This is a genomic window from Bremerella cremea, assembly GCF_003335505.1.
In the GTDB taxonomy this organism is placed as follows: Bacteria; Planctomycetota; Planctomycetia; order Pirellulales; family Pirellulaceae; genus Bremerella; species Bremerella cremea_A.
Window position 1 is genome coordinate 171,917 of the sequence record NZ_QPEX01000034.1, and the last position, 47,906, is coordinate 219,822.

Genomic DNA, 47,906 nt, shown 5'->3' on the forward strand with positions numbered 1-47,906 from the left:
GTCAACACCATGCAGAAGCAAGCGGCTGAGAGGTTCGCGTGAAAGGTTGAACGATAATGCTGAAGAGCGATCAACCCTGAGCCTAGAAGCGCGATGACGCCTATGAATGTAACGTATTCATCGTTTCTGATGATCCGACTGAGCATCATCCCCACAAACCAAGTCCCCCACGCAATCACGATTGCTGCGGAAGCGAGTTGCCCATAAGTACGCTGTGGAGAGTCCATCTTCCTACGATAAGAACTCGCAACGTTTTTCGCCACAACTTGGCATGCTAAAACGGCCCGTTTAGAACGCCGTTGCGATGGACGAGGGACATAATGCCGATCACATACGTTAGCGCCGTAAATGCGAGCAGCATTTCTTTTAGCGAGATGCGAAAACGGCGTTGAACCTTGAACTCTTCGACCGGGTAACGTTTGAGCTTTTGCCACCAGAAGTAGTTCGAGAGGCTACTCAACATGCTGAGCAGGAAGAACGTGACGATGGGAAGGACGCGGCTGACCTTCTGCGGTTCAGCGACGAGCATTGCCAGGATTTGAGGAAGGGCCATAAAGAGCAGGATGCCACTGATCGCTGCCAGCCCTCCATTGAGCCAGATAGCGACTTCGGCTGCCTTGCGATGGCGGAGAAACGTCGCACAATACTGCGCCCAGCCCAGCATAATAACCGCCAGCAGAAATAGCAGCGAAAACAAAGCGATCGCTAACCGTATCTGGAAAAGGAGCGGGATTAACAGAGCGAATAAGGTCAAACTGACCACGATGACCAAAAACGATAGCCCAGCATGAAGCCACGAAGGTTGAGGGACATCGGTCGTGGCTTGCCACTCGTCCGGTTCAAATTCCATGATGTTGCCGGAACTTTTCTAAGTCTAGACTTGCATCGTACGATGAACCATGGGTCAAATTGGTAACGTGCTCAGGTCACGCCTTCCTTACATTGTTTGAAAGGCTAGGCCCACAACGATGAGCCAAGTACTTTGCAAAGGCAACAGCAGGGCTCACCGGGCAGCGGCAAACAGCATAATTTTCAAAACCCGCGTGATCCGTAACTCCGTATGCAACCCATGGTTATCCCGCGATTTCGGATGGCTGCTTGCGGGTTCATTCTACGATGTTGCCGCAACCCTTGCATCGGCATTCCGATTTTCCCCGCCACACGCGATTTGTTTTGCATCGCAAACAGGTTAAATCAGGATCGAACTGAGCGCGACACGACGAGCATTTGCTCACGTATCGAGTCTTTCGATTGTTTCGTTCCAGTTTGGCAAGGCAGATTGGGCAGATCCCTGATCGTTTACGTTTGGAGTGTTTGTTAGCGTTGCCGCCTCCGGGTGACGGTTCCACGTCATCGACGAGGTGCATTTTGCGGATGCGTCGATTGGATTGCCGTTTTTGAAATTTGGTTGGGCGTTCCCCGTGTAGCTGATTCTTGTGCTTATTGGTGATGAGATTTGCCATCGGTGTAAATCAATCAATAGCGGGATAACGACTGAGGTATCCGGGTTGGCAGACCAACGGATTTGACGTTGGAAAAACGAAAGACGAGACAACTCAGGTTCACCGACTGGTTACCCGTATTTTGTGACGCCAACGTGTGCATCAAACTCCGCACGTTCGTCAGGAGGAAGTTTCGCACGATGGTAGCGCAATGTGAAACCGCCATGCAGCGTTCCATCATCGTTGATCATCCAGTCGATTACATCAGCGAATGCAACCTCGAGCACTTGTCCGACCTTCAACAGCGAAACCGATGGTGGAACCTCGAATAGTTCAGCGGTGAAGCTATTGCCGGAAATGGTCGTGTTAAACAGCCAGACGAAACCGCTACTCTGACCGTCATCAAGTCTGGTTTTGATTAGGCACGAATGCGAATCATACCGAGGAATCATCGACCGAAACTCATCGAGTGATTCGCGTGCCTTTGCAACACATTCTTGATACGCAGGGTCGGACGCGCTGAACATATCCACGCGAGCACCAGGGTCGAGTTTCGGTTTTCGGTCAAGTTCGCGCCGAAGCATCTGCCAGTCGTACCAGCAGTTATCTGGATCAATGTCGTCGTAGCCGCGAGACTCAGCCAACTTTGCGGCATCAGAATGCCGCATCATGATGCAAGCGGCATTGTCGCGGATCGAGAGAACTTCGTTATTCGTGAGCGGCTCGCCCTTCTTGTCCTCTGCTGCGATTAGGATCGCACCAAGAGATGGTATGAACATCGGTATAAGGTTCGCGTCGTCATTCATGTTGCGAATTCAATCGGGTGACCGCGGCCGTCACCGGGCCGCCTGAGTACGTGCTCCACTGGCAAACCGCGAGATCGGCGGCTCCGTGTAGACGGCATTGTTATCCGCCAGTGTGTCGGCGGGCATCACTTACGGCAATAGTCCGGTTCTGGTTTATGTAAGGTAGATTTCATCGGGCGTCAAGTCTGTTCCATGAGCCTCTAGTGCGTGATCACCTACGAGATCGTCGTCCATTCCCGCAATCATGTAACGCAACTTCCCTTCGTCCCACGAAAAGTCAATACCAGCCGGCTGCCCTAATTTCGCGTTGAACGTGTCCTCATCCAGTCGAATTCTAGCGTTTGGCTGCTCAACGGTCACGTCTTTTTGTGCGTGACACGCGGAACCTGCCTGCCTGACGCTCGTCGCGCCGAAGAGTCAGTGTTTTCACGTCGGCTCCAAGATTTACCGATGAACATTGGAACCGCGCGACGATGCCTAATCAATCTTCTTCGTCGCAGTGGCCTTGCACGCTCAGTCCGAACCGACCCCATGCACCTGATCCACTTCAATCTGCCAACACGAAACGCTCGTGATTTCAAGGGAGACATCTTCTGCCGAGCAGTTAGCGGCGTAACCGATGCTTCCCAGCCAAGCTTGATAACCGTCAGTAGAAATGGCAGCGAAAACAAAGCCACTTTAACGGGGGATGAAAAGGAGCGGGATTAACAGAGCAAATAAGGTCAAACTGACCACGATGACCAAAAACGATAGCCCAGCATGAAGCCACGAAGGTTGAGGGACATCGGTCGTGGCTTGCCACTCGTCCGGTTCAAATTCCATGATGTTGCCGGAACTTTTCTAAGTCTAGACTTGCATCGTTGTATCGTACGACGCAACTTGGGGCAAATTGGCAACGTGCTCAGGTCACGCCTTCCTGAGCAGCGAACGACTCAAATCCCGTGGTCGCCGCGAACGACAAGCCACTTCAAAAAAAACTCAATCCGGCGACTCACGTGCATCGTTTGGTTCTGTCATGTCGTTTTTTGTCGCTTGTTCAAATTGCGCCTTCGCCCGCATGTATTCCTCGGTTCCGACACCAATTGCTGGCATCGCACTGCACCAAAGTTGTACATTGCCATCAACACGGCGGTAATTGTATCCCTCGTTGATCGTAATCCAGTCTTGATTCTCGCCGTAAGCATCGCGGATCGTTTTCAAATCCAGTTCCGGATCGCCTATTGCGGAAAAGTAGACGACCGCGTGAACGGTTGATTTCCACTCCCATACATCAATCCGATGATACTCTGTTGGCTCATAAGAGTAGCACCGTGACTCCGGGAATTCCTCACCAATTTCGTCTTCTACGCACTGACCGTAGAGCCTTGTGGCGTCGGCGTTAGTCACCCCAAGTGGCACAAGTTCAATGTCCTGAAGTAATGTTGGACCGACCAAACGTAGGCGAATGCCGTCAACAAGCCATTCCATGAAACGGTTAAACATCGAAACCAATTTGTGTGTAACGTCAAAGCTGAGTGACGCTGCGAAGCCGCGTCCGCTCGAGCGACTAGTTATGTTGCGGTGTAGTCATCTGCAGTTCCAGGTCTAGCTGGACCGCAGTCAGCTGGAAGGATTGCAGTTGCAGCTTGCACTGCTTCAGCTGCCGTGCCCTTGTACAATAGCCGATTCTTGGCATCTCTGGCTTCATACGTGCCGTCCTCACATGGACAGAGGTAGGGAAGATCGCATACATAGGGGTAACCGGTGCATCGGCTGAAACACAGACGATGCAGACTAGTGAACGGGAAGAGCTGGCGCAGCTTGGGAACCGCCGCCGCTAGCCTGAACAACTCCCTTAGCTCTGGAAGATCATCATCATCGCTCAAGTACCGTTCCCACGCGAAGTTGACCTCATTGCCTGCATCAAAGGCCTTGGCTCCGGGGCGAAGCCGTATCGCGGGCAACTTGCACAACTCGTCCAGAGAACAGGCCTTGCCAACCCACGAGTCGATGAGCCTAGCAGACAGGGCGAGGCTATCGGTCTGGGCGTTCGCATACTGCACCCCTGCACGCCAGAAATCGATCAGGAAGAGGCGTTCCTCGGCTGCGATGTACACCTGCGAAAATCGATCATCAGCAGCAATGCGAGCATAGTTAACAAACCGGATATCTTCAGGGAGATCCTTGGCTGTCAGACGAGACTCTAGGGCAGAAAGTGCAACATTGAAGGCGGCGGAGAGACCGCCTGCCTTTCGCAGATCTGGGTATAGGTCAGGATCAGACATGGTTCAGTAACATAACTAATGTTTATTCAGAACCTTTCCGAATAACGTGCGCACGTTAATCGGAACCAAGGCTGTCGAAATCAACCAGGCTGCGGCCGCCACGTCCTCCCTGGTTCAAAACATGAGTATATATCATCGCCGTCCTAAAGCCACGGTAATCAAGGAGTTGCTGTACTGTGACGAATGTCATAGCCTTCGGAAATCAGTTGTATGGCAAACGATACACTGCTCCAGGACGAACCGTCATTTGTTATTAGGCAAATGACACGCCCACCGTACGCATCTCGGTGTGTCGGACGTATGTTGGACCGAAGTAGATTCTGGGACTGGGCCAAATTCCACGGGCCGAAAAATCATCTGGGTGACAAGTCGGCGATTGAGCTTTTTGCTCGCGGCATTCGAGCAGTGCCATGGCATTTAGCAGTCTGTTGATTTTCTGCTTCGGCAGCGAGTTATTGAGATTGGGGCGAGGGCAAGGCGTGAATCCGCAGGCATATCCACTAGATATGTCGAGGAATTCACAACGCTGCAATCGCCCTAATCTCAATAACGTAGCCGATCTGAGAAATTCAACAGGCTGTTAGGGCTTTCCCGTATAGCAATGGTAAAGATTTCGAAGGTAGGCCGGATCGGCCACAGGCGGTGAGGTTCGCGAAGTTGACCTGGGCATTCATAAGCGGCCTGTCCAAACGCTATTTAGCCGGCGCTGCGTGGTAGGGCGATCTCGAACTGTGATTGCTTGAAGGATTGGCGACTCGGCACGAGGCCTCGTAGAGGTAATCTGGACCGGCTTACGCGGTACCAAGTTGTGGTCAATACCGATGCTAGGCGCGGGTTGCGATTGCAGATGGCGTTCGATAAGCTGAAAGCATTAAAGGAGTTCCGTCGTTTGTCTAAGGCCGGCTTATCGTAATCTGCCCCAGCCCAGGACCGGTGGCGTTGAAGTCCTGGAGAATTAGCTGCCCATGCGATTCTTGAAGGCCTGTGCAATGGCGACTCCTTTCAACAGCAGCGGACTCTCCGTTTCCATTAACAGTAGCCATCCTGCTTTACATCGAAAATCGTGAATGTGCCCCAGAAGGCTACCGACCTGTTCGTGGTAAAGTTCCTAGATCAACTTTGCAATTTCAGTTTTTAGAAGGATCGATGGACCATGGAGTCCCATTCGTTGCAAACGCCACGCCCGATGCGGTCCAACAGTCATCCCCTGTCGGTGATAATGGGCTGGGTCGCATTCGGTCTCTTGCTCCTAAAATTCGCGTGCTATGGCTACGCTCAGTCACCGGCCGATTTAGTTGTTCTTAATGCGAATGTCGTGACCTGCGACGATCAGCTTCGAAGGGTCGAGGCGGTGGCGATTCGAAATGGCCACTTCGTAGCCGTGGGCAGCAATGCCGATGTGCGTAGAACTATGGGGACGGAGACTACCGTCGTCGATGCCGCTGGCCAAACGATTACGCCGGGACTGATCGATAGCCATCTGCATTTTGTGGGCTTAGGCGAGTCGCTGCAAATGCTGAATCTGAGTCAAGCCCGTTCGTGGGAGGCGATTGTCCGTCAGGTCGAGTCGGCTGCCAAACAAACACCCGCCGGTGATTGGATCGAAGGGCGAGGCTGGCACCAGAGCAAATGGTCGGTTGAGCCAACCGAAAATATCGATGGATATCCCGTGCACACGTCGATGAGCAGAGTCACGGAGACGCACCCAATAATTCTTGCCCACGCGAGTGGCCATGCTTGCTTCGCAAACGCTGCCGCGATGAAATTGGCGGGCATTGATCGCGATACTCCCGATCCGCCGGGAGGACAAATCGTGCGTGACGCCGAAGGGGACGCCATTGGCATCTTCCTTGAAAATGCACAATCGCACATTTACCGAGCAAAAGCCAAGGCGGACCGGCAAGTGCCGATTGCCGATCGCCAAGCTCGTTTGTCCGAGCAGATTCGTCTGGCGGGTGAAGCCTGCTTGAGATACGGAATCACATCTGTCCATGACGCTGGCTGCAGCTTTGAGCTTGCGGAAAAGCTGCGACAGTTGGCCGATGCCGGTCAACTGCAGGTGCGCATGCTGGTTATGATCCGTGCCAGTAGTCGGGAATTGGAAGGCCGTTTAGCCGCTGCGCGTACCGAGCAGGCGGGAAATGGCTTCTTGAGCGTGAGGAGCGTGAAAGTTTCCATTGATGGTGCATTGGGAGCGCATGGTGCCTGGTTGCTACAGCCTTACGACGATCTGCCGGGCAGCGTTGGCTTCAACACCGTCGCGATCGATGAACTGGAGCGCATCGCAGAAATGTGCAAAGCCAACCAATGGCAATTGTGCGTGCATGCCATCGGAGATCAGGCCAACCGCGAAGTCCTGGACACTTACGAGCGGGTGCTTGGCGCCGACGCCGGCAATGATCATCGTTGGCGAGTTGAGCATGCACAGCACTTATCAGTCGAGGATATTCCCCGCTTTGGAAAGTTGGGAGTCATCCCTGCAATGCAAGCCAATCATTGCACAAGTGACGCTCCTTTCGTCCTGCAGCGATTGGGTGAACGCCGCAGTTCCGAAGGTGCCTACGTCTGGCGTTCGCTCATCGACAGTTGTGCGATCGTTGCCAACGGGACCGACGCACCGGTGGAATCGATCGATCCGCGCGTCAGCCTGTACGCATCGGTCACCCGGCAACTTTCAGATGGCAGCCAGTTTTTTCCGGAACAGTGCATGACGCGGCAGGAGGCGCTGCTGAGCTACACTCGCTGGGCCGCGCGAGCCGGCTTTCAAGACCAATACATCGGCTCTATCGAAATCGGAAAACGGGCGGACTTTGTACTCTGGGACACCGATCTACTGAATTGCGCTGCGGAAGAGTTGTTGACTGCCAATACGCTACGTGTCTGGCTGGATGGCAAGGAACGAACGGTCACTCCGCTCGCCAAATAACGCGGCATGTTTCCCCAAGGCGGGCCACTAGATTCGCACGTATCGGCTGTTTTGCAAATCAGTGCTCGCCTCACCCACATCGCAGCGGCCGTGACCTCACCGAAAGCCGCAACCGAATTCCATGGGGCCATGCGAAGTTCCATGTCAGGCCAACAAATGCCAGGAAAACAGCGATCAACAGGATCGATGCGATCTGATGGACGAGCAAGGGTTGAGGGGCGGAGTTCATTTTGCAGGAATGATCATTTCATAGTAGTAGGCAGTCCCGCTTGGGCGATCGTAGACAAGCGAAATATACCGGTTGCCAAGCCTCCAGGTCGCACGGAAACCTTTTGTTACGGTGAATGTGTCTCCGAGCAGGTGTTGTTCGTAGCTGGGTGTGCTGATCTGTTCGGGTGTCGTGATCTCTTCCAGATTCAAATGATCGTCAGCGTGGTTTTTGTGTAGCCAGTTCTTCAGGACCTTTTCATCCACGACGAACGTGGCACGCGCTACGCCGAAGCGGTTTCGCTGGTAGGTAATATCTTGCGCCCCGGTCGGCAGGGGCAAAGGAACGTCAGCGACGGAGGCGTTTTCGATGTACAGGGCCGGATTACGGTGGGCCTGGTAACTGGCCGGGGCAACGACGACGGCCAACAGAATACACAGCCCCAAGATTTCCATCAGCGAGAACGCGAACCTTTTCTTTTCGTCTGATTGTTTGGCGTAGGCTTGTAACTTGAAAACCCAATGGAAGTTCACGCCAAAAGAAGCGAGACCGTAGATCACGATGTAGGGAAAAAAGGAGGTAGACTCGGCGATGAAATCGGTTACGGAAACGTCTCCTGCAAGAGAAAGTAAAACAGGAGCAACGGTCTTCACGGCCAGTAACAGGATCAGGCTAAAACTAGGCAGAGTACCTCCGAGCCAAGCGCCGAATAAACTCCGATGAAACGTCCCCAGATACTGCATGATTGTGGTGCCGAGGCCGACGAGCGTGATCATGACGCAGAACATTGTGAAGGGAGACGCCGGCCAGACGAATTCCAGGCCGATCAGCCCTACGGCGGCCGTGACCGCGCCGAGTGCCATATTGACCAGCGAAATAGCGATCAGCAGCCACGAAGGACGAGGTGGCGCAAGATTGGTTTCTGCCGGAGCTTCGGTAGTGCTAATGGTCATCGGGGCTACTTCACGGCAGGCGTTCGGTCGATTTTAAATTTGACTTTCGTCCCTTCCTTCGTGCCGAAACTCCATTCGAAGCGGAAGTTGGCATGGGGGACGCGGGGGTTGTCTTTGGCCAGCAGCGGCACACCGGTTACTTCGCCGCCACGCGATTCGCGCTGAACGAGTTCTCGGATCGCATCTGGCATGCGCTGGGGCAATGCGATGTCGCCTGGGCCTGCTTCCTCGGCGGGTGGCTCTTCTTCTTTCGGTTTTTCACGCAGCCGTTTGCTGAGTAGCTTTCCGTCGACACTGACACACAAATCGTACGGCTGTTGGTCGTAGGTGACTTCAATCCAGTAAACCTCGGCCGTGCCTCCCCAATCTTTGTTCCGCAATTTCTTTTCCAGCAGCTTGCTTTGCAGTGTGCCGTCGGCGTGGACTTTGGTTTCGTACCACATGTTGTCCATCTTGTAGACCACGCGATAAAGGGTGCTATCGTCGCTGGCGATTGGCTCGACCTGGGGAATCTGCAAATCGTGTAGTTCTCGCGCGATGGTCGCTTGGACAGGCTCTGGACATTCGGCGAGATCGAGCTTCGGTAACGCTTCGTCTGCCAACGAGGCCTGGCCCCAGATCGCTAAGAGCAAAACCGTAAATCCGTGGCTTCGCGTCATGTTAAGACTCCTTTCAATCAATCGGGGGGATCAATACCAGTCGCCAATCTATCGGCCTGAATCGTCGCTCGCAACTATTTGACGTTACTTCAACGCTGCGAGAAGAAGGCAGTCCCACCCAGCACTATCGCAATTGCCAGGGTGATTCCCATGATTTCCAACAAGCTGAACCGCCAGGGCCAACCAACGGGGGGCCCAGCTTGCTCTGCTCTTTGAAGTTGCTTCCAACGGAAGTAGTTCATAACCGAAGTGCTTGTCAAAAAAACAACAACACCTAGCATGCTGGCCAGCGTTGTCAGCAACTCGACCTGAGAGATTTTGGAAGACCACAGTTCACGAGTTGCAAACACCGTGGGAAGAAACACGAGAAAAGCCATAACACCAAAGAAGATCATACAGAAACGAGCACCGAATGGACTCGCCCGAAAGGTCCCCAAGTATTGCTGCATGGCAACCATGCCAGGGCCTATCAGAGCGACCAAGCATGTCAGGGTGGTAAGAAAAAGGTGTGGATGGTCGAACCCAACCGCCAGCAGCATGCCAGAGAACCATAAACAGGCGACCATCGAAGGAATCGAGATCGCAATCAGTAGCCACGAGGGGCGTGTCACTGCGGGCGAGGTTTGAGCTGCTGCAATTTCCTGTTCGTCATCCATGCCGCCAAGATACTTGCCGCTGCTAGCGTGGGCAAACGTAAAACTAGGATGAAAAGTCTGAACCAGCGAGATAGCAGTGGTGACTAATATCACCGCTGCTGTAGCCCCCAATATCTGTTGATAACCCACCACCGGTACGGGCATCCGTGGCACAACTGGCAGAATCGCTGGTGGCCTTTTTAATGGCCCATGCGAATAATTCTGGATGATAGGATCAGCCGCTAGCCCCTCAATACGCCGTTAAAGTCAGAATAACTCCTCCAAACGGCGCGGTGCGTTGGGTGTGATTTTGAAGATCGCGCCAAACAGATCGGAAAGATGCTAAAGAAAGTACCCCCGAAACTTCGAAATTAACTCTCGGAAGGTCTGTTACACGCTTCCTGATTGCAGCACTTGTTGCAGTTGGAAAGAGTTAGCAGCCGGCCAAGGGGGGAATCTTTAACAAACCAATACTGCGCCATGGGTGTGACCTCATCCGTGACGACAGTTGTTCTGTTTCGGTTCTCCCACTGGTCACCGTATCGCCGACCGCTGCGTGATAGGTGAGCCAGGTTGGTTCGTAAGAACTGCCCTGGTGAATCATTCCCAAGTAGTGGCTCTTTGGTTTCCGCTTGAACGGCACGGTTCAGAAGGATCTGAGTACGAGCCACAAGAGAAGCAGCGTTTGTAGCGCCCTGACCCAGACATCGAAGGATTGCGACTCTGCCCATAGCCATGTGCGAGGGATCGCCAGAAGAGTCCAAGACGAAGATGAGGGGCGATTTTCGTGTTTCCGCCAGAACCGGAAACACTGTGGAGGTCAACTCAACGAAAGAGTAATGGAGAGCCTGTGATGAAGGTCTTCACAACAGGACAGGTCGCAAAGATCTGCAAAGTGGCCCCCCGCACTGTGAGCAAGTGGTTCGATTCGGGCCGACTTAAGGGGTATCGTATTCCTGGATCCCAGGACCGACGAATCCCGCGGGAATATTTGATCAAGTTCCTGAAAGAACACGGAATGCCCCTTGGCGACCTGGAAGACGAAGCCATGGCCAAGGTGCTTATCGTCGCTCAGGACCAAGTATTGGTTGAAAATTTGCGTCGCGAACTTCCGCTCGAAAAAGCATTCAAGGTCTGCGTGGCCGCGAGTGGTTTTGAGGCGGGAATTCAAGCCGAAGGTTTTCACCCGGACTGCATTATCGTGGACTTCTCGATCGGTCGTATCGAGGCGTTGCAGATTTGCCAGAATCTGCGTCGGAATCCCGATTTTTCGGAAACGATTCTGATTGCCTTGCTACCCGACGATGGAAGCTCAATGAGCTTCGATCGATCCACGATCAATGAGACGTTCAAGAAGCCGTTCGACGCGGCTTTGCTGGCAGAACGCCTACGAACCTTGATCGGTGCTAAGAAGGAACTGGTCTAAGACCAAGCCTTCGGGGTTACCACAATCCGAGCTTAAAAAGACGCCGCGATGAATTTCGCGGCGTCTTTTTTTATGGATTGTTCCCAGGTATTCCGTGTTATGCCGACCATTTGTCCTGCGGTTTCGCCTAAGGAAAGGGGAAGAGTCGCCCCCCGCAATCCCTCGATTTTTTCGAGCAGACAAGGAGCTTGCATTGGTCTTGCGTGTACCCTAGACGGGTGGTGCGGGTTGGCCGCTCAGGAAATCCTGGGAACGCCCCTACTGGAAATTGCTAAATCGACTTAACATGGAGGGTTTCGCGGTTTTAGGTTGGGGGATTCCCATGGCCGATTTCACGCATCTCGATAGCTCTGGCGCGGCCCACATGGTCGATGTCGGACAGAAGCAGCCGACGGTTCGAGAAGCCGTGGCTGAGGCGTGCGTGACGATGCTGGCCGAAACCGGGGAAGCCATCCGCGAAAACCAGAACAAAAAGGGAGAGGTCCTGCAGGTCGCACGCTTGGCCGGTATCATGGCTGCGAAGCGAACCGATGAACTGATCCCGCTGTGCCATGGACTGCCGTTGGAAAGTTTGGACATCGTGTTTAAGTTCGACGATCTAACAAACTTGCGAATCACCGCGACAGCTCGCGTGACCGCCAAAACAGGCGTAGAAATGGAAGCCATGACGGCGGCATCCGTTGCTGCCCTCACGGTGTACGACATGTGCAAGGCGATCGATCGTGGCATGGAAATCCGTCAAGTTCGCCTGATGAAGAAGTCTGGCGGCAAGTCGGGTACGTACGTGCGAGAGAACAATCCTTAGGAGGTCGTTGGAAGTTTTCAGGGTTCCGTCTTCAGCAAGGGAGGAAGAATGACGTTATGTGCATTTCCTTGCCGATTGCTGAAGACAGAACGCTGAACACGGAAAACTAGACGAAAGTCAAACTGAACGTGAATCCCGCTACTAATCAAACATCGTCGGCTCCTGAAGCTGGAACATTGATGCGTTGCTATGGCGGGATCGAATCGGATCTGGCCGAGGTCGAGGCAATACTCAAGCGGGAAATGTCCTCGAAGTTCCCTGCGGTTAGCGATATTGTTTCCTATGGATACTTGCTGGGGGGTAAGCGACTTCGACCTGCCTTGGTCCTTCTTTGCGGTCAAGCTTGGAGCAAGTTGACCCCTGCCCATCACAAGCTTGGCGCGGTGCTGGAAATGGTTCATACCGCCACGCTGATCCACGACGATGTGCTCGATGGGGCCGAAACTCGACGCCATTTGCCAACGATTCATCATCGCTGGGGAACCGAGTCGAGCGTCTTGGTGGGCGACTTCCTCTTCACCCATGCGTTCTACCTGGCCAGCACGCTTCCCACGACGTTGGCGGCTCGCAAGATTGGTCAGGCGACCAATGTCGTCTGCGAAGGGGAACTGCGTCAGATCACGACCAAGGGGCGCTTCGACCTGAGCGAAGACGAATACCTTTCGATCATCGAAGCCAAGACCGCCGTGCTTTGTCAGTGTGCTTGCGAACTGGGGGCGACTTATGCCGAGTCGCCGGAAGAGGCTGGCCAGCAAGCGGCTGAGTATGGTCGCTGCTTGGGAATCGCTTTTCAGATTGTCGACGACTTGCTCGACATCGAAGGAGACACCGACCAGACCGGCAAGACCTTAGGAACCGATTTGGCCCAGCGCAAGCCGACCTTACCGCTGATCCACGCGTTGAAGGTTGCACCGACCGCAACCAAAACCAAGATGCTGGAAGTGCTCGGTTCTGCGGAGCCTTCTCCTGGCCAAATTCAAGCTTGGCTAGAAGAATTCGACAGCGCCGCCTACGCCCGCGAGACGGCGATCAGTTATGTCGAAACGGCGCTTTCGTCGATCTCGCAGTGGCCCGATAACGACGCCACCGCAGCCCTCCGCCAATTGGCCGAGTTCGTTCTCAAACGCTGCTATTAACGCTTCCCGTTATCGAGCGTCGGCAGAGAGCGTGGCGATAATTGGTGCGCCGCGTGTGACAATAACCGTGTGCTCGAATTGAGCGGTCAAATTCTCTGGGTGGGCGATCAGTGTCCACCCATCCTTCGCTTCGATCAGATGGGTGCTTCGAGTCGAAAGAAACGGCTCGATAGCGATGACCTGGCCTAACTTCAAACGACGTTGATCGTTCCGATTGAAATAGCCAGAGATGCCTTCGGGCTCTTCGTGAAGACTTCGCCCGATGCCATGACCACCGACGTTTCGAACCGTTTGAAAGCCGTGCGTTTTCGCAATCTGCTCGATCGCATGGCCGATCCGATTGACCGGCGCCCCCGCTCTGGCTTCATGCATCGCGTTGTCTAAAGCCAACTGCGTGGCGTGGCATAGCCTCGCTTTTACGTCACTGATGGGCGGGACAACGATTGTGCCGCCGGTATCCGCAAAGTAGCCGTCGAGTTCCGCCGAGACATCGACGTTGACGATATCCCCTGCCTGAATGATGCGCGGGCCAGGGATACCATGGGCGGCTTCTTCATTCACGCTAATGCAAGTCGAACCAGGGAAATCGTAAGTAATACGTGGGGCAGACCGGGCGCCCATCCGGTCGAGCAGGCTGCCACCGAGTGCGTCGAGTTCCATCGTCGTGATGCCTGGCTCAATGGCACTCAGCATTTTGTCGCGGACGTAAGCAACCACCTGACCGGCGTTAAGTACCCCGTTCATGTCATCCTGATTTTCAATGGTCATGGGGCACTCGATTTTCAAACGATGAGGAACAGGGCTGACAATCACAGAGAAACGCTTCCAAGTAATATTACTGGAACTGACCGGCGACCAGTACCCCTTCGGGCAGACTGGCCTGGCGAGGGCATGTCGCTGGAAAAGATTCTTCGGTTGGTCGTCTGATAGGCAAGCAAAGCCAACCGCTGGTTGTTAAGATATCTTGGAAGAATCCCGCCTCCTTGCTCTTACGTTCTGTTAAGAAACGACCTCCACCGAATAGGAATCGACCTCATCATGACGCATGCCTATCGCATCTGTACGACGTTCATCTTGTTGACTGGCTTCTTTTGCTGGACGGCTCAAGCTCAGGAAAACGAGAGCCCAAATCCAAGGAGTCAAGGCAACGGCGATTTTGTCGTTGGGCCTGAATACCAGATCGACCCTGCTCTGACCGATCAAGGAAATCCACAGGGAAAGTATTTTCAATTTTCGATGCCGCTGGCGGAAAGCAAGATTTTCGACGGCAAAGATACCACGCTCGACCCGAAGAAGAAGGTTCGTAAGGAGCGAAAGATCTTCGTCTACATTCCGGCGGAATATAAAGATGGTACGAAGGCACCGATCTTGGTCATGTTGGATGGTCCCAGTCGGATGAATCTGGTGCGTAACGCGCTCGATAATCTAACGATTGCGAAAGATCCTGCCCGTCGCTTGCCCCCATTCATTGCGATTGGTGTCGAGAACGGTGGGGACGACAGCAAAGGCAGCCAACGCGGTTTGGAGTACGACACGATGTCAGATCGCTTTGCCCGTTTCATTAACGACGAAGTCTTGCCGGCCGTGTTGAACAACAAGGAGATCCGAGCCGCTTATCCTCACTTGGCGTTTACCGAAGATCCGTGGGGCAAGGGAATCATGGGCTGCAGTTCCGGCGGTGCGGCGGCGCTGACGGCCGGTTGGTTCCGCCCTGATCTGTTCCGCCGCATCATTACCTACTCGGGCACTTTTGTGGATCAACAGGACGACGACGCGCCGGAAGAAAAAGATTACCCGCTGGGTGCCTGGGAATATCACTCGAGTATGAAGCTGATCGAGAACAGCGAAAAGAAACCGCTCCGCATCTTCACCCACGTTTCCGAAAACGACAACCGTGCGAAAGACCCGGAAGAGACCTATCACAACTGGGTGATGGCCAATTACCGCACGGCGGAAGCACTGCAGAAGAAAGGTTACGATTACCGCTTCGTCTTCAGCAAAGCAACCCGTCACTGCGACGGCAACGTCTATGACTTAACCCTGGCCGATACGCTGGTTTGGATGTGGCAGGGTTACGAACCGAATTAGCCATCTTGCTGCAGTGCGAAGAGTAGACAAACCCAAAAAGGGTGCCCAACCTTTTTTAGCTTGAAGGTTTGGGCACGCTGGGGGCGTACTTCTTTAGCATCGGTTGTAGCTCGTCGACGAAGTCGCGGACGTCTTTGAACTCGCGATAGACGCTCGCAAAACGGACATAGGCTACCTGATCGATCCCATGCAGATGCTGCATGACCATTTCACCGATTTGGCGGCTTTCGATTTCCCCTTCGTACTGCGAATAGATTTCGCTTTCGACGGCAGCCACGATCGCTTCGATTTGGGCTTCGCTGATGGGGCGTTTCCAGCAGGCCAACGCTAAACCGCGTTTGATCTTCTCAGGAGCAAACGGTTCGCGGACGTTGTCCTTTTTGACAATCTTGATGTCGAGTTCCTCAACCCGTTCGTAAGTCGTATAACGACGCTTACAGTCCAGGCACTCCCTCCGGCGGCGGATCGAGAAACTGTCTTGACTGGCGCGAGAATCGATCACTCGGTCGTGATCCGCTCGACAAAACGGGCATCGCATAGGGCTTACTCGGAAACAGGAAAACGCTGCAAGAATATTTCAACGCGTTCACCAAGGAAACGACTTGAATCTTCATAGTGTGGCCTGAAGTGGCCAATTGAGCAAGCTAAGTATCGAACTACTAACAAGATAACCTGTATTTCCGTACATTGTCTCCAGCACGGCATTTGGCAAAAGTCATTCGATCAGATGCTTTTTTGCAGCGGGCGAACCTTTATAATGCACGAAGATTTTCGGCAAGAATGGTCTCGTTTTTGCGAATAACGTTCGATACGCAATATGTGTTTTCAACAACCACGCGGGTCGAAACCCCTGCCCCGAACAACCATAAGGAGTTGAGCGATGGATGCCAGCCAACCACAGGATGCCGGTCATACCGCTTCAGATCCAGCCCAGCCAGACCCAGCGGAAAAGTTCTCTGCAACCCATCGGCGGGGTGAACGAGGCCCGGATGAAACGATCTGGCAGGGAGGATACTCGGCGGTCGATCAAAGCGGCAGCTTCATCATTCTGGGGCTGATCACGATCGGTTTGATCGCGGCAAGTATCTTTTTCCCGCCAATGATCATCATTTCGCTGATCGCCATCCCTGTTCTGTGGATTATCCAAGGAATTCGCGTTTGGTGGATCAAGTTAGGGGTCGCTTACGAGCTGACCAATCGCCGCTTTATCCACGAATCTGGCGTCATTAACCGAACCACCGATCGTATCGAAGTGATCGACGTCGACGATGTGACGATTGAGCAAGGGATTATGGACCGCATGTTTAATGTCGGAACCATCAAAATCACCTCCAGCGATCGCACCCATCCAGAACTACGCCTGCATGGGATTAAGGATGTAAGGAAAGTGGCCTTAATGATCGACGATGCCCGTCAGGCCGAACGTGATCGCCGTGGCGTGTACATCGAATCGGTCTAAGCGGATCGTTTTTCGTGCGAAAACGTCAACTGAACAGGATCCAACCAACGTGGGTCCTGTTCTGGTCGCCAGACGCTCATTTGACCAGCGAGCGGAGCGTGGCCAGATTTTTACTATCGAAAGAGATTCCATCTTCTTCCCCCTTCGGGGTTTCTAAGTACAGCGGAATCTTCTTGAAGCGGCGATCGTTTAACAGGTGCCGAAACGCCTCGACACCGATTTTTCCTTCGCCGATGTGATCGTGGCGGTCGACGCGGCTGCCCAATTCCTTCTTGCTGTCGTTCAAGTGAATTGCCCGCAGCTTGTGAAAGCCGATCAGCTTGTCAAAGTCTTTGAAGGTCGCCTTAAAATCTTTCTCTTCCGAAATCGGATAGCCTGCGGCGAATATGTGGCATGTATCGAGACAAACGGCCACGCGAGCTTCTTGTTTCAACCCTTGCAGAATTGCTTGCAAGTGCTCGAACTTGTGACCAATGCAGGTCCCCTGCCCTGCGGTGGTTTCTAGCAGCAGCGTCACCGGGCAGTCAGGCAGTTCCTTGTGCAGACGATCGATAGCGAGAATAATCCGCTCGATTCCTTCTTCCAAGGTCGCTTCGACGTGAGCCCCCGGATGAAAAACGAGGTTAGGAATTCCCAGTTGCTCGCATCGCTCCATCTCCAGCTTCAGACCTTCGATCGACTTCTCCCATAGCTCGTCCTTGGGGGAGGCCAGATTGATCAAGTACGATGCATGGCAAAGGGGGGCCTCAACATTTCGCTCGGCTAGGGCCGTTTGAAACAGTTCGACATCTTTATCTGAAATGGCCTTGGCCCGCCACTGATTGTTATTCTTGCAGAAAAGCTGAACGACATTCATGTCCTCGTCGGCAGCGGCGTTGACTGCTTTGTAATAGCCGCCGGCGATCGACATGTGGGCACCAAGGAGAGGCATGATGAATATCTTTCCAGAACAGTTGCAGTACCATAATGTTAGGGTCGTAGGGTATCAAAACCGTTGGGCACCCGCTATAAGCCTTGTAGGGGTTGATGGGGGAAGAGGCAAAAAACGCTGGTATTTCGTCCGTGCCGTTCGATGCCAAATTGATTTGAGGAAAAGTAATTCGTGGCGGAACTTCTCTTGCTTGCTGACATCCTCTGGGTTTGGAGCAAACCAATCGGCGTCGGGATCTATGATTTCGATTTCCGCAGCTTCTTTCCATGTCGGCAACCATGGCAACGTTCCCCTGAAGTAACGGCTGTTGGGCGATGCGGGGCATTCGAAGAATATCGGGTCGAGTATGAAGCACTGCTGAGCGAAGGTATACGCCTCATTCACACGCCGGAGCAACATGATAAGGCGAGCGAGTTTGGCCAGTGGTATCCGCTGCTCGAAGGAAGTACCCCACAAAGCAAAGTTTACGCCGAGACACCCACGGGAGAGGCCGTTGCTGAGTCGTTTCAATTTCCTGTCTTTGTCAAAGGGTCACGGCAAACCAGTCGGCATCAGAAGTCGCTGTCGATTGCCAATTCGCCATCTGAGTTCGATTACATCATGGTGAGATATGCAAGCGATCCTATCTTGAGTTGGCAATCGGTAGTCGTACGGGACTTTGTTCGCTTGCGTCCCGTTGAAGGGAATTCCCAAGGCAAGGTCGATAGCTCTTTTGAGTTTAGAACCTTCTGGTGGAGAAATCAGTTCGTAGGTGGCGGTCGCTATTGGTGGGAAGGTCGCACGTACCAATGGTCAGCCAACGAGAGATCAGAAGCTCTTCGTCTGGCGGAGTCTACGGCCAAACTGATTGACGTACCATTTCTGGTAATTGATTTGGCAATGACCGTCGATGGGAATTGGATCGTCATCGAGTGCAACGATGGCCAAGAGAGTGGCTATGCCGGTGTATCCCCGATTGCTTTATGGCAGAATATTCTAGAAATCGAGCGTTCTTGAGGTATTCTCAGCGACTGTCTTCTCTGCAACCCTTGCAGAAAAGCTGATGCTGCTCTGCACGCAACTCAGGAAGTCCGACGACCTGCATTTCAGGCGTTGGCCAACCTGCGCAGTGCCGAGGTACGCCGCTTTGCGCTCGAACAATTGGAACAGGGTGACAAGGCATCGGCGATCGACCTTTTTAAGAACAACTTCGAGCCTGGGGATGAGAGGCGAATTCTGCAAGCGATCAAGCTTCCTGAAAACGATTTTCAACGGCATGGAATCTTGACCGATATTCTTTACGTGCTCAAAGAGAACGCCGATGCCGACGTTGCTGATCTGGGACAGATTGTCTATTTTCACACCCCCTGTTCGTTTTGCCGCGAAAGTGCCGTGAAGTTGTTGCTCGGTCAGAATGTGGCCCCAGCGTGGCTGCTGGAAGAAGCCCAGTATGACGCCATTGAAGAGATTCTCGATCAGGACGAGGAGAGCGAGTAAGCATGCCGTTTACGTTAGACAATGTGGTGCCGTGGGGGCGTTCCTTAGATGAATATGTACGCATGTTCGATCTAGAGAAGTTATCACCGGATTGCCGGCTTTTGGGGTGCGCTGATGGGCCGGCGGCGTTTAATGCGGGGTGGACACGGTGCGGCAGGCAGATCGTTTCATGCGATCCGCTGTACTACTTTACGGCAGAGGAAATTCAGGGACGCATCGATGCTTGTTTCCAGATGGTGCTGCAGCAAACGCGCGAGAACCAAGATGGCTTCGTCTGGAACAAAACGATTTCCGATATCGAAACGCTCGGGCAAGTCCGCAGCCAGTCAATGCAAACCTTCCTCAAGGATTATCCGCACGGCTTGCAAGAAGGACGCTACGTTGCGGCCGAGTTGCCAGATCTCCCCTTCCCCGACGACCAGTTCGACGTGGCATTGTGCTCGCACTTTTTGTTTTTGTACGGCGCGCTGGGGGCCGAGTTCCATCGTCGTTCAATCGCCAGCTTATTGCGTGTGGCCAGCCAGGTTCGCATCTTTCCCCTGCTCCAACTCGACCGACAGCCGAGCCCATTCGTCCGAGAAGTCATCCGCCAAGTCGAATTCGAAGGGCATACGGCAAAGATTGTTCGCGTGCCGTACGAGTTCCAGAAAGGTGCCAACGAGATGCTGGTACTCCAGAAGACGGGGACTGGCCGGAATTGACTTCTGGACTATGTTATTTCGTTAACCGTTCGGCATCCCAGAATAGGATTCAACCACGATGAGCACGGAAGGAACAACCCGCATTAAGCAGGTTATTTGCATGCGGCACGATTTGAAGATGCGACGGGGGAAGCAGATTGCTCAGGGGGCGCACGCGTCGATGGCGTTTCTGTGTGACAAGCTGCGCGAGAAAGGTTCGATTTCGCTGGCTGATTTTTCAGAGGTCGAGCAAATCTGGTTGTCGGAAGCGTTCGCCAAGGTTTGTTGCCGGGTTGATAGTGAAGAAGAGTTGATGGCCATTCACGATCAAGCGGTCGCAGCGGGGTTGTCGGTGCATTTGATCACCGATATCGGGCGGACCGAATTTCATGGCCAGCCGACACGGACTTGCCTGGCGATTGGGCCTGACTTGGTCGAGAAGATCGACCAGGTCACCGGACATTTGCAGCTGTTATAAGGCTACCGCACAAGAGGTTACGCATGACTTGGGACGACCAGTTCGGCCAACTTACTGTTGCTGCTGCCCAATTGCACGCAGGGCAAATTCGCAAGCAAGGAGGAATGCCGTACCTGATTCACCCTTTGCAAGTCGTCCAACGCATCTGTAGCTGGGGGATCGATCGCTATGCACACGGGGAGACTTGGAAAGCGGCTCTGTTTCATGATGCGATCGAAGATACCGAGGCGACGTCTGATTCGCTGCTTCCCTTGATTGGTGCGTCTGCCACGCGGTTGGTCGTCGCATTGACGTTCGATCCGGCGGTGCAAACGAAGGAAGCTTACTTGGCTGGGTTTCAAGACCAACACCGAACACCGACTGAAGCGGTGGTCGTGAAGTTGGCCGATCGATTTTGCAACGTCGAGGACTTTCTGCGGATCGATCCGTCTTACGCGCGGATTTACTTCTGGAAAGCGGCAGCGGTGTACCAGGCCTTCGAGGCCAGGAAGAAGGAAATCACGTCGACGTTTGGCCGGGAGGTAGTCGCGGCCATGCAATGTGATCTGGAAAACCTGACGACGGTGGTCGGTCCGGCAGCCTAATCGCTTCCGCCCATCGCGGAACTAGCTAGGCTATTGCTTTTGAATCGCCCACGGATCGTCGGCTGAATCGCGTGAGGCTTCCCAGCCGAGGGGCAAGTCGGCTAATTGCCGTACCGAGGGATCTTGGTTGACGATCTGTTGGAGACTCACCACTTGGCCATCCTCGGTCTGGTTGGTGGTTCCGCAGGTAAACTGCCAATCTCCATCTTCATCGTGGCAAACATAGGTGATCAGGGCGTCTTGTTCCAGAACCTGGCGTGTCGTAAAGACGGCCTGCGATTTGGGATTACCGAACGGCCATGCCTCGTCAACCGAAAGGTCTGGTTGAGCGTTGGCTAACTCGGCGTCGAAATTGGGTTGATCGGGGAAGTTGCCCTCTTGGTCAGGCCAAACGCACTGCAGCATGGGGAAGTCGTCTCCTTCGTGATACCAACGAGCGTAGCCGAACAACGCGCGGTAATAACGCTTGTCGACCTGGCGAAATTTGCAGGGCAAATCGACCAGCACCTCGTCGCTGATGTCGCCGTCGTGGAACTGCTGGCCGCTGCGCATCAATTCCCCTACTTGATTGATTAATTGGGCGACATCATCGGTATTGTCGATGCCAAAAACGCAGATTTCGGGCAGGCCGAGCGTGTGGTAGATGCCGATCGAAAACGCGTAAGCCGGAAGCACTTCGGCATCTTCGATCATCACAATGTGCCAGCCGTAGGTCTCGATATCGGCCAGCGTCTTCTCGTCGTATTTGTCTTCGGGGGTTTGTTGAACCAAGCTTAGGCCTTTATAGAAGCTTCACTAACATCGCCACCATCAGGAAGGCGAGAAACAAAATCATGGAGCCAATCGAACCGATCATGCCCAGGTTGTGCGCCCATGTGAGCATCGTCCGCCCACTGGGATCGACACGTTCTTGTTCAATCCCTTCCAGGTCGGCATAGGCCATGCTCCAGGCGGCGACACTGAAAACCGGGCAGAAACCCATCAGGCCGGCAATTGCAAACATTAAACTCGCTGCTCCCCGATGGGGAAAGCAGTAGACGGCTTGGTTATTGGTTTTGTGTACCTGGTGAAAAGGGATTCCAGAGCCAACTTCCTGAGGAAGAGCTAGAATTGGATAGTAGTGAGAAGATTTTTTCCAAATTTCGCTCGCCACCTCGCGGAGCTCGCACTCGTTGTCAATTCGACCCTCGAGAACCCATTGGTCAATCTCGCGAAGAGGAACAGGTCCAAAAATCTGCCCTTCGGGAATCCTGACATGAAATAAGGGATCGTCCTCGGACAGTGTGGCTTCAGGTTCCGATTGCATAGAAAACGCAGTTCAAATAATTCGGATAAAACAGTGAACTCGAGGTATCGTAGCGACTTTCCGCAACTACTGCCAGCTTGCTGGCAGTAGTTGTAATACACGTTGATTTGTAGCGCTTTTCAACCCTAGAATAAATCTAGCGGTATTTTATTTTGTATTCTCTAAGAAGATTCGCTGCGCTGCCCTTCGCTGGAACCCTGGACCGCGCCCGGACTGTCTATCGCTAAGGATGACGACCATGATGTTAGGGATTGGGATTTCTCTTGCGGTCTTTGTCGTGTTCACCGGGATTATAGTTGGCTTTGAAGGTTTTCAGGCCAGCCGACAGCATCGGCTGTCTGTTATCAATCAAGAACACGCTAAGCAACTTTTTCGCCTGCGACGAGAATGGTTGGAAACGGAATTCATGAAGGTTGCTGCGGCAAGTGGCAAGCCTCGTGGGTTACGGTGGGTCGATTGCGAGTTTGACGACGACGTCCAGTTCGCTTTTGACGAGGAAATCGGCCTTTTGCGGGCCTTTGTCTCGGTAACGATACGTTTCGAGGCCATCGAAGGAGGCGATATGGAAGAAGTGGAAGCGGTGGGTAATTTGCGTGCCGCAACCGGTGTCTTCGAGTACAACGGCACCGGCTGGGTTGCTAATCCCCGAGCGATTTTCAACCTCTCGCCAAATCAAGCGATCCAGCACTTTCGCCATCGATCGGTAACTATTGATTAATTTCGACCGCTGATGTTAGATTCTCGCCGCCAAAATAGGCGGCTTCTTTTTTCGAAAATGAGTTTGTGCGGCCGTCACAAAATCTCTCTCTCATTCGTCCGTCTCTCAGTGCTGCGACAATTGTCCAGTACGGTAGGTTTCTTTTGGGACGAAATTGAGGTATCCGATGCGATTATTGTTATGGCTATTGGCGGTGGGGATTTTCACCGCAGTTGGGTATGCTGCCGGAAATTCTGGGCATCACGGCGAACAGGTGCAGCTGCTTGGTGCCCAAGATATTCAAGAGAAACTCGACGGGAGCGAAGCCCGCGTCTCGGTGGTGGAGGTCACGCTCGCCCCAGGCGAGCACGGCACGCCGCATCGCCACCCGGGACCTGTGTTTGGTTACGTGTTGGAAGGAGACTACGAACTAGGTGTCGACGACCAACCCACCAAAGTGTTTCACACCGGCGAAACGTTCTACGAGCCAACGGGCTGCCTGCACCGGGTTTCTAAGAACCCATCCAAGGAAAAACGCACGCGTTTGATTGCTGTCGTCGTTCACCCCCGCGAAGCGAAGGAGCTTGCCGTTCCGGAAGCGAAAAAGCATTAACGGCAGTAAGGATTCCACTCCATTAGTTGCTCCGTTCTGTTTGCCAGTTCGGATGCTCGGCTTGGAGGTATTGAAAGTCAAGCTTGTTCGCTAGGGAACTACTCGGACGGACAACCGCCGGATCCCAGGACAGCTTTTAGCCGGCAGCGCGAAGGGATTTTAGGTAGTGGTCCATGTCGATGGTCTGCACCGGGACGTTCTCTTCAATGGCCTGTGCACGGCCGCGATGCCAGCCGATTCGCCGCAGATCACGAAAACGGGTTCCAGCTGGGCCGAGGCATAACCGAGGTGGCGTCGTAAACGCCCGCCTCGGTTTCGATTTGCTTGGTTTGGGCTGGAAGAGTTGGAGCCATGGCGAACATGGCAATCAGGCTACTGAGGGCAATTCGCATGATGGCTTCTCGCTCAAAGAGGAACCGAAGCTAAGTCACGGCAAGAAACGAAAAAAGGCAGTGGAGATGCGTTGAGGTGACCCCCAACTCAATCTTTCCACTGCCGTTTTTCTCTTGTGTTTTACGAGCCGGTCTTACTTGGCGACTTTCAACAACTTCAGTAGCACGGTTTGCAGGATACCACCGTTACGGTAGTAATCGAGCTCTACCGGCGTGTCGATCCGGACCAACGCGTCGAAGGTGGTGACTTCGCCAGCGGCGTTCTTGGCCGAGACGGTGACCTTTTGCTGCGGCTTCAGGTCGTCGGAAACGTAAATGTCGTACGTTTCTTCGCCGGTCAGACCGAGCGATTCCCACGATTCGTCCCCTGGGAATTCCAGCGGCAGCACGCCCATACCAATCAGGTTGCTGCGGTGGATACGTTCGAAGCTGGAAGCGATAACCGCTTTCACGCCCAGCATAAACGTTCCCTTGGCGGCCCAGTCGCGCGAGCTACCGGTGCCGTATTCCTTGCCGGCGATCACGACCAGCGGCGTTCCTTCCGCCTTGTAGATCTCGGCAGCGTCGAAGATGGCCATCGTTTCGCCGTTGACGAAGCACTTGGTGTAACCACCTTCTTTTTCGGGGGTCAGGCGATTGCGGATGCGGATGTTGGCGAACGTGCCACGGTGCATCACCCGGTCGTTACCACGGCGGGAACCGTAGCTGTTGAAATCGACCGGTTCGACGCCATGTTCCATCAGGTAGCGGCCAGCCGGGCTGTCTTTGGCGATGGCCCCGGCAGGCGAGATATGGTCGGTCGTGACCGAATCGCCCAGCAAAGCCAACACGCGGGCCCCGGTGATCGGCTGGATCGGATCGATGGTTTCCTTCACGTCGTCCAGGAACGGAGGCTCTTGGATGTAGGTGCTGGCAGAATCCCAAGTGTAAAGCTCGGAATCGGGCACCGAAATGGCATTCCAGTTCGGGTTCGATTCGTAGGCACTGTTGTACCGCTCTTGGAACATCTCAGGCGTGATCGCCTTTTCGATGGTTTCCAAGATCTCGGCATTGGTTGGCCAGATGTCTTTCAGGTAAACCGATTCACCATCAGAAGACGTGCCCAGGGGCTCGGTTTCCAGGTCGATATCGACGGTACCGGCCAAGGCGTAAGCGACCACCAGCGGCGGGCTGGCCAAGTAGTTGGCCTTCACGTGCGGATTGACGCGGCCTTCAAAGTTTCGGTTACCACTGAGAACCGCCGAAGCGACCAGCGAACCTTTGGTGACTGCGTTGGCGACCGGATCTGGCAGCGGACCACTGTTGCCGATACAAGTGGTGCAGCCGTAACCAACCAGGTTAAAGCCCAGCTTTTCCAGGTCGTCCATCAATTCGGCTTTGACCAGGTAATCGGTCACCACGCGCGAGCCAGGGGCCAGGCTGGTTTTGACATAAGGTTTAACCGTCAAACCCTTGTCGGCAGCCTTTTTGGCCAACAGGCCGGCGGCCAGCATCACGCTGGGGTTGCTGGTATTGGTGCAACTGGTGATCGCGGCAATCACGACAGCACCATGGCCGATCTCGGTCGATTGGCCGTTTTCTTCTACGGTCGCTGTGCGAGTCAATTCGGCCGCTTCCAGGCCAAAGCCTCGATCGTTAGGAGGCGTGACCAGCGACTTTTGGAACTCGCTCTTCATGCTCTTCAACGACACGCGGTCTTGCGGACGCTTCGGACCGGCCAGGGAAGGTTCGACGGTCGACAGGTCAAGCGAAACCAGCGACGTGTAGGTCGGGGCCATCTCGTCGGTGCGGAACAGACCTTGTTCCTTGGTGTAGCGTTCAACGCGATCGACTTCCCCAGCGGTACGACCGGTACGGCGGAGATAATTGAGCGTCTCGGCATCGACCGGGAAGAAGCCCATCGTGGCACCATATTCTGGGGCCATGTTGGCGATGGTGGCTCGGTCGGCCAAGCTCATGTGCGAAACGCCAGGGCCGAAGAATTCGACGAACTTACCGACCACGCCTGCTTTACGCAAGATTTGGGTGATGGTCAGCACCATGTCGGTCGCTGTGACGCCCGGAGGAAGCTTGCCGGTTAGCTCGAAGCCAACCACTTGGGGCGTGAGCATGTAAATCGGCTGACCCAGCATCACGGCTTCCGCTTCGATGCCACCCACGCCCCAACCAACAACGCCCAGGCCGTTGATCATGGTGGTGTGGCTATCGGTGCCGACCAGAGAGTCTGGTAATGCGACTTTGCCTTTTTCGTCTTCACGAACGAAGACACCCTTGGCCAGGTATTCTAGGTTCACTTGGTGAACGATACCGACATTCGGCGGAATAGCCGAGAAGTTCTTGAGCGACTTCTGCCCCCAACGCAGGAACTCGTAGCGTTCCTTATTGCGCTGGAATTCAAGGGCGACGTTTTCTTCCAGGGCCTGGTTGGTGCCGAACTTATCGACCTGAACCGAGTGATCGATCACCAGGTCGACCGGGATCAGCGGATTGATCTTCGCCGGGTCACCCCCTAATCGCTGCATGGCACTTCGCATTGCGGCCAGGTCGACCACGCACGGCACACCGGTAAAGTCTTGCAAGACAACTCGGGCCGGCATGAACGGAAGTTCTGAGGGGTCGGGATTGGTGGCGTCCCAGTTGGCCAGCGATTTGACGTCATCTTCCGAGACGATATACCCGTCGCAATTGCGGAGCACAGATTCCAGCAATACGCGGATCGAGAAGGGAAGCTTGTCGATGTCCCCCAAGCCAGCGTCCTGCAACTTGCGAATGCGATAGATTCCCAAGTCCCCTTCCGCGGTGGAAAACACGTCTCTGGCGCCAAACGGGTCGAACTTTGCGGTCATCGTACTCGTTCTTTCTAATTTCGTATCTTCGTGAGGCAAATCGGTAGCAGTCCAGATTTTAACGAAACGAAAACGAATTGTCTTCCAGGGATCTTAGTTACGCCATTGGGTGGTGTGCGGGCGGGGCTTGCAGGTTTGTTGCAAGCTGGGAACCGGTTGTAACGCCTAGGCCGGTTGGGAAGTGTGGGAAAGTTGATTCTTGCCCAGGATGACCTAGGCTTTCGACGAACTCTCTATTCTTCAATTTGCCCAAACGCGAACCAGACAAAGACCTTATCGATGTCCGACCCGCTTAAAGAACTGCTTTCTCAACTGGCTGGCCACGTTCCCCAAAGTTCGACAAAAGAGGACTCGTGGGAGTTTGTAGAAGCGACTTCTCCGGAAGAAGAGGAGGAGGATAAATCGCTGGAAGCGATGATCTCGCGAATCAACAGCATGACCAGCAAAGGCTCGGACGACGAGGGGCTGTACGCTGCCAAGCCCGAGGCAAAGCACGAGAAGGAGGTCGTCCTCACGGAAGACCACGACACCCCCTTTTACCCTTGCGAGCCTCAGACGCTGCGCGAGGCCCAGCTTACCGGTACGGATGTCGAAGCGTTGTGTCTGAAGTTTCTGCTGACCGCTGGCGAGGCATCGGGGCGAGAAATTGCCGGCCAGTTGTGTCTTCCCTTTCTCGTCTTGGAAGAATGTTTGCGGAAGATGAAGTACGACCAGCTGGTGGTCTACAAAGATACCGCCCAGGCCGGTGACTACGTCTATTATTTAACCGACCTGGGAAGAGAACGGGCGCGGCGCTATAACGAGTATTGTACCTACTACGGTTCGGCCCCCGTTTCGCTGAAAGACTACATTGCCAGTGTCCGGGCTCAATCGCTGGAAGGGCAATCTCCCAGCATCGAGGCGCTCGAGCAAGCGTTTGAAGACCTGCTGATCAACAAGGCCATGTTCCGCCGCTTGGGGCCAGCCATCAATAGCGGCCGCGGTTTATTCCTGTACGGTGCCCCGGGTAACGGTAAAACCAGCATCGCCGAACGCGTTACGCGCGCCTTTGGACGCTATATTTGGGTTCCTCGGGCAATCGGCATCGATGGAGAAATTCTCCGCGTATTCGACCCCGCTGTGCATGACGAAGTTCCGCTAGAGGATGGACCAGGCATCTTGCAGCAGAACCGGATTGATCGCCGGTGGGTCCGGATCAAACGGCCAACGATCGTCGTCGGCGGTGAATTGACGATGGAAAACCTGGAAATTAGCACCATCCAATCCACCGGCGTCAGCGAGGCCCCGCTGCAACTGAAGAGCAACTGCGGCACGCTGGTGATCGACGACTTTGGGCGTCAACGGATGAGTACCGACGAACTGCTTAACCGCTGGATTGTGCCGCTAGAAAAACGGTACGACTTCTTAAATATGCGGGGCGGCAAGAAGATTCAGGTTCCCTTCGATCAGTTGATTGTTTTCTCGACGAACCTGGAACCTCGCGACTTGTGCGACGACGCGTTCCTGCGACGAATTCCTTATAAGATCGAAGTGATCGATCCGACCGAAACGGAATTCCGGCAATTGTTCGACATCATGTGCCCGCTGCTTGGCTTTACTTACAACGAAGAAGCGATCGATTATTTGATCGAGAATCACTACCGTAAGGTAAATCGCCCCTTCCGCTGTTGCCAGCCGCGCGATCTTTTAATGCAGGTTCGTAATATGTGTCTGTACGAGAACGCTCCGCTGGCGTTGTCGAAAGAGCATTTCGACGACGCGGTCGAGAACTATTTCGCCGTGATGTAGCCCTCTTTTGAAGGAATTTGCCTGGCCAATCGCCCTAATTGCCGCGAAGTTCGCTTGCTTCGCAGCAGCATTCGGCTTATCGTCAGGCTGCTTGTTTCGCCATTCCTTCGACTCGGCTAGATCGGTTTTGATGTTAACACGCATCCCCATCAAAGTTCTGGCACCTCTTTTGTTTGGGGTTCCGGTTTTGGCGATTGGCCTGTGGCTGTCTTTCGCCTGGAATCATCAAGCACAGCGCGCGATCACGCAGTTGGCCGATCAGGACATCGAGCAGATCCACCAGGCCACTGCTACGAGAATAGCCGACTTGCTGTCGGTACCGGTTCGCGTGAGCCGCTTGAATCAGTATTTGATTACGTCGAGCAAGCTTCCCCCCGATAATCTGGCCGCCTGGCGACCCACGCTGGTGCGCGAGTCACAGGCATTCGATGTCTTAAGTGCGATTTCGTGGGGAAGTGCCGACGGACGAACTGCTTGGATCAGTCGCTATGCCGATGGCAGTATCTATTGGGCCTTAAAAGAAGATCCCACCCAGCCGCTGATGAACCAGTGGAAACTTGATTTGAACGGCGATGTGGTCGCTGGCTCGCGCAGCTCTTTTGACTTTCAACTTTCTTCTCGGCCATGGTTTCTCGTACCGAGCGAAGCCAGACAAGCGACTTGGAGCGAACCTTACCTTTGGGTAGGTGGCGACGATGAAAAGGGAAAGACACTGGGGATTTCGTATGGAATTCCTCTATTCGACGGCAAGCAACTGCTGGGGGTGATCGATGCCGATTTTTCACTCAACGATCTATCGAGCTATTTGAGCAAACTCAAGTTCGGTAAGACCGGCATGGCGATTTTGATCTCGCCTGATCACAAGTTGCTCGCTGCTTCCAATGATACGCCCATCGTCCAGGCAGATGGGCAACGCGTGTTCGCTGCAGACTCGACCGATCCCCTTGTCGCAACGGTGGGAAAGTATTTGCAGAGCAACAAGTTCGTCAACGATGCGAACACGCACGCCAACGTGGATGGAACCAACTATTACTTTCATGCGTCGGGAGTCGGCGAGGAACTTGGGCTTCGCTGGACGTTGGTAACCATTGTTCCTGAAGAAGATTTTATCGGCGACATCCAAAGCGAATTTGCCCGCAGTTGGTCGACCAGCTTGGTGGCGGTGGTGTTGGCAATTGCGTTAGGATTTATTGCGGCGAGCTGGCTGGTCGAACCTCTCACGCGCATCGTGTCGTCGGTTCGCCGCATCGGCCAAGGCGACCTCGATACCCGTATCGAAATGCAGCACGCGCCTGAGTATACCCAACTGGCGACCGCCATCAACGCGATGGCCGAGGGGTTGCAAGACCGGATGCGCATGCAGAAGTCGCTTTCGCTGGCCATGGAAGTGCAACGGAATCTCTTGCCGGCCGAATCTCCCAGCTTCAACGGGCTCGACATCGCCGGGCACAGTACTTATTGCGATGACACTGGGGGAGACTATTTCGACTTCCTCGATGTTTCTGGCTGCGACCAAGACACGGCGGTGATTGTGATTGGCGACGTGATGGGGCACGGCGTGGCCGCGGCCCTGCTGATGGCCACGGCTCGGGGCATCTTACGTAGTCGCTGCGCCGTGCCGGGCTCGCTGGCCGATTTCCTGCAGCACCTGAACGACATGCTGGTGGTCGATACCCAAGGGGAGCGGTTCATGACGATGCTGTTGGTGAACCTTTCCGCCAAGAAAGATACCCTGCGTTGGGCTTCCGCAGGCCATGGACCGCCCATCATTTACACGCCTGAAGACGACTCGTTTGCAGAGTGCGACGGCGGTGGGCTGCCATTGGGTTTGGTCGCAGGGGAAACCTATTCCGAATATTGGCAGCCCGGCATCAAGGCCGGCACCATCTTGCTGGCCACCACCGACGGTCTGGAAGAGACCATGAACGAACAAGGCCATCAATACGGCAAACAGCGGCTACAACAACTGCTCCGCGACCACGCGAGCCAATCTGCCGAAGAAATCAGCCAAGCCATCCGCCAATCGTTGGCCTCCTTCCGCGGAGCCAACTCGCAAGACGACGACCTGACATTTGTAGTAGCGAAGGTTCTATGAGCGGGAGTAGCCGCCGGAAGTAATTGCAACGCCACGCCCACATTTCAAACGGGTGCCATGCTTACGTCCGCGTAAGCATGCCTCTTAAAACCGCAACGACAAGCTACCTCGTTGTTTTTTTTCCGTTGGGATTCACCCTAGAAATCGTCGCGCACTGCACATGCCTACGAAGACGAAGGCATGGCACCCGATTTTTGCTTACCTATCAGCCTAAAAAAGCATTGGACACAGGGAGTTGAGTTGGTTGGACTCTTCCCTTATGAATGTGGTTTGTCTCGCCGTTCGGCTAGTTCTTCCATCAGCTCTAGTTGCAACTGCTGAATCTCTAACAGGCGTTGCCATTGGTGCGAGAGCAACTGGTCGAGCTTGGTGTGCAAAAGGCGGATTTCTAGTTCAGCCCGGAAGTTGACCTCGAAGTCTTGTTCCGATCGCATCCGGTCTTTGGCTTCCTGTCGATTCTGGCTCATCAAGATAACCGGGGCTTGAACGGCCGCCAGACACGATAGGACCAGGTTCAACAAAATGAACGGATAGGGATCGAAAGCATTTTGAGCGATCAAGATGCCGTTGGCAACGATCCAGAAGATAACCACCGCCGTGAATAGAATCAGAAATGCCCAGCTCCCACCGAAGTTGGCCATTTGGTCCGAGACACGGTCGCCGAAGCTTAGCTGTTGTTCAAACTTGTCGTTCACGTTGGCCGCGATCGAATCTTGTTCGCGCAGACTATCGAGGACCCGCATTTCCAGGTCCGATAGCTCCCCCTTCTCATCTGCCAGCAAATGACGAAAATGCTCGGCCCGGAAGCGGTTCAGGCACGACATGCAAACCGATTGATCGGTGGTCCAAGCGGGATCGGCTTGCTGAATTTCGGTAACAATCGCTGCTCGAATCGATTCACCAGGGGCCAAGTCCGAGCAAGGTTTCGATTGATGGCAAACGGAACACGGGCACATCGTCGCACGGCGCTTAGTCATGGGCCTGACCTACTCAGCAAGCAAAAGATGATAGAACTTCGAAGCGAGCAAGCTCACGTAAGATCGAACCTAGCAGCCTGTTGAATTTCTCAGATCGGCTACGTTATTGAGATTGAGCCGATTGCTGCGTTGTGAATTCCTCAATATATCTAATGGATATGCCTGCGGATTCACGCCTTGCACTCGACTCAATCTCAATAACTCGCTCACGAAGCAGTAATTCAACAGGCTGCTAGGGCGGACTAAGTGAAACGTGGGTGCTCTTGCTTGAATTTTAGCGATCCCGGTCTGGAGGGAAAGAAGCCTCGTTTCGTGGCTGGCCGGTTGGCGGCTGGCACTCAATTCGCTTCGGAACGCCCGATCGCGCGACGGTATTCGGAAGGAGATTGCCCCTTAATATTGCGAAAGATGCGGTTGAAATTGGCTAAGGTTGAAAAACCGGTTTGGAAGGCAATGCTGCCGATCGGGTCTTTGGTGGTGTGCAGTAGTCGCGATGCGTTTGAAATACGGACTTGATTCAAGAACGTGCTGAAGCTTTGCCCGGTGCAACGCATGAAGTGCCGACTGAAGGTGGCCTTGCTCATGTTGACCATCGCTAGAGCATCTTGCAGTTGGATTTCGCCGGCGTAGTTTTCTAGAATCCAGTTCACAACGTCTTCAATTTCGGACTGTTTCTTTTGATCAGCAGCCCGATCGTAACGCAGCGAGGAGATCCGCCGGCAACGCTGCAGGTTGATTTCTGTAAGGCGGCTTAATACCTCGACCACGCCCAAGTAGTTTTGCAAGCAATGAGGCGAGGACGATTCCGCGAGTTGAATCATGCGCTCTTCCAGGCCAGGAGAATCTTGCAAAGGTATGTCGAGACCGCACGCAGCACTTTCGACCAGGGAGTCGATATCGACCCGGGCCTGTTCCGGCAGCATCGCGCCGAGCCGTCTTCGGCTGAATTGAATACAAACCCCTGATGACTCCCCATTAAAGTCCCAGCAATGAGGGAGCCTGCTACCCAAGACCGTGACGTTGCCCGTGCCGGCAATCTCGGTCGCTTGATCACCGACAACACGAACGCCGCTGCCAGACCTAACCAGGGTAATCTCAATTTCTTCGTGACGATGCCAGCGGCTCCCTTCGCCTGCCAGGGGAGCGAAAGTCCCGGCATTGGCGTCCAGCACTTCCACTTGGCTCACGTCGCTGTTCCAACGCAACACACGGAACGGCAAGTCGTGCAGGAAACTTATTGTCTCAACACTCAATTCCATAGTGAAAGGTTCATCAGGGAGGAAAGAGGGGGTCCGTGAAGCAACACTAGAAGCCTGATATCTCGCGCTAATCGCATTTTCAGGGCAAACCCGAGCAAGCTTTTCGGCGAGGAATTACGAAGGACGGCGGCTAATGTTTGGGGCTGCAAAACGAGTGTTCGCATGGAAAGGAACCGACAGTAATCGAAGTTACTCTCAGGTTCGTCCCGTAAAAGGCCGGATGAGACAATAATATTATAAATTGATTTTTAAGACGTAGAGATTACAAGGAGTATAGAGTGATAATCATAGTCGTCTATTATTCAATGTTGGCGTTGTAATCCATCCTTTCGTTCTATTGCTTTCCGCAAGCGAACGAAGCCCGTGCGGTATGCGCAATTGGATTGCACATTTACCGCAGAAAGAGGCAGTCTCATCCATAGTACGGCTTGTTGTCGAAGAAAATGAAGTCACTTGCCAAGCGTTTCTTGCTGGAAGTGCCACCGATTTCGTGAATTACCCCAGCGCGTCACGATAGACAGCGTTCTCTCTAAAGAGAGTCCGTTGTTTCATTGCTACGCGTCCTTGTCTTATATATGTCTTGTCATTTGAAAAGATGATCTTATCTGGTTAAAGGAAGTATCCATGCGCCCCATTGGTAAGTCGAGGAGAGCTCGACACGGTTTTACATTGGTAGAGTTGCTGGTGGTCATTGCGATCATTGGCGTGTTGATTGCGTTGTTGCTTCCGGCTGTACAGCAAGCCCGCGAAGCGGCGCGCCGGATGCAGTGTGGCAATCACTTAAAGCAAGTTGGTCTGGCCATTCACAACTATCACGATACCCACAAGGTTTTCCCCACGGCTTCCCCCGTTGGGCATCATTGGGGGCAGGTTCACGATTCACACAAGGGCAGCCAATACGTGAAGTTGCTGCCGTTCATCGAGCAATCGGCGCTTTACCAAAGCTGCAATTTCAAAGGAGATACGGTTGCCGTTAGTGTGACGGCCACTGGCGAGAAGGTGAGTTCGGTTGTCATTCCGACTATTATTTGCCCCAGCGACGATCATCCCGGTTATTGGAAGGATGGCGCCGCCCACAATGGCGGCTCGAACGGAGAGAACCGCGCGCTGAGTAACTACTCGTTTAGCATGGGAAGTCAGGCCAACTCTCCTTGCGGTACCCATAACAATTTCTTTGGGAATGGCCCGGATGTCCGTGCCGATACGATGGATCCCAATCGGATTTCAGGCGTCTTCGGGCATTGGGCCTGGGCGGCTCGGATGCGGGATATCACCGATGGTCTGACCAACACAATCGCTGTTGGCGAGATTCGCCCCAAGTGTGCTGCCCATACACGTGATGGTTGGATGGGAATCAACTCGCTGTATACCGGCACCGGCATTGCAATCAATTACAACACCTGCGAAGGGGAACCTGGCACCGGTAGCGGTTGCAATCAGCACTCGGGCCAATGGGGAGCCTCGCAAGGATTCAAGTCTCGGCATCCAGGGGGAGCCCAGTTCGTTTTGTGTGACGCTTCGGTGCAGTTTCTTACCGAAACGATCAACATGGAAACCTACCAAGGCTTAGGCGACCGCCGTGATGGTCGCCCGTTAGGAGAATTCTAATGCGTAGTCGCAATATCAGCAGAGCCCTTCGCTTGTTGGCCTTGCTTGTCCTGGCAAACGTACTGGGATGTTCTAGCGGCGTAGCCTATCCCGAAACGGCACCGATCAAAGGGGTTGTTTCGTATAAGAACCAGCCGTTGGCCGACGCGAACGTTTCGTTTATCCCAGAATCAGGCCGACCAGCGACCGGCACAACCAACGGCCAAGGCGAATTTGAACTATCGACATTCCAGTCTGGCGATGGGGCAACTTTGGGGGAACATCGCATAATTGTCGAGAAAGCGTTGCCATCGTCCTCGACTAATATTTATGCTGAAGTGAAGTCCGCGATTCCTAAGGTTTACACCGCGATCAAATCGACTCCCTTACGTCAGGTCGTTACGAAAGAGGGAGATAGCAATGTTCGGATTGAATTAAAGGACTGAACGTGTCACGATAGGGACTGGCGACGTGTGCTCAGGCGTTCTTGGTCGTTGTTTACAACGGTAAGCAATTGACGTGAGTTCTCGCCTGAGCGCATCGCACCTGTTTAAGAACGCATGAATGGGTTCTAAAACAAGTGGAGTCGTCCCCCTGCCCTATCTCGTTATCCTGCCAAGGGGCATGGAACGGAAAAGTTCTCCGTTCCATCAACCCGACCTACCCTCCCCTTCCCGATCCGTTGACTGTTCTGGGAAACGATCCATCGAGGAAATTTCATGAGTAAGTTTCGTCCCGGTCTGCTGATTGGACTTGTATTGCTGGCGAACTCGGCACTTCTTGCCGAGTTGCCACCTGCCGCAAAAAAGACGATCGACTTCGAAGCCGATATTCAACCGATCCTCGCAGCCAAGTGCCAAGATTGCCATGGCGAGGATGTTCAGGAGGGTAACTTTCGGCTCGATCGCAAGGCGTCGCTCTTGCGCGGTGGCGATTCGGGAGAACCTGGGGTTGCCCTCGGTAAGAGCGCCGAGAGTCATTTGATTCGCCTGGTGTCAGGGCTGGAAGCCGATTTGCGGATGCCGCCTGACGAGTCGGATGCCCTCAGTGCCGCAGAGATTGGGCTGCTACGGGCCTGGGTCGATCAAGGGGCTGCTTGGCCAGGGCCGAACGGCGAGGTGACGGAAGAAAAGCGGACCACCGATCACTGGGCCTTTCAGCCGGTTCAACCGGTCGAAGTGCCGGCGGTCTCCCGTGATTGGGCCCAGAACCCAATCGATCATTTCATTCTGGCAAAGCTGAACGAGAAGGGCCTATCGCCAAACCCGCCTGCCGATCGACGAACGTTAATTCGCCGAATGTCGCTCGATGTGTTGGGGCTACCGGTCGATCCCGAAGTTGCTCAGGCATTCGCGCAAAACGAAGATCCTCAGGCTGTCGATGCGTTGATCGAATCGATGTTGGCTAGTCAACACTATGGCGAACGTTGGGCGACCCATTGGCTCGACTTGGTCCGTTTTGCAGAAACGTATGGTTTCGAGACGAATCGGGAGCGTCCCCATGCTTGGCACTATCGCGATTACGTCATCGACTCCCTCAATGAAGACAAGCCGTACGATCAGTTCGTCCGCGAACAGATCGCGGGAGACAGTTTTGGCAATCGGGTTGGGTTGAGTTATTTGGTTGCGGGTCCTTACGATATTGTGAAAAGTCCTGACATCAATCTGACGCTCATGCAGCGACAGAATGAGTTAGACGACATAATCAACACGACCAGCACCACATTTTTAGGGCTGACCGTTGGTTGTGCGCGTTGCCACAATCACAAGTTCGATCCGATCTTGCAGACCGATTATTATTCGATGCAAGCGATCTTCGCTGGTGTTCAGCATGCAGACATGCAGTTGCCGTTGTCGCCGCAACAACAAAACGAGGCGGAATCGCTTCGCCAGAAGATCGCTACCCTAGAGCAGCAACTATCCGCCTATATTCGCCCGCACGAAACGGGACAGTTTGTGTTGATCGACGATGCGGTCGAGCAAGCAGGCGATCGGATCAAGTTACTGGCTAAGCTTGAAGGCAAAGGGGTTAACCATCCTGGCACCGAACGCGGCCAAGCCAACGACCCCGGCGATACCAACCGCAACGCGAATCTTAGCGGGGGCAAGTATTCGTGGTGGAAGCATCAGCCTGACCAACCCGTGCTGGCCTGGCAGCCACGCGTGGAAGGCAAATTTCGAGTTTGGCTGTCTTGGGGTTGTGGTTACGACACGCACTGCCAAGATGCCCGCTACGTGATCGATCGCGATGGTGACCCCACTACCCGCGACGATTGGGAAGTGATCGCGATCGTCAACCAACAGCAGTTTGCCGATGGCGTCGTTGATCTTCGTCGCCAGCCGCTGTGGAGTGGTTTCTTAAACGCCACGATCGCTGATTTCGATGCGAATGATCAGATTTTACTGGTCGGGGGCAAAACAGGTACGGCACTAACGGCGGACGCCTTAGTGCTAGAAAAAGTGAGCGAACCTTCCGCCAAAGCGCCAGCGAAGCCCGTTTTTCGGGAAGCGGTCCGAGCAACCGGTAACGTTGAGAAAATCGCTCCGACTCAGGCCAAGTTCGTCCGATTTGTCATTGAAGAAACCAACGGCGCCCAGGCTTGCTTAGATGAGCTTTCAATCTTCTCAAGTGGCAAGAACGTCGGGCTTGCCAGTGAAGGTGGCAAACCGACCGCGTCCGGCTCGCTAAGCGGTTACCCGATTCACAAGCTGGAACATATCAACGACGGACAGTTCTCCAATAGCCGCAGTTGGATAGCCGATAGCACCAGCAACGCGTGGGTGCAGATTGAACTCGCAAAGGCTTTCCCAATCGACCGCATCGAATGGTCGCGCGATCGTGAAGGACAATATGCCGACCGCCTGCCGATTCGCTATCGCGTGGAAACTTCGCTGGACGGAGTCGATTGGACAACAGTGGCGAGTTCTGCCGATCGTCTACCGGCTACGGCTCCCCAGCCGTCGGGCGAAGGCATTTACCGTTTCGATCATCTTGCGGACGACGAGGCACTGATCGGTCGGGCTCTGTTAGCCGATTTAAAGATTGCCCAAAGTGAGTTGAAGGCCGCCACAAATCAGCCCACCGTCTACGCCGGGCGGTACGAGCAGCCTGGCCCCACGCATCGTTTGTATCGTGGTGAAGCACTGGCGAAACGGGAAGAGGTCGCCCCCAACGCGCCTGAGATCTTTACGAATTTGATGCTGGGCAAAGACAGCCCCGAGGCGGAGCGGCGGAAGAAGCTTGCCGAGTGGATTGCTTCGCCTGAGAACCCATTGACCGCGCGGGTTTTGGTCAACCGGATTTGGCAGTTCCATTTTGGACGGGGCCTAGTCGATACCCCTAGCGACTTCGGCCAAGCAGGCGTTCCTCCTACGCACCCGCAGTTGTTGGACTGGCTGGCCGGCGAACTGGTTAACAGTGGCTGGTCGATGAAGCATATCCATCGCCTGATTCTTCAATCGGCCACCTACCAGCAATCGAGCCGTCCGGCGGCAGAAGCTTTAAAGGTTGACGGTGCCACGCGTTTGTTGTGGCGTTACCCGCCGCGTCGTTTGGAAGCGGAACCGATTCGCGATTCGATCTTGGCGTCTAGCGGCGTACTCGACCTGAAAAAAGGAGGCCCTGGCTTCAGTGCCTTCGAGGTCGAGGCCGAGAACGTGCGGCATTATCATCCGAAGACAAGTTTTGGCCCGGAAGACTGGCGCCGCATGGTTTACATGACTAAGGTTCGCATGGAGAAGGATGCCGTCTTCGGGCTTTTCGATTGCCCCGATGCGGCCACTTCGGTCGCGCAGCGTAGCCGCTCGACGACTCCGCTGCAGGCATTGAATTTGTTCAATAGCACTTTTCTTTTGCAGCAAGCCGACCTGTTTGCTCAGCGGTTGGAAGAAGAGCGGGCAACGGTTGAGCAGCGGATTGAACGTGCCTTCGAGATTTGCTATGCCCGCCAACCTTCTGCCGAAGAACTCAACGCCAGCCGTACGTTTGTCGAGCAGCAAGGATTGATTCCTTTCTGTCGAGCACTGCTTAACAGCAACGAATTTCTTTTCATTCAGTAACGCCCACCGAGACCTATTATGAGTAAGCCCAATCCAAACCAGTCTCGGTCGAGCGTTCCGCAGGGATTGCACATGCTGGACCGACGCAAGTTCCTCGGTCACAGCGCGACCGGTTTAGGCAGCATCGCGTTGGCAGCCATCTTGGCTCAAGAGAAGCTATTGGCTGAGAGCGGCGAGGGGGGACGTGCGGTTAGCGGCAGGTCGCCCATTCGTCCTAAGATCGATCCTGGCCAGCCGTTTGCCCCACGCACGTCGCACTTTCCCGCAGCGGCCAAGAATGTGCTGGTCATCTTCTGCTCAGGGGCGTGCAGCCAGGTCGATACGTTCGATTACAAGCCAGAACTTATTAAGCGGCATGGGCAACCGATGCCAGGGGCGGACAAGCTGGTCACCTTTCAAGGCGAGCAAGGCAACCTCACGAAAAGCCCGTGGAAGTTTCGCCCACGCGGGCAATCGGGCAAGATGATTTCGGACCTGGTCCCTCACTTGGGAGACTTGGCGGACGACATCTGCTTTCTGCATTCGGTGACGGGCAAGACGAATACACATGGCCCCGGCGAAAACTTTATGTCGACTGGATTCACGCTAGACGGGTTTCCGAGCATGGGGGCTTGGGCCACTTACGCCCTAGGCAGTGAAAACCAAAACTTGCCTGCGTATGTGGCCATTCCTGACCCACGTGGTACGCCTCAGGCCTCGGTCAATAACTGGGGCCCTGGCTTCTTGCCGGCTGCTTTTCAAGGAACCGATTTCAACGCGAATCAACCGATTCGAAACCTGCAGCGTCCCGCTTCGATCGATCCCCACAGGGACGCCGCCACACGTGATTTTTTGAATGAGTTGAACGCCCGGCATTTAGAGCAGTTCCCTGGCGACAGTGAATTGGCGGCGCGGATTTCCAGCTACGAGTTGGCCGCACGCATGCAGATGACCGTGCCGGAGGTGAGCGACATCTCTACGGAATCGCCAGCCACGCTCAAGATGTACGGGGCGGATGATCCCGAAAACAAATTGAAAGCCGCCTATGCCCGCAACTGCATTTTGGCTCGCCGATTGATTGAACAGGGCGTGCGATTCGTGCAGCTTTTCAACGGCGCCTATCAAACCGGGGGAGAAGGGGTGAGCAATTGGGACGGGCACAAATCGCTGGAAGCTCAGTATAGCAAGCATGGGCCGGTGCTCGATCAGCCAACCGCCGCCCTGATTAAAGACCTCAAGCAGCGCGGGCTGCTGGAAGATACGCTGGTGGTCTGGTGTACCGAATTCGGTCGTATGCCTACCTTCCAAAAAGGTGCCAGCGGTCGCGATCACAACCCCGATGGTTTCACCTGTTGGCTGGCCGGGGCTGGGGTGAAAGCTCCGTTCACTTACGGGGCAACCGACGAGTTTGGTTATAAAGCGATGGAGAACGTCGTCGAAGTTTACGACTTCCACGCGACGATTTTGCATCTACTGGGGCTCGATCACGAACGGCTGACCTACTACTACAACGGCCTGGAACGCCGCCTGACCGATGTGCATGGTCACGTGATCCGTGATATCTTGGCAACGTAAACATCCGTTGTGTTGCCATTTCCTTGATCAGGCCCATGTCTCATGCGATTCAGTCTCGCCGACCTTTTGGTGGTGGTTGTCGTCCTCTGTGTTTTTCTGGCAGCAAACACCATCGAGCGCGAGGGTCGCTTCATCATGAGAAAAGGTCAGCTGATCATCATGGACATCCGCTATACGTATTACGGATTTCCCATGGGAGCTTACTGGGACGACGAGGAACGTTTCTACTGGAAGCCTCTCGGCATCGCAGGAAACAGCTTGCTGGCCGTGGCAGCATGCGGCGTAACCGTTTTTGCATTTCGGATTGTCCGACGAAAACTCTTCCCACGCCATCAGCCGAATGAAGAGCCTTCAGCGGTTGAGGATATCGGCAGGCGTTTTCCGCCGTAAGAACTGGCGACTCGGTTTGAAACAAAAAAACACGCGTCAAGCCTGACCGGGGGAGGAGTTGGCTTGACGCGTGTTCAAGGGAAACCGGTTTGTCGTTTGCTTACAACGACGAACCCATCCGGGCCGACTGGTCGAGGTCGAACCGGTCGAGGTTCATCACCTTGTTCCAGGCCGCCACGAAGTCGTGCACAAACTTCTCTTGGGCATCTTCGCTACCGTACACTTCCGAGAGGGCGCGAAGTTCGGAGTTCGAGCCGAAGATCAAGTCGACCCGCGTGCCGGTCCATTTGGCCTGGCCCGTTTTGCGGTCTTTCCCGACGAAGATGTTCTCGTCGTCGGCTGATTTCGACCACGTGGTGTCCATGTCCAAGATGTTCACGAAGAAATCATTGCTCAAGGTTTCTGGCTTATCGGTCAACACACCATGTGGCGAGTCCCCCGTGTTCGCGTTCAGCACACGCAGGCCGCCCACCAAGACGGTCATCTCAGGCGCGGTCAAGCTTAACAGGTTCGCCTTGTCGACCAACAACTTCTCGGCCGAACGGCGATGGCCTGGGGCGAGGTAGTTGCGGAAACCATCGGCGGTCGGTTCCAGCGGAGCAAACGAAGCGGCGTCGGTCAGTTCGGCAGTCGTATCGGTTCGACCTGGCGAAAACGGAACGGTCACGTCGTGCCCGGCTGCCTGGGCTGCTTTTTCCACGGCTGCACAGCCACCCAACACAATCAAGTCCGCCAAAGAGACCTGTTTGTTGCTTGACTTATGCGTGCGGTTGAATTCCTGCTGCACTTGTTCCAGCTTGTTAATCACCGCAGCGGTCATTTCTGGATCGTTTGCTTTCCAATCCTTCTGCGGAGCAAGACGAATACGGGCACCGTTGGCCCCTCCTCGATTGTCCGAAGCACGGAAGCTGGCTGCGGAAGCCCAAGCGGTGGAAACCAAGTCGGAAACCGGGATGTCGGTGTCCAAAATCGCCTGCTTCAAGCTTGCGACATCCTGGGCGTCGATCATTTTATAGTCGGCGACTGGGACAGGATCTTGCCAGATTTGTGGTTCTGGAACTTCCGGACCCAAGCAACGAGAGTGTGGCCCCATGTCCCGGTGGGTCAACTTGTACCAGGCCTTGGAGAATGCTTTTTTGAACTCTTCCGGATTATCGTGAAAACGCTTTGAGATCTTAGCGTATGCCGGGTCGGTCTTTAAAGCGATGTCGGTGGTGAACATCATCGGCGCGTGCGATTTGTTCGGATCGTGGGCATCAGGCACGGTGCCTTCCGCCGACTTGTCTTTCGGCTTCCACTGATGGGCGCCGCCAGAGCCTTTGGTCAATTCCCAGTCGTAGCCGAACAAGTTCTCGAAGTAGCCGTGCGACCATTCGGTGGGCGTGGTCGTCCAGGCACCTTCCAAGCCGCTCGTGATCGTGTCGTCGCCGTTCCCTTTGCCGAAGTTGTTCTTCCAGCCGAGCCCCATCATCTCGATACTGGCACCTTCCGGTTCCGGGCCGACGTGCCCAGCAGGAGGAGCGGCGCCGTGTGCTTTGCCGAAGGTATGTCCGCCAGCAATCAGCGCGACGGTCTCTTCATCGTTCATCGCCATACGGCCAAACGTTTCACGAATGGCTTTGGCGGCTTCCATGGGGTTGGGTTCTCCCTTGGGCCCTTCGGGATTGACGTAGATCAAACCCATTTGTGTGGCACCCAGCGGGTTTTCTAATTCGCCTTTTTCTGCTTCATAGCGTTTACCGCCGAGCCATTCGTTTTCAGGGCCCCAGTAAATATCTTGCTGCGGTTCCCACACATCTTCTCGCCCGCCAGCGAAGCCGTACGTTTCAAAGCCCATCGACTCCAAGGCGCAGTTGCCGGTCAGAACCATCAAGTCGGCCCACGAGATCTTCTTGCCATACTTCTGCTTGATCGGCCAAAGCAAGCGGCGAGCCTTGTCGAGGTTGGCGTTGTCAGGCCAACTGTTCAAAGGAGCGAAACGCTGCGTACCGTCCGAAGCACCTCCACGACCATCGGTCACGCGGTAGGTTCCCGCACTGTGCCAGGCCATGCGAATGAACAGCGGGCCGTAATGACCATAATCGGCCGGCCACCACTCTTGCGAGTCGGTCATCAAGGTCTTGATATCTTTTTTAACTTCTGCCAAATCAAGTTTGTTGAACTCTTCGGCGTAGTTGAACTTATCTCCCATGGGATTGCTCATGGGGGCGTTTTGGCGCAGGATGCTCAGGTCTAACTGATTGGGCCACCAATCGCGGTTGGTGGTGCCTCGCTTGCTGTGATCCATTTCTGCTTCGGGGCTCTCTTGTTCGGAGGTGTGTGCAGCGGCTGCTGTGGTGAAAAAGTTAATCGCACCGGTAACAGGGCACTTGCTCGCGGTGGATGTGCCTGAGGGGGCGAGACGAACGTCGTCGCCAAAGGCGGATGAAGCGAAGCAAAGCATCGCACAACTCGCCAATGCGCGTTTAAACTGGGTGAAGATCGGCATGGGCTCTCCAAACAATGAGGTGGTATTTCGATAGCAACGCTCAAGATCGAACGCTCGACAATGGAAATTATGGGCCTCCCTTCGTAATACATCCAATGCATTCTGCTTATGTGTGCTATGCATAAAACGCATAGATGGGCAGGGCAAAAAATAAGGGCAATCAGCCGCGCGTTAAGCGAGTTGATTGCCCTGGCAGGGGAAGGTAATCTCTTGTTTTACCTATCTTGAAAGAGGCTCGCGGACGCCAAAATAGAGGTTGGAACAGGAAAAGTAGCCGAGGTATTGGCGCAGGCCATACGCTCTGCCCCTAGTGGGCATCGCCGAAATGTCGGAGCAGAAAACAACGCCACATTTTTTTCACATTGGACACAGGATCGACCACAATGCTCCAGAATTCTAGCGATAGACATCGCAATCCATTGCTGATGCAAAGACTGCTTGCTTTTGCGGCGGCGATAGCTGGAGGGGCAGCACTTTTTTTTCTGTATCACACAGAGAATTCGCAAGCAGATCGGACGGTCATCGAGGCACAACGCTACCAATTGATGGATCTCAGTCTGAGCGATGGCCTTCACAGTGTTCAAGGGCACCCTGTCCTCTACTACAGGCGAACCCTTGGTACGTTCCAGCAAAGCCCTCAAAATGATTGGTCATACACACGGTCGACATCGATTTCCTTCGACGCATTCAGGGAGAATACGAGTGAGTTCAGAGATCGTGTTGTTAATCAGATCAACAGTTCAACAGAGCGCGCAAACTTTTGGCTCAGGAATCCCCAGCCAGTTCTACGTTATGCTGCCCTTGACGCGATTACTTTCTATCGCGAAGACGGACGTAGTCGTGAGATTGCTGACCATGTTTATGACGCGATCGGAGAATTATCGCGTGATCCGGATCCGTTCATCGCTGGCTACGCCATCGATTTCTTTCATTGGAGCCATAAATGGTCGCATGCCGTATTTCAGCAAGGTTGCGAACATAAGGTCACGGCAATACGTGCGGAATCCATTGACTATTTGGGCAGCGTTTTTCGTGACCTATCCGATCAGGAGAGAACAGCCGCAATGAAAGCGATGCTTCCGCTGTTGGATGATCCGCACAGCGGGATTCGGCAACTCTCTGAACTGGCTCTCGTGGAGGTATACGCCAGCGTCGCCGCGCCTGCCACCGAAGATATGTTGGCCATGCAACTTCGAGAGCAATACTATGCGAGTAATTCAGCAAAGCTACCCGCCGAGCAACGAGAACGGCTGAAGTCATGGCAGGAACGAGTGAATGCCCTTCCGCCTAACGAACTCGGTCCAAAATAAGGGCATGGCGGTTTGCACATTAGACGAAAGAAGAAAAGATGGAAGGACACGGTTGCCTCCCCTCGTTAGACCCAAGAAAGCAAGCCTGATAACGAGTATTGTGTCCTGACACCTTTTCTTGCTTGTCTGAAGTGAAGCTGGCGGAGGTGATTGATGATAGTGTCGATGTCGCGAAGGGTACGAAGCGGTTACAAGACCTAGAGGAATTGGCTTTCGCCGGAGAATTGATCAGCCGATTCGATGATCTAAATAACGCTCCAACCGGAATTAAGATATTAGATGAGTTAATCGGAGATTCTAAGGCATATAAGAGCCTGAAGATCGCTTTAGAAGAACGTGGATTTATTGTCATTGAGGAAGTTGGAGTGCTAGATCCTGGGACACTGGCTCAAATAAGGGCATTACCGGATGGGAAGTCAATACTTTACGTTGACCCCAAGGTCACTCGCTACATCCACGTACTTCATGATTAAGAAAAGGTGTCAATTAAGAAAAGGTGTCAGGACTCTTTTTCTCGTTTATCGGCTTACCTTCTTCGGTCTGCCGCGTGGTCGGAGGGTTGAATCCAGGTTCAGGCGGCGGGCTGTGGATTGGGTCCAGTCTGGGTCGCCGAAGGGGGAGCCTCGTTGGATGGCGTGGCGGATGGCATCGATCTCTTTCTCGGTCATCGCCTGGTTGACACGGTCTTTCCAGCGGCCAGGCCGTTTGATGGGCCATGATGTGAGAAGTTTTGGCGACCGTCGAGGCCCGGCCAACCAACTGGCGAGCGACCCCCACTTCCAATCTTCGGCCGCGGCAACGAGGCCTGCCTGTAGGGCATTGCGTTCGACATACCGGCAAACGGCCAGGAAGTGACCGTCGTCCTGCACGGGAAAACTCTTGAACCGGCCTTGATAGATGTGCCCCTCGCCGGCTGTTTGGCAATGGGCGTGCCGCCGCATGGTGTGTGTCAGGGTGACCCACCGCAAAAAATCGCTCATGCACCCATCCGCCGTCGGGCGGAGCACCAAGTGCCAATGATTGGGCATCAACTGATACGCCAAAATATGGCACGGGTACCGCAAAAGCCCCTCGGCTAAAATGCGTTCAAACGCGTCGAAATCATCAGGCTCATCGAAGATCGCCCCCCGAGCGTTGCCCCGATTCAAAGCATGATAAATACCGCCCGCCTCGTCTGCTCGCTTTGGTCTTCCCATTTGGATAGTATATCCCAGGCTGAGCGGTAAGAAAAGAGTCCTGACACCTTTTAGGCCTCCAAATCGATACCTGATTGAGAATTACGACAAGTTGAAAGTGTCGCCACGAATCGATGACGAATGGATCAAGGTCTTTCCTGAACACGCTCCGTTCAAAGGCGACGTGATCATTCATCACCATGTCGATTTCGGTCGATATGCGATTCCCGTTCCCCGAAAGACACATGTTGGTTCCAGTGGCATCTGGCATACAAAGTGAGCTACAGTGAATTCCATGCTTGAAATTACAGAAATTCAGACTCGGCTGGATGACCAGTTCCTTCCGCTAGAACCGATGTTGACAGGCTTTCGACTCTTACCCTCGGAAGTCACAAAAGAGGACATTGAGCATCTCCAGCATCAGTTGAATACCGTTCTTCCTGAACAATTCGAGTCGATGTTACGACGTTTCGACTTTGGTAGATTCACAATAGGGCCAATCGCTTTTTGCAACACGGGAGATTTCTTGGCTTGGCTCTGTGAGAACAATCAAGATGGTTCTGCAAATGAATATCCGTGGTGGGGTTCGGGAGCACGACCGAGCGACCTGCTCCTGATCGCAAACTCCGACCCTTACGCAGTGCTCTTGAATTGCAAGGCTGGCCTTGTGTCCGTGTTCAAACACAGTGAGTCATGGAATGACCACATGATTGTTGTGGCCGATGCATTTGAACCGTTCATTCGAGGTTTGGGCACAACGTTTCTGGAGAGGAATGAGCAGGGGGGTAATTCGTCTTTAGCAGACGAGGTGTCAAATGAAGTCGGCGGTGGGAGAGGCAATGCCTTTTGGCGTTGGTTTGCTGAATGAGGCCGTCGGCTTCTGCATCACCATCTTCGCGGGTTTGAAGGGTTGCAGCTTGGCCGGTTGAGCAGGCTTCCACGGCTTGAACACCGGCACGCCTGACGGCGGCGGCTTTGGCTTTTGCTCAAGCTTTTGTTCACCGTTGAATCTCGTGGCAACGGTTTCATCTTCGACAGTTCGATGACTGCTTCTTATGGTTAAGCTGAAAGCCTATGCTTCACCTACGATGCTGATGGCAATCAAACGCAAATCGAAAGCCCGCTGGGCGAGTTGACCACTTCGACCTGGGACTACGAAAACCAGGTCACCCAGGTCGAAAATTACCAGGGGGACGTCGTCACGTACACTTACGGCATCGTCACCCAAAAGACCGACCAGAAGCGGGTTTCTAAGGATGATGGGGCCGAAGAGATTCGTTACCGCTGGGGCGCCGACAACATCGCTCAGGAAACGGACGATGTCGGCACGGTCGTCGCGGACTACACGCTGCAGCCGGAGGCGTGGATGCTTCGCAAGCCTGTACGAAGATTGCCAATGGCGGTGTACCTCTCAATCTTGTCGAGCAGGCAGGCGAACACGTTGATGTCAATCGAGTTCTATCGGAATTGCTTGGCAGCAATACCAACAACGTCTCGGTTTCAGCATGGATCTTGATGACGCTGGAAATTTCGGTGTTCGATTCAACTCTGGGTCAGTGAACATTCCGAATCCCAACTTCCCTGGGCGAACGGTTTCAGGGAATCTTCGCCAGCAAATCCTTGATACAACTGAGGCTTCAACCGGAAGAAGGGCTTACTCAGCTCAATGAACATCAATGGACTAGAATTACCATCCGAGCTTGTCGCCGACCTCAAATCAGGTGGGCGAAAACTGAATGACGATGAGTTGAATCGGCTTAGGACAATGCTGAATTGCGTTGAGAGTCCACTGCCAAAGTTATTTGGGCGGGAAGCAATCCAAGATTCCAATCAGCTTTGGGAATCTGACGCTGCACAGTATTACTTGGGACAAGTGAGCAACTCCGTTGTCCCTGGTGATGTGGACCGAAGGCTGACACTGATTATCGGTCAAGCGGAGCCAGATAGTCCGATAGCATTGGATTATCGGACAGCAATTCCACGGGTGATTTACTTGGGTGACATTGACCACGCATCACACTGGATTGAGTTGAGCCGTGACTATGCCAGCTTGGTTCAATTTATCCAGAAGGGGCCCGTGTGAATGCCTGCAGCGTTTCTTTCCCCAATCCCTCTTGGCGGGAATTCTCAAGAGCGTAGGATCGGCTACGATCCAGATAGTGGTGAGAATTTCCGTTTTGGATCGTGACAGGGATTGGTGGGGGCGAGCAGATGATGGAGAACCGACCTAGTTAGGCGGCATTTGGCTCGGCCACGTTAGCAGCCCGTTGAAAAACCCTCGTCTCCCGGCTATTCTCCAGCAAGACTTTCCCATTGCAAAGGATGGATGATGGCTTTAGGAAAACGAGGCTGTGAAGCTCAGGCGGCTTGGGTTGCTTCGACCGATTTGCCGAAGTCGCCGGGGCATGTCTTCTA

46 protein-coding genes (1 of these 46 cut by a window edge) are annotated in these 47,906 nt (G+C 54.1%); 25 read left to right on the top strand and 21 right to left on the bottom strand.

All coding sequences use genetic code 11. The annotated features are described in order from the left end of the window. From DTL42_RS17640 to DTL42_RS26830, 7 genes are all read right to left on the bottom strand, one after another. Positions 1 to 227: the 5' end (the start) of a hypothetical protein gene (locus DTL42_RS17640; protein WP_114370384.1), read on the bottom strand. The gene continues 301 nt to the left of window position 1, outside the view; only the first 227 of its 528 coding nucleotides appear in the window; the start codon lies at positions 225 to 227; its stop codon lies off the left edge, out of view. A gap of 47 nt (positions 228 to 274) precedes the next feature. Beyond that, positions 275 to 850, bottom strand: a complete 576-nt coding sequence (locus DTL42_RS17645; RefSeq protein WP_114370386.1) for a hypothetical protein — start codon at positions 848 to 850, stop codon at positions 275 to 277. 723 nt (positions 851 to 1,573) lie between these two features. Then, positions 1,574 to 2,248 (bottom strand): DUF2314 domain-containing protein, encoded by a 675-nt coding sequence (locus tag DTL42_RS17650; RefSeq protein WP_114370387.1) that lies wholly within the window; start codon positions 2,246 to 2,248, stop codon positions 1,574 to 1,576. A 678-nt stretch (positions 2,249 to 2,926) separates the two neighbouring features. Then, a complete protein-coding gene (locus tag DTL42_RS26355) occupies positions 2,927 to 3,070 on the bottom strand; it encodes a hypothetical protein (protein ID WP_158545439.1) in 144 nt (47 codons plus the stop codon). A gap of 156 nt (positions 3,071 to 3,226) precedes the next feature. After that, complete coding sequence (locus DTL42_RS17660; protein ID WP_114370391.1) at positions 3,227 to 3,730, bottom strand: hypothetical protein; 504 nt, start codon at positions 3,728 to 3,730, stop codon at positions 3,227 to 3,229. A gap of 68 nt (positions 3,731 to 3,798) precedes the next feature. Then, positions 3,799 to 4,512, bottom strand: coding sequence for a DUF6193 family natural product biosynthesis protein (locus tag DTL42_RS17665; protein ID WP_114370393.1), 714 nt, complete (start codon positions 4,510 to 4,512; stop codon positions 3,799 to 3,801). A gap of 1,291 nt (positions 4,513 to 5,803) precedes the next feature. Continuing rightward, complete coding sequence (locus DTL42_RS26830; protein WP_234824258.1) at positions 5,804 to 5,992, bottom strand: hypothetical protein; 189 nt, start codon at positions 5,990 to 5,992, stop codon at positions 5,804 to 5,806. Here DTL42_RS26830 and DTL42_RS17670 point away from each other — a divergent pair. Continuing rightward, positions 5,924 to 7,438, top strand: coding sequence for an amidohydrolase (locus DTL42_RS17670; RefSeq protein ID WP_234824257.1), 1,515 nt, complete (start codon positions 5,924 to 5,926; stop codon positions 7,436 to 7,438). The genes DTL42_RS26830 and DTL42_RS17670 overlap by 69 nt on opposite strands. A 225-nt stretch (positions 7,439 to 7,663) precedes the next feature. Here the strand turns inward: DTL42_RS17670 and DTL42_RS17675 are convergent, their stop codons facing one another. The 3 genes from DTL42_RS17675 to DTL42_RS17685 form a co-directional block, all read right to left on the bottom strand. Continuing rightward, positions 7,664 to 8,599, bottom strand: a complete 936-nt coding sequence (locus DTL42_RS17675) for a hypothetical protein (protein WP_114370397.1) — start codon at positions 8,597 to 8,599, stop codon at positions 7,664 to 7,666. Between the two features lie 5 nt (positions 8,600 to 8,604). Continuing rightward, positions 8,605 to 9,258 carry a hypothetical protein gene (locus tag DTL42_RS17680; protein ID WP_114370399.1) on the bottom strand — a complete coding sequence of 218 codons (654 nt, stop codon included), beginning with the start codon at positions 9,256 to 9,258 and terminating at the stop codon, positions 8,605 to 8,607. 89 nt (positions 9,259 to 9,347) lie between these two features. Continuing rightward, on the bottom strand, positions 9,348 to 10,067 hold the full coding sequence (locus DTL42_RS17685; RefSeq protein ID WP_147274326.1) for a hypothetical protein: 720 nt from the start codon (positions 10,065 to 10,067) through the stop codon (positions 9,348 to 9,350). A gap of 679 nt (positions 10,068 to 10,746) precedes the next feature. Between DTL42_RS17685 and DTL42_RS17690 the strand changes: the two genes are divergently transcribed. The 3 genes from DTL42_RS17690 to DTL42_RS17700 all read left to right on the top strand — a co-directional run bounded on the left by DTL42_RS17690 (position 10,747) and on the right by DTL42_RS17700 (position 13,260). Continuing rightward, positions 10,747 to 11,319 carry a helix-turn-helix domain-containing protein gene (locus tag DTL42_RS17690; RefSeq protein WP_105328559.1) on the top strand — a complete coding sequence of 191 codons (573 nt, stop codon included), beginning with the start codon at positions 10,747 to 10,749 and terminating at the stop codon, positions 11,317 to 11,319. 322 nt (positions 11,320 to 11,641) lie between these two features. Further along, positions 11,642 to 12,124 carry a cyclic pyranopterin monophosphate synthase MoaC gene (gene moaC, locus DTL42_RS17695; RefSeq protein WP_114370498.1) on the top strand — a complete coding sequence of 161 codons (483 nt, stop codon included), beginning with the start codon at positions 11,642 to 11,644 and terminating at the stop codon, positions 12,122 to 12,124. A 179-nt stretch (positions 12,125 to 12,303) separates the two neighbouring features. After that, positions 12,304 to 13,260, top strand: a complete 957-nt coding sequence (locus DTL42_RS17700) for a polyprenyl synthetase family protein (RefSeq protein ID WP_234824252.1) — start codon at positions 12,304 to 12,306, stop codon at positions 13,258 to 13,260. Between the two features lie 9 nt (positions 13,261 to 13,269). Here the strand turns inward: DTL42_RS17700 and map are convergent, their stop codons facing one another. Further along, the gene (gene map, locus DTL42_RS17705) at positions 13,270 to 14,028 is read right to left on the bottom strand and encodes a type I methionyl aminopeptidase (RefSeq protein WP_114370501.1); all 759 of its coding nucleotides are present in this window, start codon (positions 14,026 to 14,028) and stop codon (positions 13,270 to 13,272) included. 270 nt (positions 14,029 to 14,298) lie between these two features. Here map and DTL42_RS17710 point away from each other — a divergent pair, with 270 nt between their 5' ends. Next, the gene (locus DTL42_RS17710; RefSeq protein WP_114370403.1) at positions 14,299 to 15,348 is read left to right on the top strand and encodes an alpha/beta hydrolase; all 1,050 of its coding nucleotides are present in this window, start codon (positions 14,299 to 14,301) and stop codon (positions 15,346 to 15,348) included. A 55-nt stretch (positions 15,349 to 15,403) separates the two neighbouring features. Here DTL42_RS17710 and nrdR read toward each other — a convergent pair whose 3' ends face one another. Next, entirely contained in the window at positions 15,404 to 15,886 is a 483-nt protein-coding gene (gene nrdR, locus DTL42_RS17715; RefSeq protein ID WP_114370404.1) for a transcriptional regulator NrdR, read from the bottom strand. Positions 15,887 to 16,228: 342 nt separating this feature from the next. On the opposite strand from nrdR, the gene DTL42_RS17720 reads away from it, so the two are divergent. Continuing rightward, positions 16,229 to 16,807: a PH domain-containing protein gene (locus tag DTL42_RS17720; RefSeq protein WP_114370406.1), complete on the top strand. Its 579-nt coding sequence runs from the start codon at positions 16,229 to 16,231 to the stop codon at positions 16,805 to 16,807. A gap of 76 nt (positions 16,808 to 16,883) precedes the next feature. On the opposite strand, the gene DTL42_RS17725 is transcribed toward DTL42_RS17720, so the two are convergent. Further along, positions 16,884 to 17,738 (bottom strand): deoxyribonuclease IV, encoded by an 855-nt coding sequence (locus DTL42_RS17725; RefSeq protein WP_234824254.1) that lies wholly within the window; start codon positions 17,736 to 17,738, stop codon positions 16,884 to 16,886. A 171-nt stretch (positions 17,739 to 17,909) separates the two neighbouring features. Between DTL42_RS17725 and DTL42_RS17730 the strand changes: the two genes are divergently transcribed. The 5 genes from DTL42_RS17730 to DTL42_RS17750 all read left to right on the top strand — a co-directional run bounded on the left by DTL42_RS17730 (position 17,910) and on the right by DTL42_RS17750 (position 20,956). Beyond that, positions 17,910 to 18,734: an ATP-grasp domain-containing protein gene (locus tag DTL42_RS17730; protein ID WP_114370410.1), complete on the top strand. Its 825-nt coding sequence runs from the start codon at positions 17,910 to 17,912 to the stop codon at positions 18,732 to 18,734. 96 nt (positions 18,735 to 18,830) lie between these two features. Then, positions 18,831 to 19,214 carry a hypothetical protein gene (locus tag DTL42_RS17735; RefSeq protein ID WP_114370412.1) on the top strand — a complete coding sequence of 128 codons (384 nt, stop codon included), beginning with the start codon at positions 18,831 to 18,833 and terminating at the stop codon, positions 19,212 to 19,214. A 2-nt stretch (positions 19,215 to 19,216) separates the two neighbouring features. Then, positions 19,217 to 19,915, top strand: a complete 699-nt coding sequence (locus tag DTL42_RS17740) for an SAM-dependent methyltransferase (RefSeq protein ID WP_114370414.1) — start codon at positions 19,217 to 19,219, stop codon at positions 19,913 to 19,915. Between the two features lie 58 nt (positions 19,916 to 19,973). After that, complete coding sequence (pth2, locus tag DTL42_RS17745; protein WP_199590166.1) at positions 19,974 to 20,372, top strand: aminoacyl-tRNA hydrolase; 399 nt, start codon at positions 19,974 to 19,976, stop codon at positions 20,370 to 20,372. A gap of 23 nt (positions 20,373 to 20,395) precedes the next feature. Further along, a complete protein-coding gene (locus tag DTL42_RS17750) occupies positions 20,396 to 20,956 on the top strand; it encodes an HD domain-containing protein (protein ID WP_114370416.1) in 561 nt (186 codons plus the stop codon). 30 nt (positions 20,957 to 20,986) lie between these two features. Here DTL42_RS17750 and DTL42_RS17755 read toward each other — a convergent pair whose 3' ends face one another. Beyond that, positions 20,987 to 21,727, bottom strand: coding sequence for a DUF4262 domain-containing protein (locus DTL42_RS17755; protein ID WP_114370419.1), 741 nt, complete (start codon positions 21,725 to 21,727; stop codon positions 20,987 to 20,989). A 10-nt stretch (positions 21,728 to 21,737) separates the two neighbouring features. Then, positions 21,738 to 21,959, bottom strand: a complete 222-nt coding sequence (locus DTL42_RS26055) for a hypothetical protein (protein WP_147274327.1) — start codon at positions 21,957 to 21,959, stop codon at positions 21,738 to 21,740. A 541-nt stretch (positions 21,960 to 22,500) separates the two neighbouring features. Between DTL42_RS26055 and DTL42_RS17765 the strand changes: the two genes are divergently transcribed. Both DTL42_RS17765 and DTL42_RS17770 read left to right on the top strand, forming a co-directional pair. Continuing rightward, a complete protein-coding gene (locus DTL42_RS17765; RefSeq protein ID WP_147274328.1) occupies positions 22,501 to 22,980 on the top strand; it encodes a hypothetical protein in 480 nt (159 codons plus the stop codon). A 166-nt stretch (positions 22,981 to 23,146) separates the two neighbouring features. Next, entirely contained in the window at positions 23,147 to 23,572 is a 426-nt protein-coding gene (locus DTL42_RS17770; protein ID WP_114370425.1) for a cupin domain-containing protein, read from the top strand. 248 nt (positions 23,573 to 23,820) lie between these two features. Here the strand turns inward: DTL42_RS17770 and DTL42_RS26360 are convergent, their stop codons facing one another. Together DTL42_RS26360 and acnA are read right to left on the bottom strand one after the other, a co-directional pair. Beyond that, positions 23,821 to 23,964 carry a hypothetical protein gene (locus DTL42_RS26360; RefSeq protein ID WP_158545440.1) on the bottom strand — a complete coding sequence of 48 codons (144 nt, stop codon included), beginning with the start codon at positions 23,962 to 23,964 and terminating at the stop codon, positions 23,821 to 23,823. 134 nt (positions 23,965 to 24,098) lie between these two features. Beyond that, positions 24,099 to 26,810, bottom strand: a complete 2,712-nt coding sequence (acnA, locus tag DTL42_RS17775; RefSeq protein WP_114370427.1) for an aconitate hydratase AcnA — start codon at positions 26,808 to 26,810, stop codon at positions 24,099 to 24,101. 279 nt (positions 26,811 to 27,089) lie between these two features. Between acnA and DTL42_RS17780 the strand changes: the two genes are divergently transcribed. Together DTL42_RS17780 and DTL42_RS17785 are read left to right on the top strand one after the other, a co-directional pair. Then, entirely contained in the window at positions 27,090 to 28,598 is a 1,509-nt protein-coding gene (locus tag DTL42_RS17780) for an AAA family ATPase (RefSeq protein ID WP_234824255.1), read from the top strand. Positions 28,599 to 28,728: 130 nt separating this feature from the next. Then, positions 28,729 to 30,693 carry a SpoIIE family protein phosphatase gene (locus DTL42_RS17785; RefSeq protein ID WP_147274329.1) on the top strand — a complete coding sequence of 655 codons (1,965 nt, stop codon included), beginning with the start codon at positions 28,729 to 28,731 and terminating at the stop codon, positions 30,691 to 30,693. Between the two features lie 257 nt (positions 30,694 to 30,950). On the opposite strand, the gene DTL42_RS17790 is transcribed toward DTL42_RS17785, so the two are convergent. Next, a complete protein-coding gene (locus tag DTL42_RS17790; RefSeq protein ID WP_114370431.1) occupies positions 30,951 to 31,670 on the bottom strand; it encodes a DUF1003 domain-containing protein in 720 nt (239 codons plus the stop codon). Between the two features lie 338 nt (positions 31,671 to 32,008). Next, a complete protein-coding gene (locus tag DTL42_RS17795) occupies positions 32,009 to 32,929 on the bottom strand; it encodes a helix-turn-helix domain-containing protein (RefSeq protein WP_114370433.1) in 921 nt (306 codons plus the stop codon). Between the two features lie 624 nt (positions 32,930 to 33,553). Here DTL42_RS17795 and DTL42_RS17800 point away from each other — a divergent pair. The 5 genes from DTL42_RS17800 to DTL42_RS17820 all read left to right on the top strand — a co-directional run bounded on the left by DTL42_RS17800 (position 33,554) and on the right by DTL42_RS17820 (position 40,518). Continuing rightward, complete coding sequence (locus DTL42_RS17800; protein WP_114370506.1) at positions 33,554 to 34,537, top strand: DUF1559 domain-containing protein; 984 nt, start codon at positions 33,554 to 33,556, stop codon at positions 34,535 to 34,537. Further along, entirely contained in the window at positions 34,537 to 34,962 is a 426-nt protein-coding gene (locus DTL42_RS17805) for a hypothetical protein (protein ID WP_114370435.1), read from the top strand. Before DTL42_RS17800 ends, DTL42_RS17805 begins: the two co-directional genes overlap by 1 nt. A 273-nt stretch (positions 34,963 to 35,235) precedes the next feature. After that, positions 35,236 to 38,574: a DUF1553 domain-containing protein gene (locus tag DTL42_RS17810; protein ID WP_114370437.1), complete on the top strand. Its 3,339-nt coding sequence runs from the start codon at positions 35,236 to 35,238 to the stop codon at positions 38,572 to 38,574. Between the two features lie 72 nt (positions 38,575 to 38,646). After that, on the top strand, positions 38,647 to 40,128 hold the full coding sequence (locus DTL42_RS17815; RefSeq protein WP_234824256.1) for a DUF1501 domain-containing protein: 1,482 nt from the start codon (positions 38,647 to 38,649) through the stop codon (positions 40,126 to 40,128). 42 nt (positions 40,129 to 40,170) lie between these two features. Continuing rightward, positions 40,171 to 40,518, top strand: a complete 348-nt coding sequence (locus DTL42_RS17820; RefSeq protein ID WP_114370451.1) for a hypothetical protein — start codon at positions 40,171 to 40,173, stop codon at positions 40,516 to 40,518. A 100-nt stretch (positions 40,519 to 40,618) separates the two neighbouring features. On the opposite strand, the gene katG is transcribed toward DTL42_RS17820, so the two are convergent. Next, complete coding sequence (gene katG / locus DTL42_RS17825; RefSeq protein WP_425305526.1) at positions 40,619 to 43,006, bottom strand: catalase/peroxidase HPI; 2,388 nt, start codon at positions 43,004 to 43,006, stop codon at positions 40,619 to 40,621. Between the two features lie 383 nt (positions 43,007 to 43,389). Here katG and DTL42_RS17830 point away from each other — a divergent pair, with 383 nt between their 5' ends. Both DTL42_RS17830 and DTL42_RS17835 read left to right on the top strand, forming a co-directional pair. Then, the gene (locus DTL42_RS17830) at positions 43,390 to 44,316 is read left to right on the top strand and encodes a hypothetical protein (RefSeq protein WP_114370456.1); all 927 of its coding nucleotides are present in this window, start codon (positions 43,390 to 43,392) and stop codon (positions 44,314 to 44,316) included. A 122-nt stretch (positions 44,317 to 44,438) separates the two neighbouring features. Continuing rightward, a complete protein-coding gene (locus DTL42_RS17835) occupies positions 44,439 to 44,789 on the top strand; it encodes a hypothetical protein (protein ID WP_114370458.1) in 351 nt (116 codons plus the stop codon). A gap of 45 nt (positions 44,790 to 44,834) precedes the next feature. On the opposite strand, the gene DTL42_RS17840 is transcribed toward DTL42_RS17835, so the two are convergent. Beyond that, positions 44,835 to 45,512 (bottom strand): transposase, encoded by a 678-nt coding sequence (locus tag DTL42_RS17840; protein ID WP_114370461.1) that lies wholly within the window; start codon positions 45,510 to 45,512, stop codon positions 44,835 to 44,837. A 97-nt stretch (positions 45,513 to 45,609) separates the two neighbouring features. Here DTL42_RS17840 and DTL42_RS27175 point away from each other — a divergent pair, with 97 nt between their 5' ends. From DTL42_RS27175 to DTL42_RS17855, 3 genes are all read left to right on the top strand, one after another. Then, the gene (locus DTL42_RS27175; RefSeq protein ID WP_199590167.1) at positions 45,610 to 45,771 is read left to right on the top strand and encodes a hypothetical protein; all 162 of its coding nucleotides are present in this window, start codon (positions 45,610 to 45,612) and stop codon (positions 45,769 to 45,771) included. Between the two features lie 15 nt (positions 45,772 to 45,786). Then, positions 45,787 to 46,359, top strand: coding sequence for an SMI1/KNR4 family protein (locus DTL42_RS17850; RefSeq protein ID WP_114370465.1), 573 nt, complete (start codon positions 45,787 to 45,789; stop codon positions 46,357 to 46,359). A 264-nt stretch (positions 46,360 to 46,623) separates the two neighbouring features. Continuing rightward, positions 46,624 to 47,007: a hypothetical protein gene (locus DTL42_RS17855; RefSeq protein WP_114370468.1), complete on the top strand. Its 384-nt coding sequence runs from the start codon at positions 46,624 to 46,626 to the stop codon at positions 47,005 to 47,007. Positions 47,008 to 47,906 lie beyond the last annotated feature (899 nt).

Bases quoted from the DNA above. Each gene is read 5' to 3' on its own strand.
- DTL42_RS17810 (WP_114370437.1), top strand. From the start codon at position 35,236: ATGAGTAAGTTTCGTCCCGGTCTGCTGATTGGACTTGTATTGCTGGCG.
- DTL42_RS17660 (WP_114370391.1), bottom strand. From the start codon at position 3,730: ATGTTTAACCGTTTCATGGAATGGCTTGTTGACGGCATTCGCCTACGT.
- katG (WP_425305526.1), bottom strand. From the start codon at position 43,006: ATGCCGATCTTCACCCAGTTTAAACGCGCATTGGCGAGTTGTGCGATG.
- DTL42_RS17680 (WP_114370399.1), bottom strand. From the start codon at position 9,258: ATGACGCGAAGCCACGGATTTACGGTTTTGCTCTTAGCGATCTGGGGC.
- DTL42_RS17820 (WP_114370451.1), top strand. From the start codon at position 40,171: ATGCGATTCAGTCTCGCCGACCTTTTGGTGGTGGTTGTCGTCCTCTGT.
- DTL42_RS17805 (WP_114370435.1), top strand. From the start codon at position 34,537: ATGCGTAGTCGCAATATCAGCAGAGCCCTTCGCTTGTTGGCCTTGCTT.
- DTL42_RS17665 (WP_114370393.1), bottom strand. From the start codon at position 4,512: ATGTCTGATCCTGACCTATACCCAGATCTGCGAAAGGCAGGCGGTCTC.
- DTL42_RS17720 (WP_114370406.1), top strand. From the start codon at position 16,229: ATGGATGCCAGCCAACCACAGGATGCCGGTCATACCGCTTCAGATCCA.
- DTL42_RS17830 (WP_114370456.1), top strand. From the start codon at position 43,390: ATGCTCCAGAATTCTAGCGATAGACATCGCAATCCATTGCTGATGCAA.
- DTL42_RS17840 (WP_114370461.1), bottom strand. From the start codon at position 45,512: ATGGGAAGACCAAAGCGAGCAGACGAGGCGGGCGGTATTTATCATGCT.
- moaC (WP_114370498.1), top strand. From the start codon at position 11,642: ATGGCCGATTTCACGCATCTCGATAGCTCTGGCGCGGCCCACATGGTC.
- DTL42_RS17790 (WP_114370431.1), bottom strand. From the start codon at position 31,670: ATGACTAAGCGCCGTGCGACGATGTGCCCGTGTTCCGTTTGCCATCAA.
- DTL42_RS17770 (WP_114370425.1), top strand. From the start codon at position 23,147: ATGCGATTATTGTTATGGCTATTGGCGGTGGGGATTTTCACCGCAGTT.
- DTL42_RS26830 (WP_234824258.1), bottom strand. From the start codon at position 5,992: ATGGCTATCGATCAGTCCCGGCGTAATCGTTTGGCCAGCGGCATCGAC.
- DTL42_RS17675 (WP_114370397.1), bottom strand. From the start codon at position 8,599: ATGACCATTAGCACTACCGAAGCTCCGGCAGAAACCAATCTTGCGCCA.
- DTL42_RS17650 (WP_114370387.1), bottom strand. From the start codon at position 2,248: ATGAATGACGACGCGAACCTTATACCGATGTTCATACCATCTCTTGGT.
- DTL42_RS17785 (WP_147274329.1), top strand. From the start codon at position 28,729: ATGTTAACACGCATCCCCATCAAAGTTCTGGCACCTCTTTTGTTTGGG.
- DTL42_RS17645 (WP_114370386.1), bottom strand. From the start codon at position 850: ATGGAATTTGAACCGGACGAGTGGCAAGCCACGACCGATGTCCCTCAA.
- DTL42_RS17850 (WP_114370465.1), top strand. From the start codon at position 45,787: ATGCTTGAAATTACAGAAATTCAGACTCGGCTGGATGACCAGTTCCTT.
- DTL42_RS17750 (WP_114370416.1), top strand. From the start codon at position 20,396: ATGACTTGGGACGACCAGTTCGGCCAACTTACTGTTGCTGCTGCCCAA.
- map (WP_114370501.1), bottom strand. From the start codon at position 14,028: ATGACCATTGAAAATCAGGATGACATGAACGGGGTACTTAACGCCGGT.
- DTL42_RS17710 (WP_114370403.1), top strand. From the start codon at position 14,299: ATGACGCATGCCTATCGCATCTGTACGACGTTCATCTTGTTGACTGGC.
- DTL42_RS17740 (WP_114370414.1), top strand. From the start codon at position 19,217: ATGCCGTTTACGTTAGACAATGTGGTGCCGTGGGGGCGTTCCTTAGAT.
- DTL42_RS17800 (WP_114370506.1), top strand. From the start codon at position 33,554: ATGCGCCCCATTGGTAAGTCGAGGAGAGCTCGACACGGTTTTACATTG.
- nrdR (WP_114370404.1), bottom strand. From the start codon at position 15,886: ATGCGATGCCCGTTTTGTCGAGCGGATCACGACCGAGTGATCGATTCT.
- acnA (WP_114370427.1), bottom strand. From the start codon at position 26,810: ATGACCGCAAAGTTCGACCCGTTTGGCGCCAGAGACGTGTTTTCCACC.
- DTL42_RS17670 (WP_234824257.1), top strand. From the start codon at position 5,924: ATGGGGACGGAGACTACCGTCGTCGATGCCGCTGGCCAAACGATTACG.
- DTL42_RS17700 (WP_234824252.1), top strand. From the start codon at position 12,304: ATGCGTTGCTATGGCGGGATCGAATCGGATCTGGCCGAGGTCGAGGCA.
- DTL42_RS17725 (WP_234824254.1), bottom strand. From the start codon at position 17,738: ATGCCTCTCCTTGGTGCCCACATGTCGATCGCCGGCGGCTATTACAAA.
- pth2 (WP_199590166.1), top strand. From the start codon at position 19,974: ATGAGCACGGAAGGAACAACCCGCATTAAGCAGGTTATTTGCATGCGG.
- DTL42_RS17780 (WP_234824255.1), top strand. From the start codon at position 27,090: ATGTCCGACCCGCTTAAAGAACTGCTTTCTCAACTGGCTGGCCACGTT.
- DTL42_RS26360 (WP_158545440.1), bottom strand. From the start codon at position 23,964: ATGCGAATTGCCCTCAGTAGCCTGATTGCCATGTTCGCCATGGCTCCA.
- DTL42_RS26355 (WP_158545439.1), bottom strand. From the start codon at position 3,070: ATGGAATTTGAACCGGACGAGTGGCAAGCCACGACCGATGTCCCTCAA.
- DTL42_RS26055 (WP_147274327.1), bottom strand. From the start codon at position 21,959: ATGTTTGCAATTGCCGGCCTGATGGGTTTCTGCCCGGTTTTCAGTGTC.
- DTL42_RS17795 (WP_114370433.1), bottom strand. From the start codon at position 32,929: ATGGAATTGAGTGTTGAGACAATAAGTTTCCTGCACGACTTGCCGTTC.
- DTL42_RS17765 (WP_147274328.1), top strand. From the start codon at position 22,501: ATGATGTTAGGGATTGGGATTTCTCTTGCGGTCTTTGTCGTGTTCACC.
- DTL42_RS17690 (WP_105328559.1), top strand. From the start codon at position 10,747: ATGAAGGTCTTCACAACAGGACAGGTCGCAAAGATCTGCAAAGTGGCC.
- DTL42_RS17815 (WP_234824256.1), top strand. From the start codon at position 38,647: ATGCTGGACCGACGCAAGTTCCTCGGTCACAGCGCGACCGGTTTAGGC.